This window comes from Bradyrhizobium sp. 132, from assembly GCF_023074185.1.
GTDB lineage: Bacteria > Pseudomonadota > Alphaproteobacteria > Rhizobiales > Xanthobacteraceae > Bradyrhizobium.
This window is the reverse complement of the sequence record NZ_JADPKY010000100.1, coordinates 1-55,177: the sequence shown is the minus strand read 5'-3', so window position 1 is coordinate 55,177 and position 55,177 is coordinate 1. Positions and strand designations below refer to the sequence as shown.

Here is a 55,177-nt window from a genome sequence, read left to right as displayed (position 1 = left end):
TCGACAAACAGTCGGTTGTCCTTGCCGCTGCGGCCCGGATCTCCCGGCTTGCCAAGACAATGCGGCTCCATCTTCGCCCATTGGGCGTCAGTCAAAACGTATCGGTCCATCCCAAGCTTGAATCACAACCAAGCCCCGATGAGAATCCTGAATCCCAACAGACCCTAGAGCGGATGGGCCGGGACAGTCGCACTGCCTCACTTGCGCGCGCATCATCAACCGGCCTTCACGGCGAGTGCACGGCGGTGGACCTAAGGGCGAGTACTCACAAAGGCACATCTTACAAAGCCTGAGCGTTATTCCTCGTCAGCAGATCGAGCACGGCTCGCTGATCCAAACTTCATCTACCGCAGTATCCTTGGTTTAATAAGCCACGTTGACGTTCCCAGGCGATTCCGTCCTCAGCGAACAGTTCTGGGAGACCATCGCCTGTCCCCGTCTTATGGACCCGATGGACGAGCGAGCGACCTGATCGTGATATTCCCGGGCCGGGCACTACGGCATGGCAAGCAACCCGCGGGCCTAGCCGTCCTGTGTGAGCTTGGCACCGGCAGGCGATTGCTTGATCGCCTTGCCAGAGCGCTTGGCCAGCACAATGCCGGCGCGCTGCGGATCATTCGTGATCTGTAACAGTGACCTTCACTGTCGAGTAGATGCAGGTCGAACTTCCAACCCGGCGGAACGGATTCTGCGTCATCTCGGACGCCTCGCAACAAATCCAGGCAAGATGTGGAGCTTTCTGCCGGAGCGTCAGGCAGGGCTCAGAGGCTGTATGAATAGCGGCGAGCGTCTACTCGATGTCCGTCAAGACGCCTTCGAGCACCATCTCCACAATCTATTGCCAGAACAAACGTTCAGGGTCGGCGTTCAGAACCGCTGTTGCCAGGCCAAGCCGTTGATGGGTTGAATGCCACTCCCAAACGCCCGTGCGGTGATCTTTGCGGAGCAGCTGCCATGCCGCCCCAGTCCTATCGTGGTGCAGCAGCGCGACCTCGACCGAGGCCGCCCTCCGCATTGATATTGCCTGAGCAGCACGGGCTCTCGACCAGATAGCCGCCAGCAACCGCTGTCACCTTTGGCGAGACATATCGGTAGTGCTCGCGCTTCTTCAGCGCGCGCACGATCCGCCACCGGTCGAGCTCGTTGGGATGCGCAGGCAATCCAGAATGATGTCGTCTGATGATTGCTGCGTTCATTGCGCGATATCCTAGACTGCAGAGATTTCTGCCTCGAGGCAGCCAACCACCAACTGCTTGCCGAAGTCGACCATATAAATGGGTAGGTTCGCTTCCGTATGGCGACCGACCTGGACGATCTGACCAATATACCCGACGCTGACCAGACACTCTTCCGCCGACGCGCCGGGAAAGGAACCGTCGTTGAGCAGATCGATCGCCGCCTTGACACGTTGGCCTGACCGGTATTTTGGCGATCTGGGTTCGATCATCGGGGTGCCGCTCCTGGCAACAACGGCTCCTCGCCTTCGTGGCTTGGCGTGACTAGATCGAGCTCCTTGCATTTCATGCCGACGCGATTGCCGGAGCCGAGGAATTCGACTCCATAAATATAAAATTGTTGCAGGAACGTGCCGATCGAGACGACATAGCCAAGCTCTCCTTTCTTGACCAGAACCTCACCGATCTCCTTGCCCACATAGGTGCCGTCGTTGCGGATGGTGCGGTTGGCCCGCACGTTGTCACCATAATCAAAGAAGGGGGCGTCCGTCAGCTCGACGATGTCACTATCACGGGCGATGTTGCTCATGCTGCCGTCCCCGCTCCATGGTTCAACTGTACCGCGCCTCGCGAGCGCCCGGGCTTACGAACCGCCCTATCATGATGCTCGATGGACCCCCTCCATTCCCGCACGGCGGCGCTTGGGGTCACGGATTGCATGAGCCTGTCGGGATCCCGGTGCAGCAACATCAATGCCCGCAGCCTAAAATCCAGATGCTCGAGATAACTATCCGTGAGCCCATGGTTGATGTTGAAGAAGCCATCGACGCGGCACGCGCGTCTGTGATCGAGCCGGGCGTGCTTGAGCCGGCCGCGAGCCGCGTGCTTCAGCGCGGGAAGCGCACAGCTGACAGAGTCGACCTGATTACCCCGGCAACCGAGGGCATTGTGGACGTCATCACTCACGGTCCCGCCCATACGCTCGAGCGTGCCGAACAATACCTTGGCGCTAGCATGGTCCGCGGGACAAAGCACCAGCAGCCTCCGACAGTTGCCGTCCTTCGCCGGGTTGCCCGAGACGCACCTGCAAGTCGGCAATAGGCGTTGAGCGGGAACAGGAAGACCCGCACGAGGTGCTCTCATGGCAGCCGAATTCCAACTTGGTGGCGCCGACCGCACCGGTGGCAGGAAATTCGTTTCCGCATCACGTGATCGGGTCCGAACGCCCTGCCGTGGCGCAGGTGTATTTCTGCACCTTCATCGAGGTGATAGGATAGCCCTGTCGCCCTGTGATGATGCTTAGCCGGCTCGATACCGTGCGACCAAGACACGGCTCGGTGAGGACGCCCTCTCTCGGATGACCAACTGAAGAAGGCCTCGGGCATGAATGTCGCCTGTTCAATGATGGCCGCACGTGACTGGATTGATATCGTGGAAGACGGGTCAGCCCTTTGTGGGTCCATCGGCGAAATTGATCCTTGACGCCCAAGACAGCGGCCTTCGGGTCGACAGGAATAGCTCGAGCGCTCCCGCCCACGTGCGCGTTGCCAGAATATGGGTCGACAACTGGCGAAAAGGTTAGCGACCAGGGAGAGCCGTCCACCCGGTCTGAGAAGGGGAAAGTCGTGGCCGGCGCCTCGTGAAGGCGGAGCATCATCCGCCCGAGTTTCTGAACGAGTGTCGTAGTGACATCCATCGTGGCCCTCAAGCAGCCTGGTGACGCGGCAGCGCCGTATCAAGCACGCATGTATTGTCAACCGGGCAAACCGCCACGCATTGGGGCTCATCAAAGTAGGCGGCGCACTCGGTGCATTTCTCAGGATCGATCAGGAAAACGCCGGCTCGCTCGGAAATAGCGAAGTTCGGGCACTGCGTTTCGCACGCCGAACAGCCCGTGCATTGCGAGGCGATGATCTTGAACGGCATTGTCTGAACCCATCCTCAGGCGGCGGAAATCAGCGCATTGCGGCGGGCCGCCGGATCGACCCGCTCAATGTGCTTGATCTTCCCCTCATTGACTTTATGGAGATAGAGTTTGAACCAGGCGATCGCCGAGCCATCAATGAACTCCCAGGCGTACTGATCGACCGGTTCGATTCCGGCCTTGATCAATTCGGCCTTCGGGCAGCCGCCGATTTTTGACACGAGCACGGCATGGCAGTCGTTAATGGCATCGATGGCGATTTCGAGCTTGCTGTCCTCGCCATCGCCGCCCTGGCAATAGGAATGAATAGGACGATGGCCAACGAATTTTGCGCCCGAAGTTGAGAGCTCGTAGATCTGGAACTCCTTGGCATGACCGAAGTGCTGGTTGATCAATCCCGAGCCCTTGGTTGCAACCGCCACCAGCACCTTGATTTCGCTGGACGCGCTGGCAAGCCCAGCAAGCTGCTCCTGCTTGGCCGCAAGCTTTGCAATGCGCGCCTTCTCGACTTTGGCCTGATACTCCTTTCGGGCCTGTTCATCATATTTGATGTCCATGGCCATGATCTTTTCCATGGTGAACTCGGCGCCGCGGTCCTCCCCGAGCAGTCCGACGGCGTCGGCGCGGCACTGGCGACAGTGACGCATCATGTTCATCTCGCTTTCGCAGCTATCCTGCAATGCTGTCACTTCCTGTGCGGTCGGGCCGCGTTGCCCGCTGAGACCGAACACGGTGCCGTGCTCGGGTGACGAAATCAGCGGCATCACGTTATGCAGGAAGGCGCCGCGCGACTTCACGGCCTTGTTAACCTCAACCAGATGCTGATCGTTAATCCCGGGAATCATCACCGAGTTGACTTTGCACAGGATGCCGCGCGCGGTGAGCATCTCCAGGCCCTGGAGCTGCCGATTGCTGAGGATGCTTGCAGCTTCAATGCCGGTGTAGCGCTTGTGGCGGTAAAAGATCCAGGGATAGATTTTTGCGCCAATATCGGGATCGATCATGTTGATCGTGATCGTCACGTGATCGACCTTAAGTCTTGCAATCGTGTCGACATGATCAGCTAGCGCCAGACCGTTGGTCGAGAGGCACAGCTTGATATCTGGCGCGAGTTTATTGACGAGCTCGAAGGTCTTGAATGTCTTGTCCGGATTCGCCAGGGGGTCGCCAGGGCCAGCAACGCCGACCACGCTCATCTGAGGGATGGCGGAAGCGACCGCCAGCACCTTCTTGGCGGCCTGCTCCGGCGTCAACTTCTCGCTGACAATGCCGGGGCGCGATTCGTTTGCGCAATCGTATTTACGATTGCAGTAATTGCACTGGATATTGCAGGCGGGTGCGACGGCGACATGCATCCGGGCATAATGATGGTGCGCCTCCTCGCTGTAGCAGGGATGGTTCTTCACCTTTTCCCAGACCTCATTTGGCACATTGCCGATGCCGGCCTGAGATCGGCACCTGGCCTTGCCGCTCCCACCGACCGTACCGCAGCTGTTGTGCTTAGCCATGACTTGCATGGTCTCGCTGATCTCGCCGCCGCCGCAGGCTACCTGGTGTTGCGCTGAAGTACTCATTTTTCCAATTCTCTTCGCAAGCCGAATCCTTCCAGCAAGCATCCCCAGAGTCGTTTCTGAAAAGCCAAGAGCAACTGGCGTGCCATACCTGCCACAAACGTATTTTGTGTTTCGCGTCAAGCAGTTAGGCACCGTCTGTTCGAATGTCCGTTTTATCAACTCATGTTCGAAAGCTGACAGAATTGCGATCACAAGAGCGCCCGGCAGCGCTATTACGAGGGCGGTACGCTGGTTCATCTATGCCCTTGGGCAAAGAGCATGGCGGCTGGTGTCGTTGAAAGTTGATCTTGTCGCCGAAATGTGACGCGTATGCAAAGCACAATCCGCAAAAGACGTTCCGGACGCTTTGAAGGACAACTTGAACCGGCGATGCTTCCTAGATGCAGACAAGAAACCCGTTACCGACCTATGTCGTGAAGATCACGCGGGCCCCTTCCTGACACTCCGGACGCATTGTCGGGCAGGTGAAGAGAAAACGCCTGGTGCCCAGGGTCCCCACGGCCACGGATTGGACCGTGCGTCCAAACGTTGGTAGGCATCTCGAGTAGGTGGTGCGGGTGTGGACACCTCAGATTCGTAAAGCTGCAGCCGCCTCGGTCGACATCGCACGAACTGCCGTCCAACAACTACACTACGTCGCTGACGTCCTCGGTATCCAGCCAGCCGATCCTGCTCTTCAGGAAACGCAGGCCCAGCACCAACAAGCCGGCCTGCTCCCTGTTGTCCTTGCCATAGCCGTGGCCGCCGGCGGCATGCTCGTATAAATAAGCCTCATAGCCCATCGCCTGCAGCTTCGCTGCCATTTTGCGCGCATGTCCGGGATGGACGCGATCGTCCCGCCGCCTGGTGGCCATCAGGATCGGTGGATAGGACTGCCCGGGTCTTGCGGCATGATAGGCAGAATAGGTCTTCAGCCACTCCCACTCCTCAGGGTTGTCGGGATCGCCATATTCGGCGAGCCAGTTCGCCCCGGCGAGCAGTTTGGTGTAGCGGCGCAGGTCGATCAGCGGGACGGTGCAGAACAGTGCGCCAAAGAGCCCAGGATATCGCGTTAGCATGTTGGTAATGAGGATGCCGCCGTTCGATCCACTCTCGGCCCCGATCCGCTTGGCCTGTGTCACGCCGCGCTTAACGAGATCGGCGGCGACGGCTGCGAAATCGTCATGCGACAATCTCTTGCCGGCCAGCCGGCCGGCGTCGTGCCAGCGCGTGCCGAACTCACCGCCGCCGCGCAAATTTGCCTGAACCGTGGTGCCGCCGCAGTCAAGCCAAAGCTTACCGAGCGCGGAATTGTAATAAGGTTTCACGGAGATTCCAAACCCGCCATATCCGCTCAGATGGACCGGCGCGTTGCCGGTCTGTCTGACCGGCCCGGTCTGTAGGTAGGGAATTCGCTCGCCGTCGATCGAGATGGCCTCGTGCCGCGTGACCACGCAGTGCTCCGCGGCAAACGTCTTCGGCGCCTGCTTCAGCACGGCGGGACTGCCCACGCCCCGCTCCAGCAGGATGAGAGACGGCGGGGTGAGCGGATCCTCGACGTGAGCCAGCAAGTCGCCATTGCTCTCGGACGGATTGCGATCGAGAGACCAGATGTCAACGACGCCAAGATCAGGAAGCCCGCCCAATTGCTCGCCGTTCCAGCGATGATCGGATGGCGTGCAGATCTCGAAGACTGGGCGGAGTTCGTCGAGAATACAAAGCACAAGCTTGCCCGCACTCCAAAAGAAGCTCTGCAGCGCACGGCGCGGGCCCGGCTCGAAGAGAATCTCGAACTGGCGGCTGCCCGCCAGGAATGCCGGCAGCGCGATGACGAGCACCGTATCCGCGGCATAGGTGTGCCCTGCCACAGACCAGGATTCGCGCGGCTTCAGGGCAAGCCAGTTGCGATGCGACCGCATCCAGATGTTACTTGGCAAATCGAGCCTCGTCTTGGCTCCCGTTTCATCGCCCAGCCAGACCACGCAATTGGAGACGTCTGTCGCATCGAGGAACCAGATCCTGGGCGGCACGACAGTGTCGTCAACACTGCAACCGACTGACACATGAGCGGCCTTGGTCTCAAAGATCACTTCCGCGTTGTCAACATGCGTACCACGCCGCCACAGCCTCACCGTGCGCGCATAGCCCGTGGTCGCGGCCATGCCGTCACCATGGGAGCTTAACAAGACCAGCGTATCAAAATCGAGCCATACGCCGCTGCCTTTGGCTTCCGGCAAGACAAAGCCGTCGTGGATGAAGAGCTTCGTGTCTGAGTCGAATTCACGCAAGGTGACGGCATCGCTTCCGCCGCGCGATAGACTCAAGATCCATCGCGAGTGATTTCCAGGCGGTGCGGCCGTAGCGTTCAGAAGCCAGTCTTTGCCTTCGCTGACCGCAAGTTGATCGAGGTCGAGCAGGATGTCCCATGATGGCTTCAGCCTGCGATACTCTTCCAGAGTGGTTCGCCGCCAGAGGCCGCGTGGATTATTGGCGTCCCTCCAGAGATTGTAGAGATACTCGCCGCGCCGGCTGACATAGGGGATATTGTCAGGTCGGTCGTAAATCGCTGTCAGCGCATCTCTGTCTCGTTCGGCTGCGGGTCCGCCAAACACCTCCAGGGTTCTGCTATTCTGCCGCTCGACGAAGTTCAGCGCCCGCGCGCCTTCTATTTGTTCCAACCACAGATAGGGATCATCGTCAGGAGCGGAGGGCGTTGGCCTTCCAGTTCGCGAGTCGTCGACGCTCCTTGTATGACGATGCGTCATTTACAACCTTAGTCTTCGCGCAATTCGACTGATTCAAGGATTTGCATCGCGACCGTTGCATCACGATTTGCGAGCTACGACTTGGCCCGGTGCGAGATCCAATCCTCTCGAAACTGCATCTTGCGGAGTTGCAGCGATTGGCCTGACGCTGTGAAGATGTGCGGAATGTAACGACCGGGCTGGCGATGTAGCACAATGGGCCCTCGCGAGGCCTCCCCGGCAACGCCATCTCGCTGGCCCAACAGTGCAGGCCTAGGCCGAGTATTGCGTTTGACACCATGCGTCGGCGCCATCTTGGGTCCCAAGGACGGTTCGACCGCTTCCGGAGTCATCGGCAGGTTCGGCTGGAACCTTCGACCACGCCAAGCCAAAGCCAGGGATTGATGTGGCCTTCCTCGCAAAGGCCGGACCGCTACGCCAAGAACAGCTTCCGCATCCGCTGGTTTGGCGAGGTTCTGTGGAGTCGCAGCATTCATCATTCGGTTGCTTCGCCGTCGCGCTTCCTGGCATTGATCGTAATTGGAAGGATGGTGTCACTCGCCATCGCGGGTAGGTCGAGCACCCACCCGTTCGCGATTCTAATCCAACCACCCCACAGCGTCTCGTGCTCACATTCGACAATCGACTCCTCAAGATCCTTCTTGGGCACATAAATCGAAAGCCCCGTCTCGGGCGAACGGCGAATCATGACCTTCATAGGAGCTCCGCAACTTGTGAGCTCTCGCCCGCGCGCTCCTGACACGCACGCCACAAGGCTCTCTGTTTGGCATTGATGTCCGCCAGGACTTGCAGGACACGATCGATCTCACCCGGCGCCGTCTCGCGCGACAGCGAGAAGCGAACCGCACCGCGCAAAAAGGCCGGTGGTACTCTCATCGCGCGCAGGACATGGGACGGCTCCATCGAACCGGACGCGCAGGCTGAACCGAGCGAGGCGGCAATTCCGTTGCGGTTCAGGTGGTCGACGATGGCCTCTGCTTCGAGATGCTCGAATGCGATGTTGGACGTATTTGGCAAGCGGTTCTTGATATCACCAAGCACGATGCAACAGCCGAGAGCGAGTATGCCTTGCTCCAGCCGGTCGCGAAGCATGCCAATCTGCGTCTGCTCTTGTATGAGGTGTGCCGCAGCGAGTTCCGCCGCCTTGCCCAGCCCAATAATGCCCGGAACGTTTTGGGTGCCAGCGCGGCGATGCCGCTCCTGTGCGCCGCCGAAGATCAGCGGTCGGAACCTGGTGTCCTTGCGCACATACAGCGCGCCGATCCCCTTCGGACCATGGAGCTTATGGCCGGAGAGCGACAGCATGTCGACGTCCGTAGTCTTCAGGTCAATCGGAATCCGCCCGACCGCCTGGACCGCATCGGTGTGAAAGAGCGCGCCGACTGAGCGCGCCATCTTGGCCAGGGATTTCACCGGAAAGATCGTACCGGTCTCATTATTGGCCCACATGACCGAGGCGATTGACGTCCGCCTCGACAATGCGTTGCGATAAGCCTCGATGTTCAATCGGCCGCTTGCATCGACCGGAATGACATGGGTCTTGATTCCGCGTCGGCCCAGCTCCTCGGCAAGGGACAGCACGGCTGGATGCTCAACGGCCGTAGTGACGATCTCGTCGCGTCCCTCCTGCACGGCGAGCGCGGACAGGATCGCGGTGTTGTCGGATTCAGTCGCGCCCGAGGTGAAGACGATCTCGTGATCGAATGCCGCGCCAACGAGAGCCTGCAGCTTCCGGCGCGCTTGTTTCAATGCGGGCGCAACCTCAATGCCGAATGCATGCCCGGACGACGCATTGCCGAATTGCCCAGAGAAGAACGGCAGCATTGACGCGACTACCGATGGATGTGCACGGGTCGTCGCGTTGTTATCCAGGTAGATCGGCTGCATGGACTGTCCGCTCTGCACTTAAGGCCCCTCTTTGGCAGCTGCGGGGAGCGGGATCAGGCGGACGAACTCGCCGAGCCGCTCGATCAGGCGCGCCTGAATGGCCTCGAGCGTCGTTCCCGCAAGCTTGCATAACATGCAGGCGCCGGTGAGCCTGACCATGATCTTGTTGCCTTCGATTCCGACGAGCTCACAATCCCCACGATCACGCCTGAGGCTTGGCCGAATCTCATCGAGCACGGCACGGACAATCCGCGCGCGATCGGAAGCCTCTGCACTCGAAGACTGATTCGTTCGTTCAGCCTTCAGGCCCATGTTCGATGCTCCTTCCATTGCGAATGGTCCGAAGGCGGCTCAGCTGAACGATTTGCCGCAGGAGCAGCTCGATTTGGCATTTGGGTTATCGAAGCGGAACCCTGATCCTTCGAGCGACACCACGAAATCGATCGTGGTGCCGTTGAGATGCGCCCGGCTCGCCTTGTCGACGAAGACTTTGATCCCGTCTTGCTCAAACACGGGCTCATCGGAGACCGGCTCATGAGCAAGACCCATTTTGTACGTGAACCCTTGGCAACCGCCGCCTTCGACCATGACCCGCAAACCGCTTGTAGGCTGGGCCGTCGAGGAGATTGCGGCCTTCAGTGCGTTGATGGCGCTGTCCGTTAGGCTGATCATTTCTGGCTCGCTCTCAGTATCTGTCGGAGGCACAATTCGCAAATCCCATGCCAATCGAGATGCAGCTGAAATCCATTGGTTTTGAAGGCGGCGACCATTCGATTTGCGACCTGTCTGGTTTGCGACAGGCGGCTTTCGGGCGTCCCGCCCTTATCCGGCCGAGACCTCGTGATGGTGCCAGCACGTATTATCCCTGCACATTGCGCCAATCCGCCGCTTACCGTGTGCGTCGCTGCAGACATGGGCGCACGGCAAACAACTTGCATAAGGTCAGCGGACACGCCGCATTGGCGATGCATGTACACGACAGATTGATGAGGAGCCTTCCATGACGTCCATCGACAACACCGCTCTTGGCCAGTTGGACAAGGAGGGGCGGTTGCTGAATGCGGTGCTTAAGACCGAGACAACGAAGCCGGGACGATTTGGATTTCGGGGCGACATCGCGCTGAAGTTCCAAGCCCAGCTCGCCGACGAAAAACGACCGCCGGACTATTCCATTGAACAAGTTCTTGCAATCGCGCAGGAAGGCGAACCGACCATCCCAGTCCTTGCCGGATATCTGCATTCGTTCGCGTATCTACCTCAGGCCGCAAAGGTTCTGGATGGCAGGCTGAGCCCCAAAGGCAGCTATTTCATTTTCTGCAACAACATTGATCTGCTCGCGAAGTACCGCACCAAGATAGGCGACATCACCTTCCGCATTCTGCCTTGCGACGAATCAACTGTGTGGAAGGAGATGATGGACCTCGCCGGCGTCGACAAGAATGACATCAAGAAGCTCGGTACGGCCGGTAGGCTCGACTACCTGCTCGACGCGGCCAAGGACATCGGTGGATCATACACGGAAGTTTCATACGAGTACGGACTGGCCAAAATGGAGCCGGTGAAAAACAGACGCGAAAACCGCCCCGTCTGAGGCAGACCTCTCTCTCTCGCCAGCTCGACGACTATGCCGCGGAGAGAGTCACTGCGCCCGCTTCACCGGGACTGGCTCTGACAAAACCCTGGTGATGGACTACCGGCCTCCCTTTCGGGAGATCACACGGCACTCTGCTACTCGTGTGTCGGCCAAGAGCACTGTCGTCAACTGCACTGAGGGCCGGCTGGCCACGACCGTCCGCCTGACTGCATCCATGGGGATCCGGACAATCCAATGCTGATCGGATGATGGTCGCGGTCACATTTCAGAGGGCGGATCGCCGATGTATGGTTCGGCTTTGGCGCTGTGCTCCAGGCCTTTGCCAGCCTGCGTAGCGCAGAGATGTCGCGCGTTCGATGCTCGCCAGCCGAAATTATCGGCGAGCTGCGCCCATGAATGATGGAGACCGAGGGGGACTAAGTAACGCGCACGTTTGCATCGTTCCAGAGAACCCAGGGAGCCAGTGTCAAGCGGTTTGCCTCGTACATGCAATTCCGCAGAGCCGTAAAATGCGACAGCGGGGTGCCGGTTGGTCGAGCCAGGCCAAGCGATAGCTGAGCAGACTTGGCCGCACGTCTTCAATGTTGTGAGAACGAAGCGAAGCTATGCAGCATGCCGCAACTGAATCTGTCCTGGGAAGTTGCTCCAGGTCGCGGATCGCGCGGCCGACCCGCCCATGCCACGACGCCACTTCACAGTTCTGACGTCCCTGCCGATGGCTGGAAGCACTCAAAAGGGCCCGATGCGATCGGCGATCTGCTGTATGGGCTGGATCTCCATGGCAATATGAAACCAGTCGATGATGTGGGTCGTTGGTTTCGGCATGGCGCGGGGCAGCCGCTTTAAGATTTCGGCCCCGTCCGAGATCACCGTCACATCCCCAAAGCCGCCATATCCGACTTCCTAGAGCGGGCGAAGAGCACGATCGCGGATTGCCTGATGGTCGGTGCTGCCGGTTAAGAAATAGCGACCGCCCCTTTCTCCCCGTCCCCCGCGGGCGCATCTGGCCGCGACGAGCTCGAAAATTCGCGCCGAATGTTGATCAGCGCTACGAACGTACGCCGCATCGATGCTGATGACGAACTCTTTGCGCCGAGCTCCGGGAAGCTGCATCTCAAGGTGCCATCGGTCATCCGTTTGGGACCTCGCACGCCAGTTTCCTGCATGACCTGGTCGTCGAGCCGCTTGCCGATCCTGATCGTACCTTGCGCACGATCGCATGCGTCTCAGTCGGTTCAGTGGGCAGGAATCGGCCAGCACCTTTGGCGCCTGCCGGTAGGGCAGCATGCTTCCTAGCCGCGCCATCAGTTCCATCAGCTCCGGTGTCGTTCGATCGGCCCTGGATGGCATTCCCGGCACAGCATCCATCGGGGATTGCGAACCTCAATGGTGCCGCAGACGGTTCGGATCCGGCGTGTCGTGTAGTCGGTGACCGGTCGGAGTGTATGGCAGTCCGGGCAAAACCGGCGAGAAGGGCATATGTCTCCGCCTCATGATTCACGACCGCGTTCTGCAGCGCTGCCATGATCTTCTAGCTATCGGTTATCGACAAGCAGATGTCGAGTCGAACAGGCTCTCTCAGCTCTTGTCTATGCGGACCTCCTTCCGGCATGTGTCGTCAAATTCGTTCCGGCCCTCGATCATTCCACCGCCATCGCTTTGTCTCAAAACGATGCTAACGGGACTGCTAGAGCCTAACAACCCTTGTTTGACACCACAGAAATTACCGGTCTCCTCACGACGGATCGCCCATGACTCGGGGTCGATCGCTACTCCTTCATTGCAATGGACCTGCACCATCTACTCCTTGCCGGTCTCCCGGCGCACCTAGTTCCGGCCCCGTCAGAGGCTCAGCTCGTTCGGCGTGGCCGATCACCCCGATCAAAGCATCGACATAGGCGCCGGACGCGGCTTCACTCTCGGCTGTCCAGTCGGGCATGGCGGGGCGCCTCCCTGATCACGAAGCAGCACCCGAGCAAATCCGCCAGCACCGCGAATCCCCCGCATCCGCGACTTTCTAGCTGAGTAAGACTAGGCGCCCGCCGCAAGTCCGGGCGACGCCGCCATCAACCGGCGGGCAGATGCGCCGATGGCAACAAGCGCGCGTGACGCAACGCCGCCAGATCAGCCGAGCCGGTGCAGAAGCAGGCGACGGCCAACTGGCGGATGACGATCTCGAAATGCGCGACAACCGCCTCGGTGGATACCGTAGCCGCGCGCAGCACGCCGGCCGCCTGCCCGGCGATGTCCGCGCCCAGGCGAATGGCCTTGGCCACGTCGACGCCGTCGCGGATCCCGCCCGACGCGATCAGCTTCACCGTTGGCAGCGCCTCACGTACCGCCTGCAGGCTGGCTGGGGTCGGAATTCCCCAATCAGCGAACGCCATTGCCACTGTGCGGTCGGCGGCATCGCGGGCGCGCTCGCCCTCCACCGCGGCCCAACTGGTGCCGCCGGCGCCGGCGACATCGATCACCGCCACGCCCGCCTCGACGAGCGCACAGGCCACCGAGGCGGACAGGCCCGACCCCACTTCCTTGGCCACGATCGGCACGCCCACGCTGCGCGCGGCGCGAGCGATCTGCGCCAGGACGGCGCGCCAGTCGCGGTCGCCCTCCGGCTGTACCGCTTCCTGCAGCGGATTGAGATGGACGATGAGTCCATCGGCCTCCAGCGCATCCACCGCGCGGCGCGCCAGGTCCAGGCCGTCGGCCTCGCGCAGTTGCGCGGCGCCGATATTGGCCAGCAAGGGAATGTCTGGGGCTAGGCGGCGCAGCGCGCGCGTCAGCCCCTGGGAGTTGCGGGATTGCAGGCTCACGCGCTGCGAACCGACGCACATGGCAATCCCCAAGGCTTGCGCTGCCTCGCTCAGATGCCGGTTGATGGCCTCGGCGCGTGACATGCCGCCGGTCATGGAGCTGATCAGCAGCGGGGCACGCATGGTCTTGCCCAGCAGCGAGGCGCGCAGGTCGATCTGCGTCAGGTCCAACTCGGGCAATGCGCAGTGTTCGAAACGGACGTACTCCCAGCCGGCGGCGACCGTGGCCGGCGCCGTTCGTCGATCCAGCACGATGTCCAGATGGTCGTCCTTGCGCCGGCTCAGGGCGGTGTCGCTCATGCTCGCTCCGTCCGTCGCGTCGGGCGACGGCGTTGCGTCGGATCGGACCGACGGCAGCGCGCGCACGCCGCCGCCTCCCGCGCGTTCAGGCCGGCGCACGCTGGCCTCCCCCGCAGCGTCGCTGCGGTAGCGGCTGCTCGAGGTCTGGTAGTACTGCGCGCGGATGGCCGCCATGGCCTCGATCAACGGTCCCCACGGCGCGGGAAAGCGTTCTTCCGCCATCACCCGGTGCAGCATGCGCGTATGGCCGGCCAGCTCGTCGTTGAGGAACTCCACCGCAGGCATAGCCGGATAGCGCTGCAGCAGCAGGATCGCCGCGTTGTCGGCCTCGCCGGCCGACCTGTCCTTGTCGCGTCCATGCAGATCGTTGTGCAGGCGCCCTATCGCGCAGATGAGCCGCAGGACCTCGCGAAACTCCGGACGCGCGCGCAAGGTCGCCATGTCCAGCCCCCACAGCAACGACAGGCAACAGAACACGTTCGTGTAGGCGATCGAATCGATGCCGTTGTGCAGGTACTCGGCGTAGGACCAGCGTTCCGCCCCTACCGCCTGCGCGTGTCCGCCGCGCAGCGCCGCGCAGTAGCACCGGGTATCGTCAAGAAGCTGAACATAGTCGCGACGATCGTAGGCGAGCGCGGCCAGCGAAGCGCGCAGCACAGCGCAGCCCTCGAATCCAGGCAGCGCGCACGGCACGCCCTGCCCCAGCGCCTGCTCCACGGCAGCGAGCTGCTCCGGCGCGATCAGGCCAAGGTCGTTGCAATCGTCGAGCCAGAACAGCAGCGCCAGTTCGCGATAGAACGCCACGATCAGCGTTTCGTCGTGCGGATCGCGGCCGGTGCGGGCGCTGGTGTCGCGCAGGCTCGGCTGGATGCGCTGCAGGATGTACTGGCCGCCCCTGACCGCTTCCACGGCATGCTCGTCGGCGAACCCGGTCAGGGAACGCCCCCACTCCAGCACCTGCTGCAGCGCGCGTTCGGTCTGGATCATGGCGCCGCTCCTGCTCCCTCGGCCGGGACGCGCCGCCCCCAACCAAGCGCCAGCCACAACCCGGCGAGTTCGGCCACGCGCACGACCCGGGTGGGGCAATACAGTTCCTTGCCGATCCACAGCGGCGTCTGCGGCAATGCATGCGCCGCATGGCGGGCGAGCATCCACTCGCGCGCACGCGCCACCGCCTGCGCGATGCGCCGGCGCCCTGTCGGCTCTTCGCTCCGGTCCATTGCGTACAACGCGAACAGCGCATAGGCGGTTTCCTCGAATGTGGACGCGCGACCGGCGCCCCAGCCGCCGTCGTCGCGCTGCGCCTGCAGCAGCGCCGCCAGCGCGCGCTCGTCGCGCCACTGGGGCTTGCCTTGCGCCAGCGCAGCGACCGCATGCGCGGTGGGATACAGCCACGAAACGTGCCATTTTTCGTTGTCCCATACACCATGCGGGTTGCGATTGGCCTCGACGTAGGCACTGGTCCCGGCGGCGGGCTTTCCCAACAGTCGCAACGCATGCAGAGCATGGATGTTGGTCGACACCGAGGCATTGCGCTCGCCGGGGAAGGTGACGAACAGCTCGCCGAGTTCGAAATGGCGTAACACATCGACCGCCGGGTCGCGGCCTGCAAGGCGCAGGACGCACAGCGCAACGGCGGTGTCGTCCGCATCGGCCGCGAAGTGCAAGGCCGGGCCCAGACCGCGCACGCCCAGGCGCGCGTCGAGCTGCGCGACGATCACGCGCACCGCCTCGGCGAGCGCGGGATGCGCGAACAGCCCGGCCAGATGCAGGGTGTACAGCGACCAGCATGGCTCGAACACATTGATCGGCCAGACGTTGGGAACGACACCTTCGATGCCGCTGCGCGTCGCCCGCGATGCCGCTAGCAGATACGCGTCGGCGCGCCCGACCTGCGGCGTGCTCCCCTGTGTCACTGCGTGCGCACGACACGCGGCGGTGGCCGCCGGACTGATGCCGATGCTGCCGTCGTCATCCGGGCATGCGGTGGTCAGCGAGGTTCCCCAGGCTTCCCAGGAGTGCAGCAACGGATGGCCGCTCGGCAACGTCGCTACCGCCCCCAGCTTGACCAGGCACGCTTGCCGCAACGGCAACAGCGCCGGGTGGCGCGGAAACGCCACGCCGCCCAGTAAGGATGCGGCCTCGCCGCACAACTGCGGCAGGATCAGCTCCGCGGCGATGGGCGCGTCTTCCGGCACCGTATGCGCGTAGGGATCGGGCTCGCGCTCGAGGAACCGGGTTGCAGCCTGGACTGCGTCGGCAGCGCCGGGAAGAGGATCACCGTGCAATGCCAGCAACGCCGCCCAAGTGGGCGCATGGCGGAACAGCGGGAAGTCCGCGCTTCCCCATCCGCCATCGGCCTGTTGCTGCGCGATAAGCCATGCGTATGCGTCCTGCCGACCGGTGACGTTGCCGCGGAACTGTAGAGCTCGCGCCGTGTCATAGACCGACGGGCCGACGCTGCCGCCGTCGCTCATCTCGCTCAGCAGGTGGCGCAATTCGGAAAGGATCTGTTCGGAAAGCGCGTTCACTCGGGATGTTCCTTCTGCAGACGGTCCGGGCAGACACCGCGCACGTCGCCGCGGGCCCGTCGCGGCCCCGCGCATGCGGCAACGCGCCGATGCTGGCGCCGATCCGCCGCATAGGCTTGCGCGCAGCGCGCCGGGGCCGTGCTGGGCAACCGCTGCGATTGGCGCCGCGGACTCGGACACAGTGCAGCATGCACCGCTGCCGCCGGCCGATCGCAACGGCACAGGTGCGACTCCACGTAGACGGGCGCGTTCATGCGCATGGCGCGTGCTTGAACAGATACGCGTTGGCCCGCTGCAGCATCTGCGCCAACCGTTCCGCACGCGGCCCCAGTGGGGCGATGGCCTCTCCGGCGTCGCGCAATAAATCCAGCGCGAACTGGCGCGCTGCCTGCAGCCCCATGATCGACGCGCAGGTCGGCTTCTGCGCCGCCGCGTCCTTGCCGGGGGTCTTGCCCAGCGTCGCGGTATCAGCTGTCGCGTCGAGAATGTCGTCGACCACCTGCAATGCCAGGCCGAAACAGGCCGTGTAGCGATCGAGCGCACAGTACAGCGCAGCGTGCACGGCATCTTCGGCGATGGTGCATAGCGCGCCCATGCGAACGGACGCGCGCACTAGCGCTCCGCTCTTCATCCGGTGCATCGCCACGATCCTGTCCAGCTCGACGTGCTTTCCGACCAGCGACAGATCCATGGCCTGCCCGCCTGCGGCACCCTCGGCGGACACCGCCTGCGCCAGTTCGCGCACGAGCGCGATACGGTTGTCGCCCGGCACATCCAGCCTCGCCAGGGTCAGGAAGGCGTGCGCCTGCAGCGCATCGCCGACCAGGATCGCAGTGGCTTCGCCGAACTTGACGTGTACGGTCGGAAGGCCGCGGCGAAGCACGTCGTCGTCCATCGCGGGCAGGTCATCGTGGACCAGGGTACAGGCATGCATCATCTCGATGGCGGCGCCGATGTCGTCGAGCATGTGCGCCGGCGTGTCGGCCAGTGCGCCGGCAGCCAGACAGAGCAAGGCGCGGGTGCGCTTCCCGCCATTCAAGGTGGCGTAGCGCATCGCCGCCATCAGCTCGGCCTCACCATCGTCTTCGGCGCAGAGAAGACGCGCCAACGCCTGTTCGACCCGCTTTGCGCCGTCCTGCATCCAGATCTCCGGCAGCAGCCTGCCGGATGCGCCGCGCACCTGCGCGCCCAATCCGCCGAGCGCGGAAACGCCAGTTCGGTCGTCGTGTAGCGTAGAACCGGTCTGCATGTTGTTCATGTCCTTGTACCTGACACGGCGACGGCGAGCGCCGAGCCGCCGCGGTGTTGCCGGCGTCGCACCGAGCGCACGCGCCCAGTGCAGCAATGCCGCCCGTCGCCGGCGCCGCTGCCTCGCCACACGGGGATGCGATGCCAGCTCATGAGAAGCCGATGCGGATTGTCATGGACGGATGTGCGGTTGGGTAATAGCGCCGGCCTTTTTCGACGCCGCTGAGCAACCGCGGCCGCACCCCGGCCTTGTGCATGGTCAGCGCCAAGGCAATGCAGAACTGCACCAGTTCCAGCCATACCAAGTGGTAGCCGATGCAGACGTGTGGGCCGGTACCGAACTGCAGCATGTCCAGCGGCTGGATCGGCTCCGTGCGTTGCAGCCACCGCGCCGGGCGGAACTGATCAGGCGCCTCGTGCAGCAACGCCGAGGTCGAGAAATGGAGCAGCGGGATGCACAGATGGGTGCCCGCGGGAATGCGCCGTTGGCCGAGTTGCAATTCCTGCAGCGCGCGACGCGGCAGGAGCGTGGCCGTCGGATGCACGCGCAGCGTCTCGCGGAACAGCGCCTCGGCGACCGGACACTGCGCCAGGTCCGCGTGCCGGGTCGGCACCGCGCCCACGCGTTGCGCCTCCTCGACCAGGGCGTCCCACAGCACAGGCTGCCGCGCCAGCTCGATCACCATCCAGGCCATCGTCGAGGCAGTGGTGTCGTGACCGGCAAGCAGCAGCAAGCGGATATTGGCGACCAGGACGTCATCGGACATCCCATCATCGCTGCGATCGAAGGCGCTCACCAGGTCGTTGATCAACCCGGTGCGCGCGGCATGCGCGCGCACGTCGCGGACGAATTGGCGCAACTGCGCGTCGATCCAGTCGCGGGCGGCGCGGCCGCGCCGCAAGGGCAGTCCGGGCAGGTCGACCGGGGGCGCGACGATCAACTGCACCAGTTGCCGGTACTTGCGATGCCATTCCGGCAGGTCCTGCGCGGGGATTCCCAAGAGGCTGAAGATCAGCTTGAGCATCAGGTCGCCGGTTTCGCGCAGGATAGTTACGTCGCCGCGGTCGCGCCACGCCTGCACCCGCGCTCGGATGACGGGCACGAACAGGTCGCCGATGCCGGCCTGGGTCAGCCCCTTGGGCAGGAACGCCGCCTTGATCGCATCGCGCGCCTGCCGGTGCGCGCCGCCGTCCTGGGTAACCAACGTTCCGCCAAGCAATTCGGGCGCGATCTCTTCGATCAGCGCCGAGGACACGTCCTTGTGCCGGAGCAGTGCGAACGCATCCGGATCCACGCAGGTCATCATGTGTCCGGCAGGGCCGAAATCCAGCCAGAAGTGGCTGCCCAGCATCCCTTCCGCGCGCCGCAGCAGGCGCGGCAGGTCGCAGACGATGGCGGGAAGATGCCCCACCAGGGGGAAAGCGCCGGGCACGACCGGGATGTCGTGCCGCAGCCGGTGACGACGGTCCAGCGGGTTGAGCAGCATGTCCGTCAGCAGCGCGGCGCCGCGGCCGCTTCGGCGGTGTGCCGGCAGGCCGCGCGGCGCGGCTGTTGCCACGCTCGGCGTACGTCGGCACATGCGCCAGCATGCCGCCGTAGATGCACACGACCTGGCCGGCGATGAACGCAGCATCGTCGTAGAGCAGGAATGCCACCAGCGCGGCCACGTCCCTCGGCGCAGCCGACGCGCGGCAGGAGCTGGTGCCGCCGCAGATGCTGTTGCATGCACTCGTCCAGCTTGGCGAGGAGACGCTCGGTCATGACGAGACCCGGCGCAATCGCGTTCCAGCGGATCTGCGCATGACGGTACTGGGTGGCGAGCGAGGCCCACAGCATTTTCATCGCCGCCTTCGACGCGCCGTAGGACGTCTGCGCGGGGTCAGCGCTGAGCCCCTGCCACGACCCCATGTTGACGATCGCGCCACCGCCGCGAGCGATATGGCCTGCGGGCAGCAGAGCAGCGTGCCGCGCAGATTGGTCGCCATGGTCTCATCCGAGAGGGCCAGGTCCAGGTCGAGGATCGCGCAGTGGCGCGGGGTCAGATGCATGTCGCTCGCGTTGTTCACCAGCAGGTCAACCCCACCGAAGTGCCGCTCCGCCGTTTCGAGCAGCGCTGCCACCGACTGCGCGTCCGCGATGTCCATGGCCACGGCCAGCCGCGTGGCCCGCTTCGGCCGCGATCTGCGCGGTGCAGGCGATGCCCGCCGAGCCATCAATGTGGGCCACCACCACTCTGCCGCCCTCGCGCGTGATGGCGAGGGCGCTGCCTTGCCGATGCCGGCGCCAGCGCCGGTCACCACGGCCACCTTGCCTTCAAACCGCGCCATCGTGTCCTCCTGGATTGCGTTGTTCTTTCGCGGCATGCAGCTCGGCCTCCCCCGGAGAAGGCGCAGGGTCGGCGCTGGCGCGCTCGTCATCGCCAACGTCGCTTTCGATGACCCGAATGGCGGCGACTGGGCATTGGCTGGCCGCGAGCCGCACGGCGGCGTGCAGCGCCTGCGGGACCGTCGCCACGCACACTTCGGCCACGCCGTCCGGTTCGCGCTGGCGAAAGGCGCCCGGCAGCGTCAGCACGCACTGCCCGGTGGTTGCGCACAGATCCTGGTCGACCACGACGCGCATCTCAGCCCCCCTGCCCACGCAGCCGCACCGGCAGCGCGCGGAACGTCCTAAGGAACTCGGAGGGCTCCCGGGTCGGCGGCTCGGCCAATGCCAGCGTGGGGAAGCGCGCCTGGATCCGCGGCAGGCTCTCTGCCAACTGCACCCTGGCCAGTTGCGCACCGACGCAGAAGCGGATGCCGTGGCCGAAGCTCAGCATGATCTTTCCGTCCGTCGACATGCCGGGACTGGTGCCGTAGAACCGCGCGGGATCAAAGCGATCGGGATCGGCGAAGGCGTCCGGGTCGCGATTGCCGGCCGCGATCAGCACGCGCACGTCCGCGTTCTTCGGGATCACCACGCCGCCCAATTCGATGTCGCGCTGGGCGATACGCATAGTGGTGCTGAACATGACGGGCGAATCGCGGCGCAGGACTTCTTCGACGAATGCCTGCACCCCCACGGCGTCTCCCTGAAGCCAGTGCCGCTGTTCGGGATAGGCCAGCATCGCCAACACCGCATGGTCGATGGTCGCAGCAGTGGTTGAGAAGCCGCCCAGCAGCATGCCCCAAAGCATGCTGATCAACTCCGCATCCGACAGCGTGTCGGCATCGTCGTCGTGTGCGCCGACCAGCATCGACACGATGTCGTGGCGGGGATCGGTGCGCTTACGCTGTATGAGGTCCCCGAAGTAGGCCTGCACCCTGGCGCTGGCCGCGTCCGCCGCGGCGAGCTGGGGGTCGCTGGCGTGCGGGCCCAGGCCTTTCAGAATGGGGTCGATGACGGCGGCGAGCCCGAACATGTCGTCCTGGGGCATGCCGAACAGTTCGGCCAAGACCAGCATGGGCAAGGCCAGCGCGAATTCCCGATGCAGGTCCACCGGCTCCCCGCGCTCCAGCGCGGGCGCCATGCCGTCCAGGCGCGCTGCGACGTTGCGCGCGATGCTCGGCCGCAGGTTCTCGATCTGGCGCATGGTGAAATCGCGCGAGATCAGCCTGCGCAGACGCGTATGCGCCGGTGGGTCCTTCATCGCTATTGTAGACGCCAGCAGATTGAGTGACCGGCTGGTCGCCGCACGCGGAAAATAGCGCGCCAGTTCGCCCGGCGCTGGTGCCCGAAACGCATCGCCCGTGGCCTTGAGCGCCCAGTAAATATCGGCGTGGCGGCTCAATAGAAAGAGGCCCGACGCCGCGCGATGCACCGGATCGTGCTCGCGCAGCCACCGCATAAACGGATATGGGTCGTGGGTGCGCGCTGGCGACGCCAGTTCGGCGAAGGCGTCCCGGCATGCTGCCGTGGTTTCTTGCACGTCCATCTTCCTTATCTGTTGGCTGGCTGATCCGACCGGCGCGCGCCAGGCGCTCGGGCAAACTGCTGAGAACATCGGGGCGATTTCGCCGAGGCCCCCTTCCCATAGAATGCTGTCTGATGCGGATTTGACATTTTGCTTTTCTTTCTTCGTTCCATCGATGGCGGTGTCATCCACGAAATGAAGGTCGGTCGGCGGCTCCCGGCTCGCAACGAAGGAGCTTCAAAACTCGTGCCAATCTGGCCGACCCAGCAGAAGGAAAAGATTGTGATTGCTTTCAGCGGATTAGCCTGAGGCCAGACAAGAGCTCGCGAACTAGGCCAGTGTCGCGGACCAACAAAGGCGACAGAACAGTGTCGGATAGTCGCCAGACGCCAGACTGGCGACACCTTCTTTATCAGTTCTCCTGAATGACGATTCCAGTTGCTGGAATATATGCGGCCTCTCGCAAGTGGACTGCTGTTGCAGGCAGGCCATAATGAGATCCGCGCACACGCGTTCCCAATGAAGGTTTGGGGCACGAAGCCCGCTTTTTTGCACAGGGCTTACGGTATGCTGATCCACTGTTTCGTCATCACTATCGCGAACCTTGCAATCGAGCCAGAAGCGTCAGGCAAACGCGGGATCTCTGCCTTCGTCGCCACGCATCTGCTCGAAGCGCTAACAAAGACAGTGCTCCAGATCGACTTCACGTCCGTCGTGATGACCGGGACTGTTAGGTTCTTGCTCTTCGGGGGAGCGCTCCACGTCGATCTCGCAACGTTGGTAAGCCGCGCCGTACCCCGAATCGAGCTTGCCACCTTCGCCACGATCGTCGACGTTTATCCTTGGCTTTCTATTCTGGCAGCCCGCTGGTCTCCTTAGTTAGTCGCTGCCGCTGTCTTTGGCGCTGGTGTTTGGCGGCCTCATCAGCCTGACCGATGCGGTGGCGGTCATGGGTACGCTCAAAATGTAAAGGCACCTGAAAGTCTCGAGGTCGAGATGCAGGGCGAGTCACTTTTCAACGAGGTGTCGGCATTGTCGTTTTCACGATCCTGCTGGCCTTCGCCGCCGGCGGTCCATGCGAGGTCGCGGCCCGATTCGGCAACTGCCGGCTTCACGCCAGAACAGGTCGGATCTGGGAGTTCCCTACCAGCTTGTATCTGACAACTCACGCGTCGATCTCGTCGGAGAAAGCTGAATCAACCAGGTGGTGTGTGGGTCTGACAGTTTGTTGGGCACACCCGGGCGCAGGCGCTGCAGCCGATGCAAGCGCCTTCGTCCTTCAGCACCATGACCTTCTTTTCGAGCTCATCGTCGTCCTCGTCGAGATCGATGATCTCGCCACCCTCGCTTAGCCCCTTCAGCGTCATGACCTCACGGCCGCAGATCTTGTAGCAGCGGCCGCAGCCGATACACTTGTTGGGATCGATAGAAACCAGGTAGTCCGGCCTCCAATTGCGACCGTCGCGGGTCCTGAATGACATGGCTAACCGTCCGCTATGTTTTGTCCAGCGCCTCGAGATATTGGCGCTTGCTTTCGAGCTCGCTGAAGGCAGCGTGGGCCTTCTGGGCCACGCTCAGGATCGACGACCAGTTGACCGGCAGCTCCTCGGAGAGGTCGTGGAGGTCCATCTTGGCCTGGGTCGCCTTGGCCGACAGCTTCTTTATTTCCGCTTTCAGAGTTTCGATGTCGCTCACACTTGCCTCAACAACTCGCCACTTCCGGGAACTTACGGATCATCTCAACGCCACTGTTGACGAATTTGTCGCCTTGATTGGCGAGATCAGAGAGATGGTCGAAACCAAAGCGATGCACGTCGCGCAGCTGCTTGCTCACGACAACGAGCCGGCCGCCGATCAGCACGATCCGACCGAACCCTTCGTGATGCATCTTCAGCATTGGCGAGATCATCACACCGGTTGCCTTCTCGATAGAGAGCGCAACGGCGTCGAAGAACAGCTCCAGCCGCCATGTCGTGTCCGGGTCGGGATTGCCGACGATCGGCAGCGCACGGCGCTTGCGCTTGTCGAGAACGTAGGGTTCGAGCAGCTCAAGATCCTTTTTGCCCTCCCAGGCGCCGTGGGTGTCCTGGGCGCGCCAGATCTTGATGAGCTCTTTCAGAAATGGCCATTCCGCGGCGGCGGCGGCTGGAGTGACTTCAGACGGATCGGCCATCTTTATTCCTTCAGGCTTCGAAATCCACCGTACGATCCCGGCTTTTGGTGAGCAGCTTCCGCAGCCAGGGCGGCGGCGACCCCTTCAGCACGGTTTCGAGTTTGGCGCAAAGGTCGTGGATGGGCTCTGGCTGCAGCACCTTCATCGGATGGATGTTCCTGGCGACGACTCGCGCAGCACCCGAGCCGCCAATCGCCGCAACATAGAGGATTGCGCACTCCCTGATCGCCTCGATCTTCGGCGCGAGCTTATCCTCATTGCCGTCTTCGGTGAGGTCACCGTCGAATTGGATCGCCTCGATAAACCGATGCCCGTCCGGGCCTACCTCGTAGATCACGATGTTCTTGGCCCAGCCGAAGTGGGCATCGACGTGCTTCAAGTCCTGAGTGGCGAATGCAACTTTCATCCGGGTTGTTTTCTCTCCCTGCTCAATGCAACTGGGGTGGATGGAGCTGTGGGCCGCCGCAGCTTGATCGCCAGGTGTCGGGCGTCGGCCCATGGTTCGCTTCGCGGTCGGTGATGATCAGATTGGCAATGTCAAAGATCAGATCGCGCGTGCCGCGATAGCCAACCATCGTGAGGTGCGCAGCACCAAGGCGATCGAACATCGGAAAGCCTACCCGGAAGAACGGGACATTGAGTCGCGAAGCGGCCTGGCGACCATGTGAATGCGACATCAAGAGGTCGCAGTCACGCGACCTGGCAAGCTCTTCAAGGTCCTCCAGATCGCCGATCAGGACGTCCTCGGTCCTGACCCGCTGGAGCACCGGTGAGTTCGTCGTCGTCACCGCAGCACTTACCTGTGCGCCGATCTCGTGGAGCAAGCTGGAGAGATCGAATAACAAGTCCGGCTCGGCGCCGATCGCGAGCTTGCGGCCGCCGATATGGAAATGTGCATCCAGCATGGCGTCTGCCAGCTGTCCACGCTGCCGGCGATATTTCCAGGGCACCGACCGGCCGCTGATCTGGCTCAGGAAGGCGATGAATTCGTCATTTGGGATAAGGCCACAGAGCCGCTCGAACAGGCGGAACGGCGCGCCTGTCCGCACCTGCATGGCCTCGGCCGCACGGCGCATCTGCGCGCCGATCGCGATCGTCCAGGCCACCTGCCCCATGGTCGCAATCTCGTCCACTCCAATGCCCCCGATCGTGGTGGGCGTGAATTCGTCGGGGATGTGACCGTCCAGCGAACCGGCGACGTCCGGCAGGAACGAGGGCTTGAGCCCAAAATCCTCAAAAATCGTGCGCAGCTCGTCGAGATCGCCGGGCGTGAGGTGGCATCCAGGTAGCACGTTGACGCGGGAGATATCGCGCGGTCTCGCCGTGTCGACGGGAGCCACAAGCATCTCGATCATCCGCGCCACTGTCTTGCCCCAGCCATCCTGAAAGGCATCCTTGAAATCCGGGGTCGAGACGTAGACAAGGGGGAGCTTTTCGAGCTTCGGATGCTTCTGTCGGATCAACCGGATGAAGGCTTCGACGTCATCGCCGTTGGTCTCGGTGACGCCAGTCGAATTGATACCAATGATCTCAGGCTCGAGCCGATTGTAGATGTTGAGGATCGCCTGTTCGAGATTCTCGTGGCCACCGAGCACGGTGGCAACCTCGCTCATGGCCGTCGTCTGCATCGGCACGGCTTCATTGAAATGGCGCACGAACAGCGTTAGCCCGAAGGAGGTGCAACCTTGCGGACCGTGCAAAAGCGGCATCGCGCCGCGCAGTCCCAGGAAGGCAAATGAGCCGCCGATCGGCTGGCTCATTTTGAGCGGATTGACCGAACAGGCTTTCTTCGAGGTAGTGACGACCGCCATGCCGTTCCCCTACTCGGCCGCCTGCAGCGCAGGGGGCTGCAAATCGGAACGAATGTCCTTACAAGCAACGCACCGTGCGGTGGAATTGGTGCATGGCTTGGCGAGGTTCAGGCCATGGGCCGCAATCGCGCTCTCGCCACCGCTGGCCTCATTTTTATTGGAGAGACTTATCGTATTGACGCCGTTCTTGCTCGCGTCTCGAACTGGATCAGCGGCTTGCGCATACATCTGCGCAAACGTCCTTGCCTGACGCATTCGGTCGAACTCATCCCATGGCGCGGCTTGGCGGAGCTGATCCCATATCGGATTGTAGAGCGCTTTCTCGATCTCCTCCATGAGTTTGACAATGCCGATATAGCCCATATAGGCGTGGCAGCGCTCCTGGTTGATATCGAGCCACGGCATCGCCGCCTTTAGTGCGACGAATTGCGACTTGCCGCCCGAGAGCATGATGTCGGCTTTTGCGTCCTTTAGCATCTTGTAGATCTCGCGAGGCGACATGTCCTCGATCATGTGGGCGTGCTGGCCCATTAACTCCTTGATACGTTCCTTGTCCTTCTTGGTCGATTTCTTCACGGACGTGCCGACGATCTCGAGCCCGGCCTCTTGCAAAGCGGACACCATCGACCAGGATTTCACGCCACCGGTGATGAGAACAACCCTCTTTGCGGCAAAGCGTGGCTTGAAACGTTCAATCGCAGCCCAGGCTTTGGTCTCTTCGCGTGCGATCAGGGCTTGTGTGCGTTCCATCAGCTCAGCCGGCGCGCCGCGTTCGATCAGCATGCGCGCGATCTGGCGTAGTGAATCGCTGGAATCCTCAATACCGTAGAACGAGCCTTCAAAAAACGGGATGCCGTAGCGCTGCCTCATCTTGCGTGCGACGTTGATCATTGCCTTTGAGCAGACCATCATCGCGGCTTTGGCTCGGTGCGAATAAGCCACCTCGCGATACTTGCCGTCCCCCGAGATGCACGACAGGATCCGGATTCCGAGCTCATCGAGCAGCGGCTTGACCTGCCAGAGCTCGCCGGACAGATTGTATTCGCCGATGATGTTGATGTCATAAGCAGTGGTGTAATCGGGCTCTCCGGTACCAATGACGTGCTCCAGCAGTGCTTCGCCTGCGAGCTTGTTGCCAAGGTTCTTCGACCCCACAAATCCCGGTGCATTGATGGGAATGATCGGTTTGCCAAGTTTGGCGGACGCTGCCTTGCAGACCGCATCGATGTCGTCACCGATCATTGCGGGCACGCATGTCTGGTAGACGAAGATGGCCTGCGGGTCGTATTTCTCTGTGATCTCCTTGACTGCCCTGTACAGCCGCTTCTCGCCGCCGAACACGATGTCGGTCTCGCTCATGTCCGTGGTGAAGCTTCTGCGCCACAGATCGGAGCCGGAGGAGGCGGAACCGCGATTGTCCCAAGAATTGCCCTCACAGGCGATTGGACCATGCACAAGATGGGCGACGTCGGTGAAGGGCTGCAGTGCGACTTTGGCGCCATCGAAGGCACACCCACCGGCGACGCCGCCCGGCTTCAGCTGCTTGGTGCATCCATTCTTGCGCTCGACGTTCGACTTGCTCGCATTCCTGGCGCAGCCCGGTTCGTTAAAGACGTCCTGTATGGTCGTGGGAAGCGAAGTCATGGTGTCTCTTTCGGGGATGTCAAGACATTCGCACAGACCAAGAGGATGGCCCGGCGGATAACCCGGGATCCCCGCCACAGCGCTGCTGTTCCTGTGGACGATGAGGCGGGGCGCTCGCCTCAACGTATGATGTCGAAGCTGTAGTCCGTCTTGCCAACTGAGCTGGTTTTTCTATCGATCTCATCAAAGATCTTGTCGAGAATCTTGACCAGCACATTCATGCTACCCTGATAGCCCCACACTGGATAACGATGGTGATGATGGCGATCGAAGATGGGAAACCCGATGCGGATTAGCGGCGTTCCAGTGTCACGCTCGAGATACTTGCCGTAGGTGTTACCGATCAGGAAATCGACTGGTTCTGTGAACAGGAGCGAACGCATGTGCCAGAGATCCTTGCCCGGGAAGGCGCGGCAGTTTTTACCGAACGGCGAGCTCGCGAACAGCGCCTGCATCTTCTGCTCCCAGCCCTTACTTCCGTTGGTCGAGAGCACGTGCGTCGGCTCAGCGCCAAGCTCCAGCAAGAATGCGGCCAGGCCATAGCAGAGGTCGGGATCGCCGTAGATCGCGAACTTCTTGCCGTGAACATGCGCGCTAGAGTCAGCCATTGCGTCTACCAGACGCCCGCGCTCCCGCTCCAGCGCATTGGGAATTGCCTTGTTGGTGATACGCGACAGCGTCATCAGGAAATCGTCCGTGGCGCTGACACCCAGAGGGTGATTGAAGGAGACGACCTCCTGGTCGTGCCCCTTGATGAAGGGCAACGTCTTCTCCGTACAATATTGCTGCATGGAAATGGTTGCCTTCGCATGTACTGCGTTCGCGGCATCCTTTAGTGTCGTGCCGCCATCATACATGCGGAACTCGCCGTCGGTGGGGGTATCGAACACATCACTGTTATCCGCGAGGATCGTGTAGCCGATCCCCATCAGCTCGAAGATGCGCTTTATCTCACGGATGTTCCCGACAGTGTAGCCGTCGAAGCCACCGATGAAGTTGATCCAGTTGTTCGCTTTGCGCTGGAGTTTAGGCGCCGTGCCGGCTTTGCCATCCCAGAAATGCTCGAGGATGCCCTTGAGCGTGTTGTCGTAGCCGGTAATGTGGCTACCGACGAATGCAGGAGTGTGAGCGAATGGTACGTCGTAATCCGCGGGGACTGAACCTTTTTCCTTTGATGTTTTGATGAAGGCGTTGAGGTCGTCGCCAATGACTTCCGCCATGCAGGTCGTGGCGACCGCGATCATCTTCGGCTTGTACATGTTGTAGCTGTTGGCAAGCCCGTCGGTCAGGTTGTTGAGCCCCCCGAACACAGCCGCGTCTTCCGTCATGGACGAGGAGACGCACGAAGTCGGCTCCTTGAAGTGCCGCGACAAATGGCTGCGATAATACGCGACGCAACCCTGGGAGCCGTGGACGAACGGCAGTGTGCGCTCGAACCCGAGCGCGGCGAACACCGCACCTAGCGGCTGGCAAGCCTTCGCCGGATTGACGGTTAGCGCTTCGCGGGCGAAGTTCTTCTCGCGGTATTCGGGCGTCTTGGACCATTCTCCGATACGGTCGACTTCGGCGGGATCGTGCGGATTCTCAAATAGCGCCTTCTTATTGGCCAGCATCTGCTGGTATTCGTCTCCCCGGAAAAGCTCGGAGTGGTCGAGGATGTGTTCGGCGTTCTGTGTCATCATGGCACTCTTCAGGTTCTTGTGTTCGTTCTCCTGCCCTTCCCTCCTCTGCGGAGGAAAGGGCCCGAGCGTCGGCTTTCCTATTCCGCCGCCATGAGGCTCGGCCGCGGAGCGTCCTTCCAAGGTGCGGTGGTCTTCCCCCAGATCGGGGAGTTGATTGCCATGTCCATGTCTCGGGCGAAGATCGCGAAGCCGTCATAACCGTGGTAAGGACCCGAGTAGTCCCAGGAATGCATTTGGCGGAACGGCACGCCCATCTTTTGGAAGACGTATTTTTCCTTGATACCGGAGCCGACGAGGTCGGGCCGGATCTTTTCGACGAAGCGCTCGAATTCGTAGCCGGTGACATCGTCGTAGATCAGCGTGCCGTCCTTGACGTAGTGCTGGGCGGTGCGCTGATAGTCGTCGTTGTGACCGAACTCATAGCCTGTGCCGACAACATCCATGCCGAGGTCCTCATACGCGCCGATGACGTGGCGAGGACGTAGGCCGCCCACGAACAGCATTACGGTCTTGCCATCGAGCCGCGGCCGGTACTTCGCGGTCACCGCATCGACCAGCGGCTGATATTTCGCGATGACGCGCTCGGCGCCCTCCTTGATCTTATCATCGAAGAAGCTTGCAATTTTGCGCAGCGACTCCGCGATTTTGGAAGGCCCGAAGAAGTTGTACTCGCACCAGGGAATTCCGAATTTTTCCTCCATGTGCCGTGAGATGTAGTTCATCGAGCGATAGCAATGCAATATGTTGAGCTTCGCTTTCGGCGTCGCCTCCAATTCAGCGAGAGATCCATCCCCGGACCACTGGGCGATGACGCGCAGGCCCATTTCTTCGAGCAGGATCCGTGACGACCAGGCGTCGCCGCCGATGTTGTAGTCACCGATGATGGCGACGTCATATGCGGTCGGCTGAAATTTAGAGCTGGCTTCTGGGGCGCTCTTGTCGAAGATCCAATCTCGAATGGCGTCGTTCGCGATGTGATGGCCGAGCGATTGTGACACGCCACGAAAACCCTCGCACCGCACAGGCACGATGGTTTTGCCGCCATATTCCTTTGACTTTTCTCTGGAGACTGCCTCGATATCGTCACCGATCAAACCAATCGGACATTCGGACTGAATGGTAATGCCCCTGTTGAGAGGAAACAGCTCCTGTAGCTCGTCGATGAGTTTGGTGACCTTTTTATCTCCGCCGAACACGATATCCTTTTCCTGGAAATCGGAAGTGAACTGCAGTGTCACGAACGTGTCGATGCCGGTCGTGCCGACGTAGTAGTTGCGCCGCGAGCCCCATGAGTACTGACCACAGCCGACCGGACCGTGGCTAATGTGGATCATGTCCTTGATCGGCCCCCAGACCACGCCCTTGGAGCCCGCGTAGGCGCAGCCGCGGATGGTCATTACGCCCGGAATGGACTTGATATTCGACTTGACGCCACAATCGGACTTCCCCGCCTCGTGAACACTCAGATGCTTGGCGCGCCTTTTGGCGGTCTTCTCTGGGTAGACCTTCAACACCTCATCGATTAGCTGCTTGTTGCGCGCCTTGATCTCTGCGACGCTCTCGGTAGTTGCTCGGCTCATACAAATTTCCTTTCGATTGTCGTCTCAAATGAAGAAGCGGCGCTTTTCCGGTAGACCGACGGATTTCCGATCCGGCGTTGAGGTGTAAAGCGTGCAATCTCGCTGGCCGGTCCTACCGGACGCAACTCCGCGGGGTTCTGGATCATGCCGCAGCGATCGATCAGAATGTTGCAGCTCATCTCGGCTAAGCGCTTGCGAGCGCCATGTGTGACGCTGTTGATTTGTCGACGGAATCGGTGACCAAGACGCGTCTCGGTGATGTCATGCCTGCCCTCCAGCCTTGGTCATATCGGCTTCTTTACTCGCTCGCGTGCCATCAGGGGCGGCCTGCCCCTCTGCATGTCGATGCAAAGGGCTAACAGCCGCCTGTTGCGCAGGGGTTTGCAACGAGTGTGCCAGCGCTGGTTGAACACGAAAAACCCACGTCTGTAGAGCTAGATAGCTGGCAGGATGCGGATGTTATAAACCCGACCCTACGTGGCACCGACAGGCGTGCCCGCTAACGCTCTGTCTGAAACAAAACAATCACTTGCGCTCTCCGCCAGCGAGATAGGTAGAGTCTTCCCGCGCGCCGGCGTCACTCCGGTGCGCAGCTTTGCTTGGCGCCCCATCGAGCGATCGCAAACACGATCGGCTCGAGAGAGTTCAGCGCACGTAGATGCGCCCATGGTGTTTGCGATCGATACTGAGCAAGTGATGTTGAGCGCTGCAGCACCTCTTCTGGATGACTAAGAGAACTCAGGTGTCAGCAGAAGGCGTTGTTTCACTTACAGGCGATCTTTCGCTTCGCTCGTCATTCCAGTTGATCTCTCGTGGAGACGCGCTCTAAGTGGCGACACCCGATCTCGTGGAGAGCATTGGGGCTGATCGATTCTCAACCCGCGATAGCCTTAAAGGCGCAAGCTCCTGGCCCTTGCTCAATCGGGGTAAAGAGGTCGGCGTTCTGCGTCATTCGGCAGCCCAGTTGCAGCTCGCTTCAGCATCTCGGGAAGGCACGCCCCGACGCAATTCGGCGCTTGGATCGCTCGCCCGTCGACTTTTTTCTAACGCCGCTTGCGGGAGCGTGACGCGGTGAGCCGACGCCGGCACGCGGCACCGAGTGCAGCGACAACGAGGCCTGTCTGATGATGAGCGCGAGGCGCTGCTCCCACTACAGACGGACACCACTAGAGCGGCTCCATCAGCGCGGGCTGCCCTCAAATTCGCGTTGAGCGTTCATCCTCCGTCAATGAAGCTTCGCATATTCTCCGTTCGGCAAATAGGGCCCGTGGATAGCCTACTTTTATCTACTTCCCGGCGCGAAATTGATGCTTTCCAGCCTTAGGGCAACGGCATGGGGCAAAACAAACCCGCCGGCTGGACGGCGGGGGCCTGAAGCGAGCATGATGGGTCCGAGATCTACGGAGCGGCTCGGCTGCTCATCGTCCGGCCGATGTTGCGGAGGTTGAGATTACACCGAGGGCGAGCCAGCGCTGCATTCCGGCGTCATCCTTCTACCAGCATGGATTGAAGCCGTTTCGCCGCTTAACCACGCTGATGCGTCCATCGCGTGCGCCATTCTTGGCATCGCGGAACCAGCGCTTCTTCTGTTCGCGCTTGCGCTCAGGGCTTTTGCTCGGTCGATTGGGGATGCATACCCCCCAATGCTCTCGCAGCGGCCTCGTTCTGGCAGAGTAGAATCCGGCGTCAGTCGCCACCAGCCGCGGCACGCCCCCTGGTAGGTGCGATGGCCGTGATCAACAGATCGCCATTGCGCCGCCGGACATAGAGTTAGTCGACAATCTTGCAGCTTGATCATTTTGCCGAACTCATTGGGCTTGCCGGCTTGTCCTTACGGATGATCTCGGGCCGGCGGCTCGAACACGCTGAGAACCTTATCTTCCACATGAGTGTCGCCGTGGAAGATGCGCGCCCAGGCTCTTGACGGATCACCCGCAGCACCAGCGGCAACATCCGATCGAGCTCCGCGCGGAGTCCCCTCCAGTGCGATCTGCTGCAGAATGTCCGTCGCTCTCTTCACTCCTTTGGATATTTCTGCGCTTGCGGAAATAAAGCGTAAGACACGAGTCACTTCCAAAAAACAGATTCTGGCCAATCTGTGAACTCCAATTCGAAGCTACGTAGGCCAGTAAGTTTGGTGGTGAATTTAAGGGTCTTCCCTGAAAGGGCTGCCAATGAGCCAGATGCGAACTTGAATACTGTCGTGCCGGAAGTTGCGACCGCAATGCCTTGCTCCCCTTCCATGCTAGAGAAGCCGGTCGCCTCGGAGAGTTGCCCAATTGCAACTCCCTCCAGCGCGCGGTGAAATTCCAGGGACGCTAGGTACGTTCCTTTATCAGCAGCCCACTCGCTGACCGACACTGCTGTAATCCCCGCGTCACGCGAGAGACCATCCGCGATCCGGCAGCCATATTGAACCGTGAGAATGACCCGCTCGTTCCGAACTCCGACCGGCTCTCGATCGGCGGCAGTGATCGTGCACGCGTACCGCCTTGTGTCCGCAACCGCGCTCGCGCTTAGCCCGAGCAGCTCGAGAGCGGAACATAATGCAAAAGCGATAGCGGCTCTTCTCATTCGGCTACACCTAGTCTGGAGTATCGTTCGCCTGCTCTGTACAACCTGACGCTACGGCCGATTCAAGCTTCTTCGATCGCTCTGTCGGATGAAAGCTACTCATGGTGACCGCGGTTTCGCAGAAACGGCGCAATCGGTGTCCCCCAGCCGTGGTCCTGGATGGCCGGCCCGAACGGTTTCATTATCGGCGCTCACCGTGCGCCGCGGGCCAGCACATCGGTGAAAAGGCTGAGGACCGACGCATTTCAGCTCGGCGGCGGCCATGATGGCGCGGCGGTCCGCGGCGACGGAGCCTACGTTTCTGACGCAGGCGCATGCGTTCTATGAGCCGACGCCATTTTGCGCGCCAATGACCTGCGGCTCCCGAATTTTGCTTGACAGTGTCAATGTAAAAGGAAACGTGGTCGCTAGGAGCCGTTCAAAGGCAGATTGCCGCTCAAGCAGGCGATCTTCGAGAACCTTACGCTCGAGATCACTCAGCTCGCTTTTAAGCCTTCTTCGACAGCGCCAAATGTCATTCCGCACGTGTCGGATCTCATTCAATCGATCGTCAATCGCAGCCATCACCGACGCCATATCTAACTTGAACCAGCCATGGACAACTGGTCAATCACGTCCTTCCCTCAGTAAGACGCGGATGAGATCTCACGACCTGGCCATCTGCGGACATGATGTAAAGATCTCCTACCAACATGTCCTCTTGTACGGAAGTCTTTCAACGCAAGAGCACGAAGTGACCATTGCTTCTGCAGAAGTTCAGCGATTCTTGCGACCAGCGCGCAGGATTTCAAAAGCTGCCACTCGGCCGTGAGTGGGTCGAAATGGTTATCTTATCCCAACCCACACGCGGCCCGATCAGGTGTCAGGCCGGCACTTCAGCTGGTCTCGAATGGGAATATCCGAGTAAATCGGACGGTCGTACCGTCAAACTCTAGTCTAGGTAACAGATTTGAGATGGGCAATTGCTCTGCCAGCGAACCCCAGGTGGGATTCAAGACAAGCCATGTTCAGGCTTCGGGGCTCGTCTGTTACAAACGAGCGCGATTTCGGAGGCGGCGCGCAAAGAGCCGACCCGAACTGAGTCGGCGAGCCTTCAGTCGGCAGGGCGAGGCGAAATCGTGAGCGATGCGCACCGCCGGGCGCCTCGGCTCAGTGTTTCGCCGTAGGCCAGCGTAGATCTTTGTACCGCCGTGCCACGTGTGGCCGGCAAGCCTGGCAATCGGATCTCATCACAAAACTTCCTGAGCGATGATGTCTAGCCGGGACTGGCGCTTGTCGCATCTGTGACACTGTATGTATTCATCAAAGCAAGACATCCGACGTTGTTCGGCAGCCCGGACTCGTTTTGTACCTAAATCAGCAGCTTGCATGTCAGATGCAAGACTGGCATGGGGGTTGCTATTGTCCAGCGACACCGTGAGCGCTGAGCGCGACCAGCGGTGCAACACGGATAGATCAACTTCGCTGGAGCGTATTGGCCACCCAATCGCTCAATGGAGAACCGATGCGGCCACCGGACAAATTATCCTTTTTCGGCACGCTTATTGTTGTCAGATCGGCCATCATTCCGAAGGTTGAGGCGCTAGTCTGATCTACCAAGGTCGTGATCTAAGCTCAAAGCGAATTCGCGAATCAAATAACGGCTTAAAGCCTCTTGGGCGAACGCCGGCAGCGAGCACCTCGAAATCGAATATTTGATGCAGCCTCGCTTCACAGGATCCGGTGCATGCTGCGCCGGCCCGTTGAGGGAACAGAGTGTGGCATCGCTTTCGACTGTTTCCTTCGTATCAATCAGAACTGATGAGGCGGGTGTATGAACAAATCGATCCGGGAGCTTCGGCTTGTGGCTGAAGCATCTGTTTTGGCGATTGGCCTGTTGATGTCGTCAGGAGCTAGCGCGGACGATGATCTGATGAGAACCGCCAGGCAGATCTTCCATCCGATCCCCTCAATCATTCCTGCGGTAAAGGACAATCCAGTCACGCATGAAAAGGTCGAGCTTGGCAAAATTCTGTTCTTCGATCCGCGGCTATCGGCAAGCGAGATCATTAGCTGCAATACGTGCCACAATCTCGGCAGCGGCGGAGTCGATGCCGGTCCGACCTCAGTCGGTCACGGCTGGAAGGTCGGCCTACGTCGGGCCCCAACCGTCTACAACGCGGTGTTCAATTCGGCGCAATTCTGGGACGGACGCGCCGCGGACCTCAAGGCGCAAGCAACTGGCCCTGTGCAGGCGAGTGCCGAAATGAATGCGACTCCGGATCATGTGCTCGACACCTTGAACTCAATGGCCAGTTATGTCGTCTTGTTCAAAAATGCTTTCCCGAACGAGGCGAGACCGGTCAGCTTTGAAAACTTTGCGAAGGCAATCGAGGCTTTTGAAGCCACTCTCATCACACCTGCGGCCCCGTTCGATCAGTATTTGGAGGGCAATACACATGCTCTCGATGATCAGCAGAAGTCAGGGTTGGCGCTGTTTATGGAGAAGGGATGCTCCTCTTGCCACAATGGAATCAATGTCGGTGGACAGGCCTACTTCCAGTTCGGCGTGATGAAGAAGCCGGACGCACCCCTGCTTCCGCAAGCCGATAAGGGCCGATTCGCGGTCACCAAGGCGGTCGGCGACGAATATGTCTTCCGCGCTGCGCCGTTGCGGAACGTTGCTTTGCGAGCCCCTTACTTCCATTCGGGCCAGGTTTGGAGCCTGAAGCAAGCTGTTGCCTTGATGAGTGAAATCCAGCTCGGCGCCAAGCTTAGCGATGGGGAAGAAAACGACATTGTCGCGTTCCTGAATTCGCTTACCGGGCGGCTACCTAAGATCGAGTATCCGATACTACCCACCCGGACGAACACGACGCCGAAGCCTTCAATAGACAGATAGGATTAACAGCACCGGCCTCATATCTTGCCGAATGATAGCAGATGCGACGCAAGAACCCGGCGTCCCGCAATGACGTTAAAATGAATGATCCCGTGCTGTCACTCATAACCAAGCGATCGGGTAGGAGGAAGCCTCGCGGCTTCCCCCTCCCACACCACCCTACGTACGGACCCGTAAACCGCGGTTAGTCAAGCCCGATTGAGATGGCGGTGCAGTCCAATGAGGAACGGCAGACCGAGGTGCACGAAAAAGGCGGCGCGATAAGCGTCGTTCATGTGGCTGGCCCCGGCATTCCACCAGGCCACGGCCGTTGAAGGCCGACTGCCATGCCCGCTCCGGATCGAGCCCACGTTGCATCAAGCGCTTGGCAGGTGTCCATGGTCGCTTCCACGGGCGCCAGAGGCCCGCCTTGGGGTCGGACGAATAGTCGCGGCCAGCGTTGCGGTGCCGGCTTGCGAACGCGTCCCTCAGCGCCATCCAAAGCCGGTGATCAAGAGAGCGCGCGATTCGCTGTCCACGCCGCGGATGCCCTTGGTCAGTAAGACGCGGTCCACGATGGGCCCGAGCAGCTTCTCTATTTTTTTGGCCGACCCTCTCCCACATCTCCGTTACGGCCGCCCAGTGAGCTTCCTGCTCCTCGTGACTCTCAGTGTCCGGCGTCCAGCCAGCCGACACCCGGCGCATGAACTATGGCGACACTCCGGGCGCGGCTCTCGCTGTCCGTCCAGACGCGATGGAGTTCGCCTGCCAAGGCCGTTGCCTGGCGGTGGGTCGGATGCACGGGAGCGTCATTGCGGACGGCCTGCCAAGCACCCTCTAGATAGGCCGCGGCGACTCCATGCGCGACTTCGCTTCGCTGGGCTTGTGGGTGCGGAGGGAAAATCGAACGGCCTGAGCGCTCTCGCTAGGCGTCACAAAAACGAAATCATCACCGAGCGGAATAGCCAGCTCGATGCCCGCAGCCTTGGCGCGGACGTCCGCTGGAATGCGCCGCACGAATGAAGGAAAGCAAGACCCGTCCCGGCGCATCGGCCGAACAACCCTGAACAGCAATGTTACACCCCATTGTTACACAGTCGGGGCCAGCGCAACACTCTGAAAGAGCATAACTTCTCGAATTGCTGCACATCAAGAAGTTGATGGTGCCCAGGAAAGGACTCTGACCTCCAAGTCATCGACCGGACACCACTCCGGTCGAATCGCGCCAGTCACGGCGGTCCGCGCCATGCCTGGCGCACCAAAAAAAGCCCGGCCTCCTCCGGAGGCCAGGCGAAAGTCACGCAGGAACGACGCTGCTTTACGCATCGCACCAGCTTTCGTCGGCAGGGAGGACTTACCGCCGATCGATCTTCGGCGAGGGCATTCGCCGTCAAACAAGGAGAAACGGATATCACTCCGCGCGAAATCTGGAGCCGTTTGCCTTCCGCTCCTGTCGGAAACTTCACGACTTTTCCACCACTCGCCCGCTGTCCGGTTGGGATGGCAGTGCCTTGACCGAGATGGGATCCTGCGCCGGTTTGGCTGCCGTGCCCTGAAACACAAGCGGCAGTTTGCCGTCGCACAGCAGCATTGGCACGTCCCCAAAAACCAACAACGCTCGATTACCTCTCCCGAAGAGCGTGCCAGGGCCTGAATTTCGTATGACGTTCCGTAAGGACCGTAAAATAGATTGTTGTGATGAGACGCATCCACGCGATGGATAAATGAAAAAGTCGGGCTGTGCTTCGCGTCGAGCGTTAATGACGTCGCAATAGGACCTGATCGGACCTCGCCGGCATGCTGTCGGCCGTCGGGTCGAGAATCGAGCTTGTCGCCGGCTGTATGCGACCGCCTCCGCCGACGCCCGCCCGCATTCCGCGGCGCTGGGAACTTTGAAAGCTCCCAAGGACATCGTAAGCCCCCAAAGCGCGTGCATCTTGTTCACAAACGCGTTGGCGAAACGCTCCGGCCCATCATGGCTCGGCCCGCAACTCGCGTGCGGCGGCCACCATATTGACGAGCGCGGGACGCACCTCCTCCCACCTTCGCGTTTTCAGTCCGCAGTCGGGATTGATCCAGAGCTGCCGATCGGAAACTCGCTGCCGCGCCAACACAATCAGCTGCTTGATTTCCGCCGCTGCGGGAATGCACGGTGAATGAATGTCATAGACGCCGGGCCCGATCTCATTTGGATATTTGTAGCTCTTGAAGGCCTCGAGCAATTCCATCTTAGAACGCGACGTCTCGATTGAAATGACGTCGGCATCCATTGCTGCGATCGCATCGATGATTTCGTTGAACTCGGAATAACACATGTGAGTATGGATCTGAGTTCCGTCGGCGACCGGGGAGGAGCAAAGGCGGAAGCTGTCCACCGCCCAATCGAGATAGTTCTTCCACTGCGATTTGCGTAGCGGCAATCCCTCCCGCAACGCAGCCTCGTCGATCTGGATCATGGTCGCTCCAGCCGCCTCAAGGTCGATGACCTCATCTCGGATCGCGAGAGCGATCTGTCGGCATGTCTCGCGCCGCGAGATGTCGTCACGGACAAACGACCAGTTCAGGATCGTCACCGGTCCGGTCAGCATAGCCTTGACGGGTTTTTTGGTCAGAGACTGCGCATAGCGCCACCATTCAACGGTCATGGGCTTCGGCCGGGAGACATCTCCGAACAGGATAGGCGGACGAACGTACCGCGAGCCATAAGACTGAACCCAGCCATGCTTGGTGAAAGCGAAGCCCAACAGCTGCTCGGCAAAGTATTGAACCATGTCATTGCGCTCGAACTCACCGTGTACGAGCACGTCCAGGCCGATATCTTCCTGCCACTTCACGGTACGGGCTGTCTCCGCTTTCAGAAGCTGCTCGTACTGCGTGTCATTCAACGTTCCCCGCGCATGAGCCGCGCGCGCATTCCGGACATCGGCCGTTTGCGGGAAGGATCCGATGGTTGTCGTTGGAAACATCGGCAATGCGAACGAGACGCGCTGGACGTCGGCACGCTGGGTGAACGCGCTGCGACGGCGAAGCATGCTATCGTCGATCGCGGCGATTCGTCCGGCGACATTCGCATTGTGGATCTCGGGCGATGTTTCGCGGGTGACGGCTGCCTCCTCCGAAAGCGCAAGTTCATCGGCCACCTCGGCAGCATGGCCGGCCAGCGCTTTGCCCAATATCGAAAGTTCCTTGATCTTCTGAACTGAGAACGCCAGCCATGTCTTCAGATTGGGATCGAGATCGGTCTCTAGCTCAATGTCGATCGGAACATGAAGCAGCGAGCAGGAAGGAGCAATCTGAACACGGTGCCTGCCCAATTTTTGGACCATAGGAGCAAGTTGGTCGAGCAGCGCCGGAAGATTGGAGCGCCACACGTTCCGACCATCAACGACGCCTAGTGAGACCACGAGATCTCTACGGGTTGTGGCGACAATTGCGTCCAACTGGTCAGGTGCCCGAACCAGATCCACATGAAGCCCGGCAACGGGCAAGGCCAAGGTTGTTTCAAGATTGTCGCCGATAGCCCCGAAATATGTGGCCAGCATTATTTTAAGGGCCGGCACAACCTTTGCGAAATGAGCATAGGCCCAGCGGACAGCCGCCCGCGATGCTTCGTCGACGTCCATCACTAGGCATGGCTCGTCCAGCTGAACCCATTCAGCACCGCGCGAGGATAGTTCGCGGAGAACATCGACATAGACTGGGAGGAGCCGATCGAGCAGCGACAGCGGATTGAATGCGGGATTTGCGCTTTTGCCAAGCTTCAGGAAAGTGACTGGGCCAACTAGGACGGGGCGCGTTTGGTAGCCGAGGCTTTTTGCCTCCTCATATTCCTCGATCGGCTTTCGAGAGGAATACTTAAAGATCTGATCCCGGTGAAATTCCGGCACCATGTAGTGGTAGTTGGTATCGAACCACTTCGTCATTTCCTGAGCGGCTACGCCAGGCCCATGCTGAGCGTGACCACCGTCCTGAGCGCCACGCGCCATGGTGAAGTAGGTCTTGAGCGACACAGGACCTTCGGTCCAGCCGTAGACGTCGGGAATGGCGCCAACCATTAGGCTGGTATCGAGCACATGGTCGTAAAACGAGAAGTCATTCGAAGGAATGACGGTCGCACCGCGGGATTTCTGCCGTGCCCAATTAGCGGCACGAAGTCCACTCCCCGCCTCGAGGAGCTCGGCTTCGCTGGAGTTTCCCGCCCAGTAGCTCTCGAGCGCGACTTTGAGTTCGCGTCGTGGGCCGATGCGTGACGTCCCCAGTGTGGCAACGGGAAGCGAAAGAAAAGACATAGCTCAGACCCCATGATTGGGGCAAAGGCCATGGCGGACGCATGCAGCGAATATCGCGTGAGCGACAGCTGCTTGGCGCACACCGGGACACCCCGCCCGTGGACGATATATTGTCGAGGCAGGTCTCCTGGCTCGCGGGTCGTCGCTGCTGTCCGGCCTTCCCGAAGCCGCATGGCTTCAGTGACTTCGTTGGACAGCGGCTCGCCGCTTACAGTTGCGGGGGCAGCGCCGGCATTGCACCGGCTTCCCTCTTAGCTCCGGATCAAACGAATCCGAAGACCACGACGGCTGGCATTAGGCGCACGAGGATCGATCCGTCAACCTACTAAGTGTCGCCGCGATATTGCCCAAGCGATTGCGAGCTGTACCAGCTAGGGCACAACGGTCTTACTCCCGGCCTGGTAAAAACGCCTAGATCTGTGGAGCCTCCGCTTGTGAATGCGTCCGTCTGCTCGCGTTGGCTCATCCGAGTACGCCAAGCGGGTGTTGATCCTGTTACGACCCTAGCTCCATGCACTCGTGCATCGTGACCGTGGGCAAGCGGATGCCCAGCTTCTCGTACGTCTTCAGGATCTCCGGACCGATCTCGTCGCGCGTGGAGACCGTCTCTTCGGCTTCGAAGCGACGTAGCTTTAGATATCCTGCAAGCTGATCTTGGGATATTCGACGCCCGTCCACCTCGCCTCGGCTCGTCAGCCAACGACGATAAGCCTCAACGCGACGACCTGGAGCATCGAGGCGGCCTTGTCATTATTCGAGACAAATTTGACGGTCTCCTCTGACAGAGCCCTTCGAGGGTTTCTCGGAGTCGATCAGCGCCTTAAGCTCATAACGATGTTGATCGACCTCGATGCGCCGCACGCGGAAGGCGGCCTCCACAAGCTTGACATCTACTCCTTCGTGCGCGAAATCGAGCGGTGAAGCCTTCTGGACGCGGGCTGCTTATGTTGTCTTAGACGGGACACAGGTGTCAGGCACCGGACAGACCACAGCGCATTGCGGCGTGTCGGAATGGCCCTCGCACTCCGTACACTTTTTTGCATCGATAACGTAAATGTCGCGCTTGAGGCTGATCGCCGCGTTGGGACACTCGAACTCACATGCCCCACAAACGGTACATTGCGAAGCGACGATCTTGTAAGCCATGCCTTCCGACTCCTTAGGCGAGCGATGCCATTGGCGATCCCTTTCAAATGCCGTGCCAAGGACAGGCGCGCTCAATGATGGGCAACTTGCCCAATGGTGCTGTGCGGGGTCTGAGACCATGTTGCATCTGCGACAGCATGGGCCGCTTCAATATCAAGCCGTGCGAGCCCTCGGGCCCCTACTCCGATAGCCAGTCGCGACTCGACTGCTGCGAGCTTCCGTCGGTTTGTCTGGCATGGCAACGCGGGGCCAAGCGACGCTCGACGATTCCCGAAACCGGCGGCGCGAGTAGAAGCCGCGAGCCGACGCACGTCTACGCCGGATGTCGGCAAACCTCCGGTCACACGCCCTGACCGGAGATTTTGTCCAAGCCGCGCTCACGCCTGCAACGTTAACTCCGCGGATTGACTCGCTGGAGGCTTGCTACAATAACCTTCGGCATCGCTTCGGAGGGAAATGAAGCTCGGCCGGGAGAAGCGATACTGGGTTTGCAAAGTGGCCGATTTAATTGCTGTCAACCGCATGCCTGGTGCCGAGTAGGCATGGCCGCGCGGGCCAGCGCTGGTACGCTTTGCCTGGCTGTGCTCAGTCACTCCTCATGCAACTATTTTGGACGAAGTGGAACAGGGCTGAAAGATGACTGTGCAAATTGCTTCAGCGGCATGGCCTTTCCGAACAGATGGCCCTGCGCAAGGTTGAAGCCGAGTTCGGTCACAGCGATCAGGTCGGCGTGGCTCTCCACGCCTGCGGCGACGGTGCGCACACTGTACTCTTTGGCTAGATCGACGATATGGCGGCACACCGTTCGCTTCAGGGGCCCATTTCCGCAACCGGCGACGTACTGCCGGTCCACTTTTAATTTCATGAACGGGAATTTTTCGAGCCCCATCAGCTGCGGCCAATTGGCGCCGATATTGTCGATTGCAAGGCCAATGTTGTGAAAGCGAACCTCACGCGCGACCTCGATCAGGAGATCTAGGTTCTGGATCGCTTCCTCGCTCTCGATTTCGATCGTCAAGCCGCCGAAAGCGGGGTGCGACGGCATGCGCTGACAGAGATCGCGTACCGCCTGCGGGTCAATCAGGAATGCTGCCGGGAGATTGATGGAGAGATCGGTCGAAGTTTGCTGCTCCAGAAGATACTTCCAATCCTTGATCGCGCGGTCGATCACGAACTGCGACAAGTCCCTAAAATGCGGATCGTGAGCCTCCGGGATGAAATACGCTGGTGGAACAACGCCCCAGGTCGGATGCCGCATTCGCACAAGCGCCTCGGCGCCGCGGCGGCTGAGGGTACACGGGTCAAAGTTCGGCTCATACCAGAGCTCAAGCCAGCCAGCGTGTAAGGCTTCTCCGACATGGACTGCGGGACGGGGCGCCGGCTCTCTGGGCAAGAGCATGGCGACCCGATCGCGCAGCGTCTCGGCTGCAAACGGCGTCCTCAGCGGCGGCAGCATATCAAGTCCATATTCGCCCCCGACCTGCTGCACTGCCGTCATGACGATCGACTCGCGGGCGCCGAACGCCAGCACTCTGCCTGCAAATTCTTCGCGTACGAGTATCTCGAGCAATCGTCCAGGCTCGATGCGATCCGAGCCAATGCCGAGCAGGATCAGATCAGGGAAGTCCGTACAGAGTACGCGCGGCAGCTCGTCAGCAGTCTCGCATTCGCTGATCACAAACCCCATATCCTCTAGCACATCGCGTAGAAAGGCGCGCAGATGCCGCTTGCCCACGGCCACGCACGCTCGCGGCCGCACCTTACGCTGGCCGAAGATTACAGGTTTCCCTCCGACCAGTTCGGCCTGCCCATGCTCCATCGCAACCACTCCCCTTCCGTGAAGGTCCCTTAAACGAGGAGCGAAGGTCCAAACAAGCAGTGCTTGCCATTATCTTTCGATTCTTCGAGGTAAGCTTAAGATAGTGCATTAGCGTGCAAAATCTTTTCGCGATGTTGTTCAGACGATTTTGTCGGGCGCACGCGTATGATACCTGTCCCGGCTCGCGCAACTTTGTACGAGTGACGCACACGAGTGTGGGGAATCTCACCTTCGGACGCGCCGAGCTGATGCGCCCTATGCCACGCCGATGATCATGCTGCAAGATGTACTGAATCGACTCTCGTGAGTGATGATCAGCAATCACTCCTACGAAATGTTTGATCGGCATGGCCGGCCTGCCCACGCGCGAATGTGCCGTCTCGTGGATTCCCTATCTAGTCGAAGGAGATCCAACTGAGTTCGCAGCGGGTCAAGCCGCGGTCGATTCTGAGAACGGCAACAGCTTGCACTTACCTCACCTCTGTTGGTTATAGCGAGTGCGGACGTCCTATTCCCTATCGAGCTTGATAGTTTCTCTCAGTTGCGTTCTCTGTATCCTTCTGAACATGGATATCCTCAAGAGGGACTGGAGGGACTAACGTGACGGGTGTTCGTGTTGGCGCTGAAGCGCAAGGCTTGCCCCACGGGGGCACGGCTTTGCGCAAAGGCGTGCCAGGAGATGAGAACGCGATCGTAGAAGCCGTCGGAAAGCTACTTTCTGAATTAGGTGGTCTCGGACCAGAGTTCAGCCTTGAAGGCGCAAAGCAGACTGCTTTGCGCCTGATTCAGGATCCCGAAGAGGGCTTCATTTTTGTCATCGAGGAACAAGCCACCGGGCAGATTGTAGGGATCGCTGCCATCTCCGCCGTACTGGCCGTGAGAGCAGCTGGAGCGTACGGCGTGCTTCAGGAGCTATGGATTTCTCGGGACTTCCGAAGCTCTGACCGCGGTGGGCATCTGCTCGAGGCGGTACGTTCGGAGGCGAAGCGCCGAGGCTGGCAGATGATTGAGGTTGCGTTGCCCCCTGATGGCTATCCGGCCTTAGAACGGGTACGCCGTTTCTACGAGGAGAGGGGATATCGGGTTGGAGGATTGCGCGCGCGCAAGAGGCTATGACAGTACTGCGACCTCTGCTCCACACTTAAAAGCGCTCCTGGTCCTGTCACTAAAGACTTTCAAGGCAGAAAATCCTGCTGCTTGTTGCTCTCAAAACGAACGCTCCAACGCGTGCGTCGCGGCCGAGGACAATCGAGAACCTCGGTGCTGATGCGGTGCTTACTCCCACTGCGAGCGGGTTACCTCTTCGACTTTTTTGGCGGGTATCAACCATCAAATCGTTCTTCATGGTGCGGAGCGATACGATGGTCTTCTCAAGGCTCGTGGACCGCGAGCGGAAACCTGCCCGGCTAGAAGGCGCGGAGCCAGGTCGGCGGCGGCCCGTTGCGGGCGAAGCCCGACCCAGCCTTACAAACGATAGCCGAGTCGTTCTTTCGTGCTTCCCACACAATGCCGCCAGTTTGGGATCATCGCACACAAATGCGATCCATTCGTCGCCAAGTCCAATGCCTCGGCAACTGGCAAGCCAATCATCTATGGGGCTTCTTCCTGCAACTTGATTCGGTGGACCGTCGCGTAAAGGGATTCGGTACCACGCTGTCGCTCCTGCTGGCGAACGTTCAAGGAAGGTGACGAAATCAGCCATCAACACTGATTCGGTAGAGGATTCTGTAATGAGCAATGTGCCGTTTGCCGCCTCCAATACGAGGTTCGTGCAGGTCGCCCCAGCGCAGGACTTGATGCGGGCGATCGTTTCGCCGTTCGGCGCCATGACGAAGACGTGGCCGAGGGAGGCGAGCGCGACAAAGAGCCGCCCGTTTTGATCCATCGTCAGCCCGTCAGGACCGCTGGTCCCGAAGGACAAGCTGAACCGTCCCACCTTCGCAGCCCCGCCGTCACGCATCAGCGGCACGCGCCTGCTGCTGTTGTCGCGCGTCATTGCAACGAACAACACGGCCTCGTCGGTGCTGAGCACCAGCCCGCTCGGGCTTGGCCAGTTCGAAATCAGGCAATCGAGCCGGCCGGCAGGACACAGTCGGACACCCAGCCGGTCGGATCGTGCACTCCAGTTCGCCCCTGATCGGTGAAATAGATGTCGCCGTTAGTCGCGGTATGCAGGTCGTTGCAGCCTCTGAAGGACTCGCAATTGCGGTTGCCCCAGAAGCGGGCTGATAGTATCCCGCTGCGGATCGAGCTCCATGAGGCCGTTCATGTAGTCGGCCACCAGCCCCCGGCCATCAGGTGCGATCTTCAGACCAATCGGCCAGCCGTCATATTCGATTATCAGAGACCAGATCCCGTCGCGCGAAATCCGGAAAATGCGGCCGAAGGGGATATCGACGACGTAGAGATCCCCGGACTTGTCGAACGACGGCCCCTCGATGAAACAATCCACCGATGGCCTCCGCGGTTGGCATCCGGCCCATTTCGAGGAAACACCACGGCGACGAAATTCCGCGGCATCGACGAGAACACGCGGGTCTCGGCCAGCTGAGGCGGCTTGTCGAGATACATCATGACGGGCCTCCCAGCGTGCGGCGCGGCTGTCCCTCATATTTGTAGCCAAACTGCTTGGGCATCGGTCCCTTGTTACGATCCTTGCGCCTGGTCTGTTCCCAGGCGTGGGCCAGGATTCCGACCGCTCGCGACAGGCAGAAGACGCCGCGCGCCAGCGGTGGCGCGAATCCGAGCTCGCCGTAAATGACCGCGGTCGCGCCATCAATGTTCATTGGGATGAGTTTGCCCTTGCGCTGCTGCATCACCCGCTCGATCGCGCGGGCGGCCTTGGCATAGTCGCCGCTGACACTGCCCTCAGCACTTGCGTCATCCACCAGCGCCAATAGCGGTGCGGCGCGGGGGTCGACCGAATGAAACCGGTGGCCGAAGCCGGGCAGATATTTGCCGCACCTTGCAGTGAAATGGTCAATTGCGGCGGCCGCGGCCTCGCCGATCTCTAGGCCATCGCGCCTCCGCAGCACATCTTCGTAGAGTTCGACCGCCTGCTCCCCTGCTCCGCCGTGCACCTCATCGAGTGTATTGATGGCGGACGCCATCGCACCATTCAGGGGCAGCCCACAGCTCACCGCCATCTGCGCAATTGCGATGGAGGGCGCGTGCGGACCGTGGTCAACGGACGCGACCAGCGCAGCTTGCAGCAGCCGCTCCTGCGCTGGCGTCGGCAGATCGCCGCGCAACATCAGCCAGATCATGGCGGGAAAGGAAATCCGGCCGATCAAATCTTCGATTGGATAACCCCGATAGGCGATGCGACCGGGCGCGATGTCGCAGATGGAGGTTCGCCACCAACGGGCCGCTTGCTGCCGCAATTCTTCTTCGCTCATTTGCGGTTCCGCCCCTTCAACCCTGCCATTGCCGATCGCCGCAAGCCGTCGAATATCATGATATTGGTCCGTCCGCGGCTACGCGGACGGGCAGGAAATCAGCCGCCCGTTGCTTTGGCGTCCCGACGGCCCGGGTTGAGACCAGCTGCTCGACCTCCGCATACGAATAGCCGAGCCGCTGCAGCCATCGCTCGGTGTCTGCTCCGAGCGTCGCAGGTGGTGAAGGCACCGAAAACTCCTCATCCAGCCGGAAGCCCGGCCGCATGATTCGTAACGGCTGCGCACCATCTTGTTCTGGGGCCAAAGTCTCGACGAATCCGCGCTCGAGGAGCTGTGGCTGCTGCAAGATTTGGGAGACCGTCAGCACGCAGCCTGCGGGGACTCCAGCCAGATTCATTTGGGCCTCCCATTCTTCAGCGGGCTTGCAACTCAACGCCTGGTTCAACTCCGTGTTCAGCGCTGCGCGATGGACCTTGCGCATCTCGCGCTCAGCAAAGCGTGGATCCGTCTTCAGGTTCGGTCGGCCAATCAGGTCGCATAGGGCTTGGTACTGCTTCTGCTCGTTGGCGGAAATGTTCAGCGGGCCTGTTGCGGTGCGGAACGTGCCGGAGGGAGCCGCGGTGAAGTTCTCGTTGCCGATGGGCTGCGGTTCCACACCAGCGTTCAGGTGGTTGGAGACGACCCATCCCATCGCTGCAACGGTGGCTTCGAGCAGGGACACGTCAATGAACCGACCGCGGCCGCTATGCCGCTGTTCGACCAGAGCCGCGGCGATGGCAAAGGCAGCAGTGAGTCCCGCAATCGTGTCCGAGATTGGAAAGCCGGTGCGCAGGGGAGCCGAGGCCGTATCGCCAGTGACGCTCATGGCACCAGACAGACCCTGAACGATCTGGTCATAGGCCGGACGGGCGGACCATGGCCCGCTCTGCCCAAAGCCGGAGATCGCGCAGTAGACGAGACGCGGGTTGTGCCTGCTGAGCACATTAAAGCCTAGGCTAAGCCGTTCCATCACCTTCGGCCGGAAGCTTTCGAGCACCACATCGGCTTCCTTGACGAGTCGCAAGAATACCTCGCGGCCCGATTCCGACTTCAAGTCCAGCGCCACGGATTGCTTGCCGGCGTTCACCGCGACAAAAGAGAGGCCCTGCAAGCGCTCTGCCCTTTGCGGATCGGCGCCGAGGCGCCGCGCGAGGTCGCCGCCGTTCGGATTTTCGACTTTGATGACCTCCGCGCCAAGACGCGCGAGATGATAACCGCAGAACGGACCGGCCAACACGTTCGACAGGTCCAGGACGCGGATGCCGGTGAGCGGCAGAGACATCTGAAGACGCCTTCCTTTAGGTGATCCGATGGTGAGGGCTTGGCCGGCTGGCAGCTATTTCAGTTGTTGTGCGGCGCGTTCCGCAAAACGATTGGTGAAGGTTTTGTTCAAGTCGATCTTTGCGGCAGCAATTTTTGGATCAAAGTCGCTTAGGACGGCCAGCGGGACCTTGGCCGCCTCGATGTCCATCTGTCCGGTTGGCGAGAAGAGCGCTTTCGATGCGTTCATGATTTCGATATTCACCTCGCGATTGTCAGTCTTGTAACCAGGAGGAATCGTATCGACGAGCTGCTCCGTCGGCGTTGCGTTGATCCAGCGGTGAGTTTTGAGCAAGGCGTTGACCAGGCGCTGGACCGTTTCGGGATTTTTGTCGATGAAAGTCTGCTGAAGGTAGAGACACGCGGTCGGATAGGACCCGCCGAAGGCCTGCTTTGAGCCTTCGATCGTGCGCGCATCGAACAGCGCTGTCGCGTTCTTTTTGCGCGCGAGAAGCGTCGCGATGGGATCGAAATAGACCAGGGCATCGACGTTCATGGCCTCAAGCGCCACCATGCCCGGTGCGCCGCTGCCGACGGCAATGATGTTGACATCGCGTGAACCCAATCCTGACTTCTTGATGTAGTAGCGCGCCATACTCTCCGTCGATGACCCCGGCGCCGTGATCCCGAGCCTGAGCCCCTTCAGGTCGGCGCCGGATCTGACCTTGTCGGCGAGGTCGCGGCGGACACCGAGCAGGACGCCGGGAATGTCATTCAGCAGGAACACGCAGGAAATTTGCTTACCCAGCACCTGCATCTGAATGGTATGATCGTAAAAGCCGATAGTCCCGTCGACAGAGCCGCCGATCAGGGACTGCAGAGCCTTTGAGCCACCGGCCTGGAAGTTCTCGACGGTAACGTCAAGGCCTTCTTCCTTAAAGGAGCCAAGCTTCACTCCAAGTTCGACAGGCATATAGTTGAGGATTTGTGACCCCACCGCGATCTTCAATTTTGTTTTCTCGGGCTCGGTGGCATGCGCCAAAATGACCGAGAATGCGGCCAGCGCCACCACCGGCATCAATCTTATGGAAACGTGCATGCGAACCTCCATAATTGAGGGGAGAGCGTACGATCAGCTTTCGTGCGCAGGCGCCGGCCGCCAGACCAGGAGCCGCTTTTCCGCGCAGTCGACAATGGCATCGAGGACAACGACGAAGGCGGAGAGAACGATAATTCCTGCGAACACTCCGGTCGCATCGAGGACGCCTTCGGCCTGCGCAATTAAGTGCCCCAATCCTGCGGACGAGCCGAGATATTCCGCGACCACGGCTCCCATCACAGCCATGCCGACGGACACCCGCAGGCTCGACAAAATCCAGGTCGTGGCGGACGGCAGGTAGACGTGCCGTAGCAGGGACGACTTCGATGCACGCAGCAGGCGGGCATTCGCCAGCACGACCGGATTGACCTCGCGGACGCCCTGGAACGTATTGAAGAATGCGACGAATAGAACCAGCGTGACGCCGAGCGCAACCTTGGAGGTGAGGCCCAATCCGAACCAGATGACGAAAATGGGTCCAAGCAAGATCCGCGGGATGGCGTTGAACATCTTGATAAAGGGCTGAACGACTTCGGCAGCAAATGGGCTTAAGCCCAGCCAGATCCCAAGCGCTGTGCCGATCCCGATGCCAGCCAGGAACGACAGGACCGTCTCCAGCAATGTTATGCCAATATCGCCCCAAAAGTCCGCCGTCGACATCCACTCCCCGATCCTTACGACAAGTGTCGACGGTGCCGGAAAGAAGAAGGGATCGATCAGTCCGGCCCAGACGCCCAATTCCCAGATCAGGATCATGCCAAGCAGGATGGCGAACTGCGTGAGAGCGACCCTACCCCTGCGTGACATAGCTTTTCTCCACTTCGGCGCCGAGCAGCGACCAAATTTCACGATAGAGCGCGACGAATTCGTCGGTGGTCTGCAGCGCAGAAACATCGCGCGGACGAGGGAGCGTGATCCTGACGTCGGCAACCATGCGGCTGGCGGGACCGGCAGACATCACAACGACGCGGTCCGCCAGCGTGATCGCCTCATCGAGATCATGGGTGATGAAGATGAGCGAGCGCCGGTCCGCCTGCCAGAGGTCGAGCAGGATGCGGTGCATGAGTCGGCGTGTGTGAACGTCCAGCGCGGAGAACGGCTCATCCATGAGAACGATTTTGGGCTCCATGATGAGGGTTTGTGCCATCGCAACGCGCTTGCGTTGGCCGCCGGACAATTGATGCAGATAGCGCTCCTCGAATCCCTTCAATCCGACCTTGGCGAGCCAGGGCCGTGCCTGCTCGCGCGCTTTCGCGACCGACCTGCCCTGAAAGACGAGCCCGAGGCCGACATTGTCCTGGGCGGTCTTCCAGGGCAGCAGCCCTTCCTGTTGAAGCATGTAGCCGGACTGACCGTTCAGGCCCGTAAGAGACTTGCCGAAAATGCGAACGTCGCCGGCGGCGGGCTTCAGCAGTCCGGTGACAGTGTTGAGAATGGTCGATTTTCCGCAGCCGGTCGGCCCCACCACTGCAACGAATTCCGTCTCGGCCACCTGGAGGTTCATGCTTTTGACTGCCGTGAAGTCGCCGAAGCGAATCATGACGTCGTGCAAGTCCACGGCAAGTCCCGGCCGCCCCATTGTTTCGCTCCATAGAACTTGTTCTGAAACCTGGAACCGAGTAGCTCGCGTTCTCACGAGGAGTCAATCGTATTCTGGCGTGCAGGATTGTGCTCGCGCTAACTTGGGTGGACTCCTGGCGTCATTTTGACTATTGGTTCTGCAGAGCAGAACCAGAGGTAGCGATGGTAAGAACAGGGGTTGATGCGGTCGGGCGGGCACTGGCAATCCTTAAGGCATTCGACCCGGAGCGCGCCGCGATGACGCTGACGGAGATTGCGAATGCGACTGACCTCTACAAGAGCACAGTCCTTCGCCTTGCCGCATCTCTGGAGGCGGATGGCTTCCTGGTGCGGGGTACGAACCGGCTATTTCGACCCGGACCGGAGCTATGGCGCCTTGGGGCGCTCTATCAGCGCGGGCTCGACCTTGGTGACCTGATCAGACCCTCGCTCCATCGTCTGGTCGAGGCTACCGGAGAGACCGCATCCTTCTACATCGCGGAGGGCGACGAGCGCATCTGCCTTTATCGCGTCAATTCTCCGCGTTCGGTCCGGCATCACCTCGAAGAGGGTCACCGACTGCCGATTGACCGCGGCGCTGCCGGCCGTGTTCTTACCGCCTACCGCGATTCTGCATCAACTGATGGAAAGAAGGTCAGAGATCGTGGCTTCTACGTCTCGATCGGCGAGCGGGATCGTGAGGTCGCGGCCGCAGCTGTGCCTGTGATCGACGTTCATGGCCAATTGCGCGGCGCTCTCTCGGTCTCCGCCATTCGGAGTCGGTTTGATGCAGATGCTCGGAAGGCTGCGATTCTAGTTCTGAAGTCGGAGGCTAAAGCGCTGATCGGTCTGCTGCCCGCAAGCGAGCGCTGAACTACAATGGCAGCGTTCCGTTCATGACGCACAGCTCAGCGGGTGCCGCCAGGGCCTCTCCTAAGCGCAGCGTGCATTTTTCACATTGTTGAGGAGCATCGGGGCGCGAATCGGCGAGGCGTTCTTTTGCAACAAGAATTTGGTGGTGGAAGGAATGCCCTGACAACGACAGAGCGTCGTGCAGTGGTGACGCCCCTGAAGCCGTTCCTGGAGCCGTCCAAGTGATCCCGCCGCAGATCATCCTCGAGCTCGACGCCACCCACCTGTACACGGGCATCAGGAGGGAGGCTTCTTCAAAGGCTACGCTGCTGGATATATGTGCTGGTGTTCTGGAGCCGGCATCTGTGAGGGCCAAGCTGCGGCGCGCTGACATCGATGCAAGCGCGGCCAGAACGTTGCGCAGATTGTGCGGCCGTTCGATCCATTTGGCCACCATCTTCGGCGTGGTGTTGAACTGGCGCGCGGCGGCGTGCATTGCTCAGTGCCGTTTCCACACACCGCACCATGGCCTCTCGACCTTTCGGCGCTCCTTGAGAGCTTCTGGCAGGCTCGACATCCGCCTGATACGCCGCCTATCTCAGTCCGTCATCACCCAGCTTATTCAGAGATCGAAGTGATCGATGATGATCTCGGTCGTTCAGCCGCCGGCGGCTTACACACGCCGGCTTCGAGCGAATGGTAGCGGAGGTTTGCCTTGGTAGGGTTGGTGCGGTTTGCGCCCGCGACGTCTCGCGCTTCGCTCGCAACAGTCGGGATTGGCAGCAACTCATCGAGATGTGCCGCGTGGCCGATACCGGTTCTGGTCGATCAGGAGACCATCTAAGCGCTGAGGCATGGCAACGACCGCCTGCTGCTCGGGGTAAGGGGCAGCCTCAACGAGTACGAACCGGATCTGTTGCGCCAGCGCTCGCTCTCGGCACGCTGTGAGAAGGCGCTCCGGGACGAGTTGGTTATGGCAGCGCCCGTCGGCTTCATGAAGCCCGGCGACCGTTATGAGAAAGACCCGGATCGGCGCGTCCAGGATCAAGATGGTGTTCGACCAGGTCGAGGAACTGGGCGGATCGCGACAGGCGCGTTGCTGGCGCCACGGGTCCAATCTCGATCCCGGTGAAGCAGACCAACGGGGACACGGCCCGGCGGCGACCACACTACTCCGCCATCGGCAGGCTTAAACACCGGGATATGGTAGTTCGAGCGCATTGATGTGACGCGCTCGGGGTACGCGATTGCCGTTGCCGGTCTTGAGGCCATTGCGATTGAGGGGGCGGCAATGAGATCGTCGCTGGCGATCAGCACCAGTCGGCGCGCGGTTGGATGGTGTCGGCGGAGAGCATCACGCAACTGATGCCGCCGTTCTTTAGCTCTCTTGCCGGCCGCGGTTGCAGCGGCGATCGCCCCGGGGACCGACGACACCAAGCGGCGCTTCCTCGATCACCGCGCTGAACGATGCGGAGTTGCATGCCCTACACCGGCGTATTGAGGGGCGATGGGACAACTGTTCGAAGCGCGACGCCCTGTCGGACGATAGCAGCGCAGACTGTCAGTCTTGAGACAAATGTCAGCAACTTGACGCTACACACCTCACGGAGTGCCTGCAGAGCTTCGAACTCTCTTCGGCACGAGGTTTGCTTTACTCAGTCATCATCATCACCACGCAGTGCGATGGTCTTCGGGACGGGCTCGGCGCATCGCCGTTAGCGTCTGGTCCGCCCCGACGTTTTGCTGCGGCGATAACTTAAGGGCGCTCGGTTGTCGACCGAGAAAATGCAGGGAAGGAAGTATTGGTGCGATCTGGAGTTTTTCTTTCGGGAGCCACAACAATTGCGCTCATCGCAACCGGTGCAGCCAATGCGGCGGACCTTGAGCCAGAAGTGAAACTGCCACCAGCAGTGTGGAGCTGGTCCGGAGGCTATATTGGCGGGCACGTCGGCGGTGGGTACGGCCGAACCTCCTTCGGTAATCCCTACGGTCCGTCAATCTATGGCGGCGTCGTCGATACCCCAGTGTTCCTCGCAGGAGGCCAGATCGGCTACAATTGGCAGAAGAACGGCTGGGTCTTTGGCGTCGAACTAGATGCCAGCGGCGCTGTCTCCGATGGCACAAATACTTGTCTGGCCGCCTCCGGCTTTGTTGTGAGCGCAAACTGCACGGCTGGTCCAAACCTCTTTACCACCGGGACCGGTCGCGTCGGTTACGTGTTGGACGCTCTCGGCCATACGCTGGCCTATCTCAAGGGAGGCGTGGCTTGGCAATACAATCAGGGCAACGTCCTCAATAACTACGAATTCAATGACCTCGGGCTACAGAAGAAAACTCATTTCGACTATGGTCAGGTCGGTGGCGTCATCGGGCTGGGCGTCGAACAAGCGCTTACGCCTGCATGGTCGGTCAACGTAGAGTATGACTATCTGCATTTCGGTGGGCCAAGCGTCGCAACGCCTCCGACGGTGCAGCTTCCGCCGTTCGCAATTCTTCCGGCGAACACAACGAGCCTGTCCAGCAGCTATCACATCGGAAAGATCGGGTTGAACTACCATTTTGGCGCCGCCCCATGGGCGGCGCAATGGGCCGATGCGCCGCTGTATGCGAAAGCACCTGCCGGCGCGCCGCCGATTGCTTACACGGCCGGTTGGTCGTTCGAAGGCGGATCGCGGCTCTGGCTCAGCCGGGGACGATTCCAATGGGACGCCAGCGCTGTTCCCCATGGGATCGCTACTGGAGATCCTAACATTCTTGTATCAAGGCTCACCTACCATGGCCTCGACGGACTTTCCGGGGAATTATTTGGCCGTCTTGACAGCCCGTGGGGAGTGTTCCTGAAGAGCAACGTCGGCATCGGGCGCTTCGATAAAGGAAAGATGAACGATGAAGATTGGAGCCTCCCGAGCAGGGTCTCTTATAGCAACACGATATCGGGCCAGGCAAACGGAAGGTTCACCTATTATACGGTCGACGCGGGTTACGATTTTTTGCGCGGCGCCAACTACAAGCTAGGCGGATTTATCGGCTGGGCCTATTACGCCCAGAACTCCGACACGATGGGATGCATGCAGATTGCCAACCCCATGACACTATGCCCGGCGTCGGCTGATCAAATCATTGGCAGCCAGGATACGCAGTGGAATGCACCTCGCGTCGGCCTGAGCGCCGAAACCATGCTTACCGAGCGTTGGCGTTTAAGCACGGATGTCGCTTACCTGCCTTGGACCGATTTCGCTGGTCGCGACCACCATCTCTTGCGCCCGGGGACGACCTTCGTTGATCAACGCGGCAACGGAGGCGGGGGTGTACAGGTTGAAGGCGTGTTGTCCTACTTCATTACCGATAATCTCAGCATCGGCGTCGGCGGGCGCTATTGGGCAATGTGGAGCGAAAAGGACAGCGAAACGACGTGCACAGGCTGTTATCGGGGAACCACTGCGACTCAGTTTTCAAAATTCAGCATGGAGCGCTGGGGTACGTTCTTTCAGGCCTCTTACAAGGTCAATTGAAAAGGCCCCACCTTAGTCAAGCTCCAGACTGAGCTGCACCCGGTTCCGAAGACACCAAGTTAGGTGTTTTATGGAGCAGGAGGTGCGTCATGGAGAGAAGGCAGTTTACGCGGGAGTTCAAGCTTGAGGCCGTGCGGCTGATCAAGCAGCGCGGCGTGTCGTATGCGCAGGCGTCCAAAGACCTTGGTATTCA

The 55,177-nt window shown here is 60.6% G+C and carries 43 protein-coding genes, 4 pseudogenes and 1 riboswitch; of the genes and pseudogenes, 8 read left to right on the top strand and 39 right to left on the bottom strand.

Annotation, left to right across the window (positions count from 1 at the left end; all coding sequences use genetic code 11):
- Window positions 1–835: 835 nt before the first annotated feature.
- From IVA74_RS20205 to IVA74_RS20160, 10 genes and pseudogenes are all read right to left on the bottom strand, one after another.
- A pseudogene (locus IVA74_RS20205) lies at window positions 836–1,196 on the bottom strand (hypothetical protein).
- A gap of 11 nt (window positions 1,197–1,207) precedes the next feature.
- Window positions 1,208–1,447 (bottom strand): nitrogen fixation protein NifZ, encoded by a 240-nt coding sequence (locus tag IVA74_RS20200; RefSeq protein WP_247347531.1) that lies wholly within the window; start codon window positions 1,445–1,447, stop codon window positions 1,208–1,210.
- Window positions 1,444–1,764, bottom strand: coding sequence for a nitrogen fixation protein NifZ (locus IVA74_RS20195; protein WP_247347529.1), 321 nt, complete (start codon window positions 1,762–1,764; stop codon window positions 1,444–1,446). Before IVA74_RS20195 ends, IVA74_RS20200 begins: the two co-directional genes overlap by 4 nt.
- 1,115 nt (window positions 1,765–2,879) lie before the next feature.
- Window positions 2,880–3,101 (bottom strand): 4Fe-4S binding protein, encoded by a 222-nt coding sequence (locus IVA74_RS20190; RefSeq protein WP_247299039.1) that lies wholly within the window; start codon window positions 3,099–3,101, stop codon window positions 2,880–2,882.
- Between the two features lie 15 nt (window positions 3,102–3,116).
- Window positions 3,117–4,673 (bottom strand): nitrogenase cofactor biosynthesis protein NifB, encoded by a 1,557-nt coding sequence (gene nifB, locus IVA74_RS20185; protein WP_247299144.1) that lies wholly within the window; start codon window positions 4,671–4,673, stop codon window positions 3,117–3,119.
- Window positions 4,674–5,299: 626 nt separating this feature from the next.
- Window positions 5,300–7,417: a prolyl oligopeptidase family serine peptidase gene (locus IVA74_RS20180; RefSeq protein ID WP_247347526.1), complete on the bottom strand. Its 2,118-nt coding sequence runs from the start codon at window positions 7,415–7,417 to the stop codon at window positions 5,300–5,302.
- A gap of 475 nt (window positions 7,418–7,892) precedes the next feature.
- Window positions 7,893–8,114 carry a putative nitrogen fixation protein NifT gene (gene nifT / locus IVA74_RS20175; protein WP_247336471.1) on the bottom strand — a complete coding sequence of 74 codons (222 nt, stop codon included), beginning with the start codon at window positions 8,112–8,114 and terminating at the stop codon, window positions 7,893–7,895.
- Window positions 8,111–9,304 (bottom strand): cysteine desulfurase NifS, encoded by a 1,194-nt coding sequence (nifS, locus tag IVA74_RS20170; protein ID WP_247347524.1) that lies wholly within the window; start codon window positions 9,302–9,304, stop codon window positions 8,111–8,113. The genes nifT and nifS overlap by 4 nt, the downstream gene beginning before the upstream one ends.
- 18 nt (window positions 9,305–9,322) lie before the next feature.
- Window positions 9,323–9,616, bottom strand: a complete 294-nt coding sequence (locus IVA74_RS20165; RefSeq protein WP_247347522.1) for a NifU family protein — start codon at window positions 9,614–9,616, stop codon at window positions 9,323–9,325.
- 39 nt (window positions 9,617–9,655) lie between these two features.
- Window positions 9,656–9,976, bottom strand: a complete 321-nt coding sequence (locus IVA74_RS20160; protein ID WP_247347537.1) for an iron-sulfur cluster assembly accessory protein — start codon at window positions 9,974–9,976, stop codon at window positions 9,656–9,658.
- A gap of 328 nt (window positions 9,977–10,304) precedes the next feature.
- Between IVA74_RS20160 and IVA74_RS20155 the strand changes: the two genes are divergently transcribed.
- Window positions 10,305–10,895 carry a hypothetical protein gene (locus IVA74_RS20155; protein ID WP_247347515.1) on the top strand — a complete coding sequence of 197 codons (591 nt, stop codon included), beginning with the start codon at window positions 10,305–10,307 and terminating at the stop codon, window positions 10,893–10,895.
- A 732-nt stretch (window positions 10,896–11,627) separates the two neighbouring features.
- Here the strand turns inward: IVA74_RS20155 and IVA74_RS20150 are convergent.
- The 9 genes and pseudogenes from IVA74_RS20150 to IVA74_RS20110 form a co-directional block, all read right to left on the bottom strand.
- On the bottom strand, window positions 11,628–11,774 hold the full coding sequence (locus tag IVA74_RS20150) for a hypothetical protein (RefSeq protein WP_247347514.1): 147 nt from the start codon (window positions 11,772–11,774) through the stop codon (window positions 11,628–11,630).
- 1,190 nt (window positions 11,775–12,964) lie between these two features.
- A complete protein-coding gene (fni, locus tag IVA74_RS20145) occupies window positions 12,965–14,014 on the bottom strand; it encodes a type 2 isopentenyl-diphosphate Delta-isomerase (protein ID WP_247347513.1) in 1,050 nt (349 codons plus the stop codon).
- Window positions 14,015–14,099: 85 nt separating this feature from the next.
- A pseudogene (locus IVA74_RS20140) lies at window positions 14,100–15,001 on the bottom strand (hypothetical protein).
- Window positions 14,998–16,545: a hypothetical protein gene (locus tag IVA74_RS20135; RefSeq protein WP_247347512.1), complete on the bottom strand. Its 1,548-nt coding sequence runs from the start codon at window positions 16,543–16,545 to the stop codon at window positions 14,998–15,000. Before IVA74_RS20135 ends, IVA74_RS20140 begins: the two are co-directional and overlap by 4 nt.
- Before the next feature lie 250 nt (window positions 16,546–16,795).
- A complete protein-coding gene (locus tag IVA74_RS20130; RefSeq protein WP_247347536.1) occupies window positions 16,796–17,794 on the bottom strand; it encodes a polyprenyl synthetase family protein in 999 nt (332 codons plus the stop codon).
- A gap of 148 nt (window positions 17,795–17,942) precedes the next feature.
- The gene (locus IVA74_RS20125) at window positions 17,943–19,280 is read right to left on the bottom strand and encodes a cytochrome P450 (RefSeq protein ID WP_247347509.1); all 1,338 of its coding nucleotides are present in this window, start codon (window positions 19,278–19,280) and stop codon (window positions 17,943–17,945) included.
- A 5-nt stretch (window positions 19,281–19,285) separates the two neighbouring features.
- Window positions 19,286–20,121: pseudogene (locus tag IVA74_RS20120) on the bottom strand (SDR family oxidoreductase).
- Complete coding sequence (locus IVA74_RS20115; protein ID WP_247347507.1) at window positions 20,108–20,416, bottom strand: ferredoxin; 309 nt, start codon at window positions 20,414–20,416, stop codon at window positions 20,108–20,110. Before IVA74_RS20115 ends, IVA74_RS20120 begins: the two are co-directional and overlap by 14 nt.
- A gap of 1 nt (window position 20,417) precedes the next feature.
- On the bottom strand, window positions 20,418–21,707 hold the full coding sequence (locus IVA74_RS20110) for a cytochrome P450 (RefSeq protein ID WP_247347535.1): 1,290 nt from the start codon (window positions 21,705–21,707) through the stop codon (window positions 20,418–20,420).
- 417 nt (window positions 21,708–22,124) lie between these two features.
- Here IVA74_RS20110 and IVA74_RS20105 point away from each other — a divergent pair, with 417 nt between their 5' ends.
- Window positions 22,125–22,565 carry a hypothetical protein gene (locus IVA74_RS20105; protein ID WP_247347505.1) on the top strand — a complete coding sequence of 147 codons (441 nt, stop codon included), beginning with the start codon at window positions 22,125–22,127 and terminating at the stop codon, window positions 22,563–22,565.
- A 317-nt stretch (window positions 22,566–22,882) separates the two neighbouring features.
- Here the strand turns inward: IVA74_RS20105 and fdxB are convergent, their stop codons facing one another.
- The 9 genes from fdxB to IVA74_RS20060 form a co-directional block, all read right to left on the bottom strand.
- The gene (fdxB, locus tag IVA74_RS20100; RefSeq protein WP_018457679.1) at window positions 22,883–23,167 is read right to left on the bottom strand and encodes a ferredoxin III, nif-specific; all 285 of its coding nucleotides are present in this window, start codon (window positions 23,165–23,167) and stop codon (window positions 22,883–22,885) included.
- 13 nt (window positions 23,168–23,180) lie between these two features.
- Entirely contained in the window at window positions 23,181–23,381 is a 201-nt protein-coding gene (locus IVA74_RS20095; RefSeq protein WP_018457678.1) for a CCE_0567 family metalloprotein, read from the bottom strand.
- Between the two features lie 7 nt (window positions 23,382–23,388).
- Window positions 23,389–23,859, bottom strand: coding sequence for a NifX-associated nitrogen fixation protein (locus IVA74_RS20090; RefSeq protein ID WP_018457677.1), 471 nt, complete (start codon window positions 23,857–23,859; stop codon window positions 23,389–23,391).
- Between the two features lie 10 nt (window positions 23,860–23,869).
- A complete protein-coding gene (nifX, locus tag IVA74_RS20085) occupies window positions 23,870–24,265 on the bottom strand; it encodes a nitrogen fixation protein NifX (RefSeq protein ID WP_247347502.1) in 396 nt (131 codons plus the stop codon).
- Between the two features lie 22 nt (window positions 24,266–24,287).
- Window positions 24,288–25,670 carry a nitrogenase iron-molybdenum cofactor biosynthesis protein NifN gene (gene nifN, locus IVA74_RS20080; RefSeq protein WP_247347500.1) on the bottom strand — a complete coding sequence of 461 codons (1,383 nt, stop codon included), beginning with the start codon at window positions 25,668–25,670 and terminating at the stop codon, window positions 24,288–24,290.
- Between the two features lie 9 nt (window positions 25,671–25,679).
- On the bottom strand, window positions 25,680–27,314 hold the full coding sequence (gene nifE / locus IVA74_RS20075; RefSeq protein WP_247347534.1) for a nitrogenase iron-molybdenum cofactor biosynthesis protein NifE: 1,635 nt from the start codon (window positions 27,312–27,314) through the stop codon (window positions 25,680–25,682).
- Window positions 27,315–27,433: 119 nt separating this feature from the next.
- Window positions 27,434–28,993 carry a nitrogenase molybdenum-iron protein subunit beta gene (nifK, locus tag IVA74_RS20070; RefSeq protein WP_247347533.1) on the bottom strand — a complete coding sequence of 520 codons (1,560 nt, stop codon included), beginning with the start codon at window positions 28,991–28,993 and terminating at the stop codon, window positions 27,434–27,436.
- An 80-nt stretch (window positions 28,994–29,073) separates the two neighbouring features.
- The gene (gene nifD / locus IVA74_RS20065) at window positions 29,074–30,576 is read right to left on the bottom strand and encodes a nitrogenase molybdenum-iron protein alpha chain (protein WP_018457672.1); all 1,503 of its coding nucleotides are present in this window, start codon (window positions 30,574–30,576) and stop codon (window positions 29,074–29,076) included.
- 2,067 nt (window positions 30,577–32,643) lie between these two features.
- A complete protein-coding gene (locus tag IVA74_RS20060; RefSeq protein WP_247347497.1) occupies window positions 32,644–32,937 on the bottom strand; it encodes a hypothetical protein in 294 nt (97 codons plus the stop codon).
- Window positions 32,938–34,963: 2,026 nt separating this feature from the next.
- On the opposite strand from IVA74_RS20060, the gene IVA74_RS20055 reads away from it, so the two are divergent.
- On the top strand, window positions 34,964–36,031 hold the full coding sequence (locus IVA74_RS20055) for a cytochrome-c peroxidase (protein WP_249804344.1): 1,068 nt from the start codon (window positions 34,964–34,966) through the stop codon (window positions 36,029–36,031).
- Between the two features lie 1,441 nt (window positions 36,032–37,472).
- Here IVA74_RS20055 and IVA74_RS40990 read toward each other — a convergent pair.
- Together IVA74_RS40990 and metE are read right to left on the bottom strand one after the other, a co-directional pair.
- Window positions 37,473–37,601 (bottom strand): hypothetical protein, encoded by a 129-nt coding sequence (locus IVA74_RS40990; RefSeq protein ID WP_256464700.1) that lies wholly within the window; start codon window positions 37,599–37,601, stop codon window positions 37,473–37,475.
- A gap of 382 nt (window positions 37,602–37,983) precedes the next feature.
- On the bottom strand, window positions 37,984–40,299 hold the full coding sequence (metE, locus tag IVA74_RS20050) for a 5-methyltetrahydropteroyltriglutamate--homocysteine S-methyltransferase (protein WP_247347495.1): 2,316 nt from the start codon (window positions 40,297–40,299) through the stop codon (window positions 37,984–37,986).
- Between the two features lie 99 nt (window positions 40,300–40,398).
- Window positions 40,399–40,598, bottom strand: a riboswitch (cobalamin riboswitch).
- A 355-nt stretch (window positions 40,599–40,953) separates the two neighbouring features.
- On the opposite strand from metE, the gene IVA74_RS20045 reads away from it, so the two are divergent.
- Window positions 40,954–41,220: a hypothetical protein gene (locus IVA74_RS20045; protein WP_247347493.1), complete on the top strand. Its 267-nt coding sequence runs from the start codon at window positions 40,954–40,956 to the stop codon at window positions 41,218–41,220.
- 21 nt (window positions 41,221–41,241) lie between these two features.
- On the opposite strand, the gene IVA74_RS20040 is transcribed toward IVA74_RS20045, so the two are convergent.
- Both IVA74_RS20040 and IVA74_RS20035 read right to left on the bottom strand, forming a co-directional pair.
- Complete coding sequence (locus IVA74_RS20040; protein WP_083926370.1) at window positions 41,242–41,445, bottom strand: 4Fe-4S binding protein; 204 nt, start codon at window positions 41,443–41,445, stop codon at window positions 41,242–41,244.
- A 604-nt stretch (window positions 41,446–42,049) separates the two neighbouring features.
- On the bottom strand, window positions 42,050–43,264 hold the full coding sequence (locus IVA74_RS20035) for an EAL domain-containing response regulator (RefSeq protein ID WP_247347490.1): 1,215 nt from the start codon (window positions 43,262–43,264) through the stop codon (window positions 42,050–42,052).
- A 600-nt stretch (window positions 43,265–43,864) separates the two neighbouring features.
- Here IVA74_RS20035 and IVA74_RS20030 point away from each other — a divergent pair.
- The gene (locus tag IVA74_RS20030) at window positions 43,865–44,380 is read left to right on the top strand and encodes a GNAT family N-acetyltransferase (RefSeq protein WP_247347488.1); all 516 of its coding nucleotides are present in this window, start codon (window positions 43,865–43,867) and stop codon (window positions 44,378–44,380) included.
- Between the two features lie 577 nt (window positions 44,381–44,957).
- Here IVA74_RS20030 and IVA74_RS20025 read toward each other — a convergent pair.
- From IVA74_RS20025 to IVA74_RS20000, 6 genes and pseudogenes are all read right to left on the bottom strand, one after another.
- Window positions 44,958–45,838 (bottom strand): annotated as a pseudogene (locus IVA74_RS20025) (SMP-30/gluconolactonase/LRE family protein); the annotation flags it as partial.
- Window positions 45,835–46,662: a citryl-CoA lyase gene (locus IVA74_RS20020; protein ID WP_018454574.1), complete on the bottom strand. Its 828-nt coding sequence runs from the start codon at window positions 46,660–46,662 to the stop codon at window positions 45,835–45,837. The pseudogene IVA74_RS20025 and the gene IVA74_RS20020, both read right to left, overlap by 4 nt.
- Window positions 46,663–46,717: 55 nt before the next feature.
- Window positions 46,718–47,983 carry a CoA transferase gene (locus IVA74_RS20015; protein WP_018454575.1) on the bottom strand — a complete coding sequence of 422 codons (1,266 nt, stop codon included), beginning with the start codon at window positions 47,981–47,983 and terminating at the stop codon, window positions 46,718–46,720.
- A 54-nt stretch (window positions 47,984–48,037) separates the two neighbouring features.
- Window positions 48,038–49,060, bottom strand: coding sequence for an ABC transporter substrate-binding protein (locus tag IVA74_RS20010; RefSeq protein WP_247347486.1), 1,023 nt, complete (start codon window positions 49,058–49,060; stop codon window positions 48,038–48,040).
- Between the two features lie 33 nt (window positions 49,061–49,093).
- Window positions 49,094–49,867 carry an ABC transporter permease gene (locus IVA74_RS20005; RefSeq protein WP_247283999.1) on the bottom strand — a complete coding sequence of 258 codons (774 nt, stop codon included), beginning with the start codon at window positions 49,865–49,867 and terminating at the stop codon, window positions 49,094–49,096.
- Window positions 49,851–50,639, bottom strand: coding sequence for an ABC transporter ATP-binding protein (locus IVA74_RS20000; RefSeq protein ID WP_247299133.1), 789 nt, complete (start codon window positions 50,637–50,639; stop codon window positions 49,851–49,853). Before IVA74_RS20000 ends, IVA74_RS20005 begins: the two co-directional genes overlap by 17 nt.
- Before the next feature lie 164 nt (window positions 50,640–50,803).
- On the opposite strand from IVA74_RS20000, the gene IVA74_RS19995 reads away from it, so the two are divergent.
- Window positions 50,804–51,493, top strand: coding sequence for an IclR family transcriptional regulator (locus IVA74_RS19995; RefSeq protein WP_249804631.1), 690 nt, complete (start codon window positions 50,804–50,806; stop codon window positions 51,491–51,493).
- Between the two features lies 1 nt (window position 51,494).
- Here the strand turns inward: IVA74_RS19995 and IVA74_RS19990 are convergent, their stop codons facing one another.
- On the bottom strand, window positions 51,495–51,968 hold the full coding sequence (locus IVA74_RS19990) for a hypothetical protein (protein WP_247347481.1): 474 nt from the start codon (window positions 51,966–51,968) through the stop codon (window positions 51,495–51,497).
- Window positions 51,969–53,277: 1,309 nt separating this feature from the next.
- Between IVA74_RS19990 and IVA74_RS19985 the strand changes: the two genes are divergently transcribed.
- A complete protein-coding gene (locus IVA74_RS19985; RefSeq protein ID WP_247347479.1) occupies window positions 53,278–54,984 on the top strand; it encodes an outer membrane beta-barrel protein in 1,707 nt (568 codons plus the stop codon).
- A gap of 89 nt (window positions 54,985–55,073) precedes the next feature.
- Window positions 55,074–55,177: transposase (locus IVA74_RS19980; RefSeq protein ID WP_247340152.1), on the top strand; the 104-nt coding region annotated here is incomplete at its 3' end.

Bases quoted from the DNA above. Each gene is read 5' to 3' on its own strand.
- IVA74_RS20115 (WP_247347507.1), bottom strand. From the start codon at position 20,416: ATGCGCGTCGTGGTCGACCAGGATCTGTGCGCAACCACCGGGCAGTGC.
- nifK (WP_247347533.1), bottom strand. From the start codon at position 28,993: ATGACACAGAACGCCGAACACATCCTCGACCACTCCGAGCTTTTCCGG.
- IVA74_RS20130 (WP_247347536.1), bottom strand. From the start codon at position 17,794: ATGCAGACCGGTTCTACGCTACACGACGACCGAACTGGCGTTTCCGCG.
- IVA74_RS20190 (WP_247299039.1), bottom strand. From the start codon at position 3,101: ATGCCGTTCAAGATCATCGCCTCGCAATGCACGGGCTGTTCGGCGTGC.
- IVA74_RS20040 (WP_083926370.1), bottom strand. From the start codon at position 41,445: ATGGCTTACAAGATCGTCGCTTCGCAATGTACCGTTTGTGGGGCATGT.
- nifD (WP_018457672.1), bottom strand. From the start codon at position 30,576: ATGAGCCGAGCAACTACCGAGAGCGTCGCAGAGATCAAGGCGCGCAAC.
- IVA74_RS20200 (WP_247347531.1), bottom strand. From the start codon at position 1,447: ATGATCGAACCCAGATCGCCAAAATACCGGTCAGGCCAACGTGTCAAG.
- nifX (WP_247347502.1), bottom strand. From the start codon at position 24,265: ATGAAAGTTGCATTCGCCACTCAGGACTTGAAGCACGTCGATGCCCAC.
- IVA74_RS20005 (WP_247283999.1), bottom strand. From the start codon at position 49,867: ATGTCACGCAGGGGTAGGGTCGCTCTCACGCAGTTCGCCATCCTGCTT.
- IVA74_RS40990 (WP_256464700.1), bottom strand. From the start codon at position 37,601: ATGCTGCTGTGCGACGGCAAACTGCCGCTTGTGTTTCAGGGCACGGCA.
- nifE (WP_247347534.1), bottom strand. From the start codon at position 27,314: ATGACTTCGCTTCCCACGACCATACAGGACGTCTTTAACGAACCGGGC.
- nifN (WP_247347500.1), bottom strand. From the start codon at position 25,670: ATGGCGGTCGTCACTACCTCGAAGAAAGCCTGTTCGGTCAATCCGCTC.
- IVA74_RS19995 (WP_249804631.1), top strand. From the start codon at position 50,804: ATGGTAAGAACAGGGGTTGATGCGGTCGGGCGGGCACTGGCAATCCTT.
- IVA74_RS20020 (WP_018454574.1), bottom strand. From the start codon at position 46,662: ATGAGCGAAGAAGAATTGCGGCAGCAAGCGGCCCGTTGGTGGCGAACC.
- metE (WP_247347495.1), bottom strand. From the start codon at position 40,299: ATGTCTTTTCTTTCGCTTCCCGTTGCCACACTGGGGACGTCACGCATC.
- IVA74_RS20180 (WP_247347526.1), bottom strand. From the start codon at position 7,417: ATGACGCATCGTCATACAAGGAGCGTCGACGACTCGCGAACTGGAAGG.
- IVA74_RS20160 (WP_247347537.1), bottom strand. From the start codon at position 9,976: ATGATCAGCCTAACGGACAGCGCCATCAACGCACTGAAGGCCGCAATC.
- IVA74_RS20015 (WP_018454575.1), bottom strand. From the start codon at position 47,983: ATGTCTCTGCCGCTCACCGGCATCCGCGTCCTGGACCTGTCGAACGTG.
- IVA74_RS20090 (WP_018457677.1), bottom strand. From the start codon at position 23,859: ATGGCCGATCCGTCTGAAGTCACTCCAGCCGCCGCCGCCGCGGAATGG.
- IVA74_RS20125 (WP_247347509.1), bottom strand. From the start codon at position 19,280: ATGCTGCTCAACCCGCTGGACCGTCGTCACCGGCTGCGGCACGACATC.
- IVA74_RS20195 (WP_247347529.1), bottom strand. From the start codon at position 1,764: ATGAGCAACATCGCCCGTGATAGTGACATCGTCGAGCTGACGGACGCC.
- IVA74_RS20055 (WP_249804344.1), top strand. From the start codon at position 34,964: ATGAACAAATCGATCCGGGAGCTTCGGCTTGTGGCTGAAGCATCTGTT.
- nifS (WP_247347524.1), bottom strand. From the start codon at position 9,304: ATGCAGCCGATCTACCTGGATAACAACGCGACGACCCGTGCACATCCA.
- IVA74_RS20000 (WP_247299133.1), bottom strand. From the start codon at position 50,639: ATGGGGCGGCCGGGACTTGCCGTGGACTTGCACGACGTCATGATTCGC.
- IVA74_RS19990 (WP_247347481.1), bottom strand. From the start codon at position 51,968: ATGCACGCCGCCGCGCGCCAGTTCAACACCACGCCGAAGATGGTGGCC.
- IVA74_RS20155 (WP_247347515.1), top strand. From the start codon at position 10,305: ATGACGTCCATCGACAACACCGCTCTTGGCCAGTTGGACAAGGAGGGG.
- nifT (WP_247336471.1), bottom strand. From the start codon at position 8,114: ATGAAGGTCATGATTCGCCGTTCGCCCGAGACGGGGCTTTCGATTTAT.
- IVA74_RS20010 (WP_247347486.1), bottom strand. From the start codon at position 49,060: ATGCACGTTTCCATAAGATTGATGCCGGTGGTGGCGCTGGCCGCATTC.
- nifB (WP_247299144.1), bottom strand. From the start codon at position 4,673: ATGAGTACTTCAGCGCAACACCAGGTAGCCTGCGGCGGCGGCGAGATC.
- IVA74_RS20035 (WP_247347490.1), bottom strand. From the start codon at position 43,264: ATGGAGCATGGGCAGGCCGAACTGGTCGGAGGGAAACCTGTAATCTTC.
- fdxB (WP_018457679.1), bottom strand. From the start codon at position 23,167: ATGTCATTCAGGACCCGCGACGGTCGCAATTGGAGGCCGGACTACCTG.
- IVA74_RS20165 (WP_247347522.1), bottom strand. From the start codon at position 9,616: ATGGGCCTGAAGGCTGAACGAACGAATCAGTCTTCGAGTGCAGAGGCT.
- IVA74_RS20110 (WP_247347535.1), bottom strand. From the start codon at position 21,707: ATGGACGTGCAAGAAACCACGGCAGCATGCCGGGACGCCTTCGCCGAA.
- fni (WP_247347513.1), bottom strand. From the start codon at position 14,014: ATGAGCGACACCGCCCTGAGCCGGCGCAAGGACGACCATCTGGACATC.